The sequence below is a fragment of the Mesorhizobium sp. A623 genome (assembly GCF_054489405.1).
In genome coordinates this window covers 1-44,136 of the sequence record NZ_JBTMXB010000034.1, presented here as the reverse complement: position 1 = coordinate 44,136, position 44,136 = coordinate 1, and the positions used below count along the sequence as shown (strand labels likewise).

General features: G+C 57.5%; 37 protein-coding genes and 9 pseudogenes. 13 read left to right on the top strand and 33 right to left on the bottom strand.

Going from position 1 to position 44,136, the window contains the following annotated elements; all coding sequences use genetic code 11:
• Positions 1 to 160 precede the first annotated feature (160 nt).
• Positions 161 to 347 (top strand): annotated as a pseudogene (locus tag ACX3P1_RS23200) (IS3 family transposase); the annotation flags it as partial.
• A 494-nt stretch (positions 348 to 841) separates the two neighbouring features.
• Here ACX3P1_RS23200 and ACX3P1_RS23195 read toward each other — a convergent pair.
• The 13 genes from ACX3P1_RS23195 to ACX3P1_RS23135 form a co-directional block, all read right to left on the bottom strand.
• Positions 842 to 1,993 (bottom strand): NAD(P)-dependent oxidoreductase, encoded by a 1,152-nt coding sequence (locus ACX3P1_RS23195; protein WP_459081943.1) that lies wholly within the window; start codon positions 1,991 to 1,993, stop codon positions 842 to 844.
• Positions 1,994 to 2,145: 152 nt separating this feature from the next.
• Positions 2,146 to 3,099, bottom strand: a complete 954-nt coding sequence (locus ACX3P1_RS23190; protein ID WP_459081942.1) for an amidohydrolase family protein — start codon at positions 3,097 to 3,099, stop codon at positions 2,146 to 2,148.
• A gap of 83 nt (positions 3,100 to 3,182) precedes the next feature.
• Entirely contained in the window at positions 3,183 to 4,811 is a 1,629-nt protein-coding gene (locus tag ACX3P1_RS23185; protein WP_459081941.1) for a choline dehydrogenase, read from the bottom strand.
• A gap of 68 nt (positions 4,812 to 4,879) precedes the next feature.
• Positions 4,880 to 6,310 (bottom strand): aldehyde dehydrogenase family protein, encoded by a 1,431-nt coding sequence (locus tag ACX3P1_RS23180; RefSeq protein ID WP_459081940.1) that lies wholly within the window; start codon positions 6,308 to 6,310, stop codon positions 4,880 to 4,882.
• Between the two features lie 12 nt (positions 6,311 to 6,322).
• On the bottom strand, positions 6,323 to 7,576 hold the full coding sequence (locus ACX3P1_RS23175; protein ID WP_459081939.1) for an amidase family protein: 1,254 nt from the start codon (positions 7,574 to 7,576) through the stop codon (positions 6,323 to 6,325).
• Positions 7,576 to 8,445, bottom strand: a complete 870-nt coding sequence (locus tag ACX3P1_RS23170) for an alpha/beta fold hydrolase (protein WP_459081937.1) — start codon at positions 8,443 to 8,445, stop codon at positions 7,576 to 7,578. The genes ACX3P1_RS23175 and ACX3P1_RS23170 overlap by 1 nt, the downstream gene beginning before the upstream one ends.
• Positions 8,446 to 8,447: 2 nt before the next feature.
• Positions 8,448 to 9,332 (bottom strand): ABC transporter substrate-binding protein, encoded by an 885-nt coding sequence (locus tag ACX3P1_RS23165; protein ID WP_459081936.1) that lies wholly within the window; start codon positions 9,330 to 9,332, stop codon positions 8,448 to 8,450.
• Positions 9,333 to 9,599: 267 nt separating this feature from the next.
• Positions 9,600 to 10,424 carry an ABC transporter ATP-binding protein gene (locus ACX3P1_RS23160; RefSeq protein WP_459081935.1) on the bottom strand — a complete coding sequence of 275 codons (825 nt, stop codon included), beginning with the start codon at positions 10,422 to 10,424 and terminating at the stop codon, positions 9,600 to 9,602.
• 1 nt (position 10,425) lies between these two features.
• Complete coding sequence (locus ACX3P1_RS23155; RefSeq protein ID WP_459081934.1) at positions 10,426 to 11,253, bottom strand: ABC transporter permease; 828 nt, start codon at positions 11,251 to 11,253, stop codon at positions 10,426 to 10,428.
• Between the two features lie 11 nt (positions 11,254 to 11,264).
• On the bottom strand, positions 11,265 to 12,095 hold the full coding sequence (locus ACX3P1_RS23150) for an ABC transporter permease (protein WP_459081933.1): 831 nt from the start codon (positions 12,093 to 12,095) through the stop codon (positions 11,265 to 11,267).
• 157 nt (positions 12,096 to 12,252) lie between these two features.
• Complete coding sequence (locus ACX3P1_RS23145; RefSeq protein WP_459081932.1) at positions 12,253 to 13,320, bottom strand: ABC transporter substrate-binding protein; 1,068 nt, start codon at positions 13,318 to 13,320, stop codon at positions 12,253 to 12,255.
• 692 nt (positions 13,321 to 14,012) lie between these two features.
• Positions 14,013 to 14,417 carry an aromatic amino acid lyase gene (locus tag ACX3P1_RS23140; protein ID WP_459081931.1) on the bottom strand — a complete coding sequence of 135 codons (405 nt, stop codon included), beginning with the start codon at positions 14,415 to 14,417 and terminating at the stop codon, positions 14,013 to 14,015.
• A complete protein-coding gene (locus tag ACX3P1_RS23135; protein WP_459081930.1) occupies positions 14,405 to 15,292 on the bottom strand; it encodes an aromatic amino acid lyase in 888 nt (295 codons plus the stop codon). Before ACX3P1_RS23135 ends, ACX3P1_RS23140 begins: the two co-directional genes overlap by 13 nt.
• A gap of 87 nt (positions 15,293 to 15,379) precedes the next feature.
• Between ACX3P1_RS23135 and ACX3P1_RS23130 the strand changes: the two genes are divergently transcribed.
• A protein-coding gene (locus tag ACX3P1_RS23130; protein ID WP_459081929.1) for an IS5 family transposase occupies positions 15,380 to 16,224 on the top strand; the annotation gives its coding sequence in 2 pieces (ribosomal slippage) (positions 15,380 to 15,788 and positions 15,788 to 16,224; 846 coding nt in all).
• A 240-nt stretch (positions 16,225 to 16,464) separates the two neighbouring features.
• Here ACX3P1_RS23130 and ACX3P1_RS23125 read toward each other — a convergent pair.
• Together ACX3P1_RS23125 and ACX3P1_RS23120 are read right to left on the bottom strand one after the other, a co-directional pair.
• Positions 16,465 to 17,541: an arginase family protein gene (locus ACX3P1_RS23125; protein ID WP_459081928.1), complete on the bottom strand. Its 1,077-nt coding sequence runs from the start codon at positions 17,539 to 17,541 to the stop codon at positions 16,465 to 16,467.
• A gap of 281 nt (positions 17,542 to 17,822) precedes the next feature.
• Positions 17,823 to 17,966, bottom strand: a pseudogene (locus ACX3P1_RS23120) (IS5/IS1182 family transposase); the annotation flags it as partial.
• A gap of 10 nt (positions 17,967 to 17,976) precedes the next feature.
• Here ACX3P1_RS23120 and ACX3P1_RS23115 point away from each other — a divergent pair.
• The 3 genes and pseudogenes from ACX3P1_RS23115 to ACX3P1_RS23105 all read left to right on the top strand — a co-directional run.
• Complete coding sequence (locus ACX3P1_RS23115) at positions 17,977 to 18,240, top strand: hypothetical protein (RefSeq protein WP_459081927.1); 264 nt, start codon at positions 17,977 to 17,979, stop codon at positions 18,238 to 18,240.
• A gap of 124 nt (positions 18,241 to 18,364) precedes the next feature.
• On the top strand, positions 18,365 to 18,517 hold the full coding sequence (locus ACX3P1_RS23110) for a hypothetical protein (RefSeq protein ID WP_459081926.1): 153 nt from the start codon (positions 18,365 to 18,367) through the stop codon (positions 18,515 to 18,517).
• A gap of 77 nt (positions 18,518 to 18,594) precedes the next feature.
• Positions 18,595 to 18,834: pseudogene (locus ACX3P1_RS23105) on the top strand (creatininase); the annotation flags it as partial.
• 264 nt (positions 18,835 to 19,098) lie between these two features.
• Here ACX3P1_RS23105 and ACX3P1_RS23100 read toward each other — a convergent pair.
• The 4 genes and pseudogenes from ACX3P1_RS23100 to ACX3P1_RS23085 all read right to left on the bottom strand — a co-directional run.
• A pseudogene (locus tag ACX3P1_RS23100) lies at positions 19,099 to 19,236 on the bottom strand (IS5/IS1182 family transposase); the annotation flags it as partial.
• 511 nt (positions 19,237 to 19,747) lie between these two features.
• Positions 19,748 to 20,893 (bottom strand): annotated as a pseudogene (locus tag ACX3P1_RS23095) (recombinase family protein); the annotation flags it as partial.
• Between the two features lie 239 nt (positions 20,894 to 21,132).
• A complete protein-coding gene (locus tag ACX3P1_RS23090) occupies positions 21,133 to 21,972 on the bottom strand; it encodes an IS5 family transposase (protein WP_459081925.1) in 840 nt (279 codons plus the stop codon).
• Between the two features lie 55 nt (positions 21,973 to 22,027).
• A pseudogene (locus ACX3P1_RS23085) lies at positions 22,028 to 22,270 on the bottom strand (FAD-dependent oxidoreductase); the annotation flags it as partial.
• 235 nt (positions 22,271 to 22,505) lie between these two features.
• Here ACX3P1_RS23085 and ACX3P1_RS23080 point away from each other — a divergent pair.
• The gene (locus ACX3P1_RS23080; RefSeq protein WP_459081924.1) at positions 22,506 to 23,150 is read left to right on the top strand and encodes a hypothetical protein; all 645 of its coding nucleotides are present in this window, start codon (positions 22,506 to 22,508) and stop codon (positions 23,148 to 23,150) included.
• An 88-nt stretch (positions 23,151 to 23,238) separates the two neighbouring features.
• Here ACX3P1_RS23080 and ACX3P1_RS23075 read toward each other — a convergent pair whose 3' ends face one another.
• The 10 genes and pseudogenes from ACX3P1_RS23075 to ACX3P1_RS23030 form a co-directional block, all read right to left on the bottom strand.
• Complete coding sequence (locus tag ACX3P1_RS23075; RefSeq protein ID WP_459081923.1) at positions 23,239 to 24,453, bottom strand: LeuA family protein; 1,215 nt, start codon at positions 24,451 to 24,453, stop codon at positions 23,239 to 23,241.
• 481 nt (positions 24,454 to 24,934) lie between these two features.
• Positions 24,935 to 26,011 (bottom strand): ABC transporter ATP-binding protein, encoded by a 1,077-nt coding sequence (locus tag ACX3P1_RS23070; protein WP_459081922.1) that lies wholly within the window; start codon positions 26,009 to 26,011, stop codon positions 24,935 to 24,937.
• 7 nt (positions 26,012 to 26,018) lie between these two features.
• Complete coding sequence (locus ACX3P1_RS23065; RefSeq protein WP_459081921.1) at positions 26,019 to 26,879, bottom strand: ABC transporter permease; 861 nt, start codon at positions 26,877 to 26,879, stop codon at positions 26,019 to 26,021.
• Between the two features lie 10 nt (positions 26,880 to 26,889).
• Entirely contained in the window at positions 26,890 to 27,690 is an 801-nt protein-coding gene (locus ACX3P1_RS23060) for an ABC transporter permease (protein ID WP_459081920.1), read from the bottom strand.
• A 185-nt stretch (positions 27,691 to 27,875) separates the two neighbouring features.
• On the bottom strand, positions 27,876 to 28,898 hold the full coding sequence (locus tag ACX3P1_RS23055) for an extracellular solute-binding protein (RefSeq protein WP_459081919.1): 1,023 nt from the start codon (positions 28,896 to 28,898) through the stop codon (positions 27,876 to 27,878).
• Positions 28,899 to 29,015: 117 nt separating this feature from the next.
• Complete coding sequence (locus ACX3P1_RS23050; protein ID WP_459081918.1) at positions 29,016 to 29,654, bottom strand: DUF1989 domain-containing protein; 639 nt, start codon at positions 29,652 to 29,654, stop codon at positions 29,016 to 29,018.
• A gap of 264 nt (positions 29,655 to 29,918) precedes the next feature.
• Positions 29,919 to 31,163, bottom strand: a complete 1,245-nt coding sequence (locus ACX3P1_RS23045) for an alpha-hydroxy acid oxidase (RefSeq protein ID WP_459081917.1) — start codon at positions 31,161 to 31,163, stop codon at positions 29,919 to 29,921.
• Positions 31,164 to 31,759: 596 nt separating this feature from the next.
• Positions 31,760 to 31,894 (bottom strand): hypothetical protein, encoded by a 135-nt coding sequence (locus ACX3P1_RS23040; protein ID WP_459081944.1) that lies wholly within the window; start codon positions 31,892 to 31,894, stop codon positions 31,760 to 31,762.
• A gap of 12 nt (positions 31,895 to 31,906) precedes the next feature.
• Positions 31,907 to 32,683 (bottom strand): annotated as a pseudogene (locus tag ACX3P1_RS23035) (IS256 family transposase); the annotation flags it as partial.
• A gap of 40 nt (positions 32,684 to 32,723) precedes the next feature.
• Positions 32,724 to 32,957 carry a transposase gene (locus ACX3P1_RS23030; protein WP_459081916.1) on the bottom strand — a complete coding sequence of 78 codons (234 nt, stop codon included), beginning with the start codon at positions 32,955 to 32,957 and terminating at the stop codon, positions 32,724 to 32,726.
• 527 nt (positions 32,958 to 33,484) lie between these two features.
• Between ACX3P1_RS23030 and ACX3P1_RS23025 the strand changes: the two genes are divergently transcribed.
• From ACX3P1_RS23025 to ACX3P1_RS23000, 6 genes are all read left to right on the top strand, one after another.
• Positions 33,485 to 34,402 (top strand): LysR family transcriptional regulator, encoded by a 918-nt coding sequence (locus tag ACX3P1_RS23025; protein WP_459081915.1) that lies wholly within the window; start codon positions 33,485 to 33,487, stop codon positions 34,400 to 34,402.
• An 83-nt stretch (positions 34,403 to 34,485) separates the two neighbouring features.
• Complete coding sequence (locus ACX3P1_RS23020) at positions 34,486 to 34,980, top strand: cobalamin B12-binding domain-containing protein (RefSeq protein WP_459081914.1); 495 nt, start codon at positions 34,486 to 34,488, stop codon at positions 34,978 to 34,980.
• A gap of 7 nt (positions 34,981 to 34,987) precedes the next feature.
• Positions 34,988 to 36,481, top strand: coding sequence for a class I adenylate-forming enzyme family protein (locus tag ACX3P1_RS23015; RefSeq protein ID WP_459081913.1), 1,494 nt, complete (start codon positions 34,988 to 34,990; stop codon positions 36,479 to 36,481).
• The gene (locus ACX3P1_RS23010) at positions 36,478 to 37,671 is read left to right on the top strand and encodes a thiolase family protein (protein WP_459081912.1); all 1,194 of its coding nucleotides are present in this window, start codon (positions 36,478 to 36,480) and stop codon (positions 37,669 to 37,671) included. Before ACX3P1_RS23015 ends, ACX3P1_RS23010 begins: the two co-directional genes overlap by 4 nt.
• Positions 37,668 to 38,705, top strand: a complete 1,038-nt coding sequence (locus tag ACX3P1_RS23005; protein ID WP_459081911.1) for an ArgK/MeaB family GTPase — start codon at positions 37,668 to 37,670, stop codon at positions 38,703 to 38,705. Before ACX3P1_RS23010 ends, ACX3P1_RS23005 begins: the two co-directional genes overlap by 4 nt.
• Entirely contained in the window at positions 38,702 to 40,399 is a 1,698-nt protein-coding gene (locus ACX3P1_RS23000) for a methylmalonyl-CoA mutase family protein (protein WP_459081910.1), read from the top strand. The genes ACX3P1_RS23005 and ACX3P1_RS23000 overlap by 4 nt, the downstream gene beginning before the upstream one ends.
• A 105-nt stretch (positions 40,400 to 40,504) precedes the next feature.
• On the opposite strand, the pseudogene ACX3P1_RS22995 reads toward ACX3P1_RS23000, so the two are convergent.
• From ACX3P1_RS22995 to ACX3P1_RS22980, 4 genes and pseudogenes are all read right to left on the bottom strand, one after another.
• Positions 40,505 to 41,030: pseudogene (locus ACX3P1_RS22995) on the bottom strand (IS5 family transposase); the annotation flags it as partial.
• A gap of 260 nt (positions 41,031 to 41,290) precedes the next feature.
• Positions 41,291 to 42,046, bottom strand: a complete 756-nt coding sequence (gene istB, locus ACX3P1_RS22990; RefSeq protein ID WP_459081909.1) for an IS21-like element helper ATPase IstB — start codon at positions 42,044 to 42,046, stop codon at positions 41,291 to 41,293.
• A 13-nt stretch (positions 42,047 to 42,059) separates the two neighbouring features.
• A complete protein-coding gene (gene istA, locus ACX3P1_RS22985; RefSeq protein ID WP_459081908.1) occupies positions 42,060 to 43,595 on the bottom strand; it encodes an IS21 family transposase in 1,536 nt (511 codons plus the stop codon).
• 197 nt (positions 43,596 to 43,792) lie between these two features.
• On the bottom strand, positions 43,793 to 43,933 hold the full coding sequence (locus ACX3P1_RS22980) for a hypothetical protein (protein ID WP_459081907.1): 141 nt from the start codon (positions 43,931 to 43,933) through the stop codon (positions 43,793 to 43,795).
• Positions 43,934 to 43,960: 27 nt separating this feature from the next.
• Here ACX3P1_RS22980 and ACX3P1_RS22975 point away from each other — a divergent pair.
• Positions 43,961 to 44,136 (top strand): annotated as a pseudogene (locus ACX3P1_RS22975) (IS701 family transposase); the annotation flags it as partial.

The following is a 44,136-nucleotide window of genomic DNA, read 5'->3' as shown; positions in this document are numbered from 1 at the left end:
CCACTCACCAACTATTGCCTATGTCAACAAGCGCAAAAAAGAGGGCAAAAGCAACCGAGAGATTATCCGGTGCCTCAGCGCTACATCGTGCGTGAAATCTTCGCCCAACTCTGTCGGCCTCAAACTGCACCGCTCACCGCTTGACAAATATAGGAGCCTCAACGCCGTGGCGGAGAGCTTCTTCACCTGCTCAAGCGCGAACGGATCAGACGCAAGACCTACCGAACGCGCAACGAAGCAAGGCAGGATAGTTCGACTATATTGAAATGTTCTACAATCCGAAGCGCAAGTACGTGAGAATTGGGATGCTGTCGCCCATCGAATTCGAACGGCAGCAGGAAATGTAGCCCGAAGGTGTCTACAAATCTAGGGCCTATTCACACCGAGGCGGTCGAGTTCACCGGCATAGCGAAAGACGACACGCCGTTGATCCTCGGCGAGCGGCTGAGCCTCGAGCCAAGCCCTGCCGCGCTTCGAGAACAGCGTGCCTTTGTCGGGTGGAATCAGATTGGCATGCAAAACCGAATGGATACAGTTCTGACCAACCACTGCGGCGACAGACTCACATCGTCTCAGCCCAATCTGTCGGCTCTAATCTTCATTACATAATAGAGGAGCCTCCAAACGCAACTCCAATGGTAATTATACAGTACTATTTTTGCCATTTCTTTCTCCAAACGCTATCATTATACTTATATTTAATAAAATTGTGCCGAGAAAAGGATAAATATATAACATACCGTGCTTATTAAATAATTACGTTGTCTTGCAGATAATATACTTCGACACACGTAACAGTTACGACAAGACGAAGAAACGGTACCAAAAGCGATCATCCGGCCTAACGAGCGAGTGCATAGCCATCGGGCAGATCACCTACGAGATATCTCACACGCTTGTGCAGGATGGCATCGATAATCTGGTCGACTGCGCAAATTGCCCCAGTGACGCGAGAGGGATGGTCCGTATCAGCCGCGACATGCGGCAATAGCCTAAGACGACCACCGAGCCGCCGCGCCGGTTCGACATAGGGGGCGAGCGGCCCGGTTACCTCGCCGGTCGTCCTGTCTCTGAAAATATCGGCGTCGATAAACGCGTCCGCGACGTGAAAGGCGGTCATTGCGCTGTCCAGAGCACCCACATCGACGACCTCGCCGCGGTCGTAATTTAGAAGCACGGCTCCCGGTTGCATGGCCGACAGCACCCTGGCGTCCACCATGCCGGCATTGGCATGAATGCCGCTAGCCGGATCGAGGGGCCCCAACCCAACATGAACGCTGAGAATATGTGCGCCGGCCGCCGCCGCCAGCGGGCTTTCGGCGTAGGTGTAGCCGGCTGCCTCGATGCGGCTCCGGTGCGCAGGGCGGGCGTAGACGACGACCTCCATGTGAAACGCCAGCGCCAGTGCCGCGACTTCGCACCCGATCTTGCCGAAGCCGAGGATTGCCATGCGCATTCCCTCGAGCTTCGCCGTCGGAAATTGCCGAATGTCCCTTCCGGTATCGAACTCGCCGCGAAGGATATGCTCATGCAGTTCGTCGACCGGAAGGCGTGGAAGCGCGCTCAACACCGCCTTCATCACCATCTGTGCGGTGGCACGGCTGTTCGTGCCGGGCGTGTTCATCAGGGGAGCTTTCCCGCCCCGCCCCCTCGGGCCGCCCCACGACTGCGATCGCATATTGTCTGTGCCCGCACCGATGCGCACGCCGCCTTTGGCAAACTGCGCACCTTCCGGCACGATCGTAGCTGCCACGATGATGGCATCGTAGACCCCGTCCGCGGCAGCACCCAACAGATCATCTTCTGTGGCCAGATCGGGCTGATAGTAGAAATTGATTTTATCGGGCTGATGGAGCGCGCCGCTTTCCGTGTAGCGGCCGGTATGAAAAAGCCCGCCCTTCTCAAGGACATAGTCCCTGATTTCGGAATGATCCGGGCGGCCTTCGGCGTCAAATCGCAAACCAACAAGATCGCACACAAGAACTTTGGCCAAGCGCTTTCCTCCATTCCACAAAGGGAAACTCACGGCTGGACGCCGAAAGCCCCGACCACTTTGCCCCATAGAGGTGATGTCGCAGGGCAAGCAGGGTCCCGGCTACAGCATGTCTTTATCCCGAACCCCTGCGCACTTCCAGGAGACATGCGTTAAAGGCCCAGAATCCTCACGGCATTGGCCCCAAGGATACCTTCCTTATCCCTATCCGATATCCTTGGCAGGGCCAGCACACGCTCGACGGTTGCGTCCAGATCATACCACGGAAAATCGGACCCCATCATTACCCGCTCAGATCCAACCTCCTTGATCAGGGAAGCAAGCTCGTCATCCGTGGGCGCATTCGGCGCGCCGGTCCAATGGATGATCTCTGAACAGTCGAACACCGCATTCTTGTGGGCCTGTGCGATTGCAGCCGTCTGCCGCCATGCCGCTCCGCCCATATGCGCAATCACCACAGGCAAGTTGGGGAACGCCTGCAGCATTTCGGCGAACGCATTCGGATCGGAGATACCTCTTCCATCGCGGTCCGGGCCGCCATGGCCGAGGACAGGCAACCCGGCTTTCTCACATTTCCGATAGAGAGGCCACAGCCGCCTGTCGGACATCGAAAATCCCTGCAAGGCGCTGTGGAGTTTCACACCCTTGGCGCCATGGTTGCGGGCTAGGTCTAATACATGTTCGGCGGCAGCCTCGGGCGTCTGGATGTTGATATCGACCGTAACGAAAGTGCTGATATTCGGATACTGAGCGGAAATCGAACAACCCCAGCGGTTCGCTTTCGCTAGTTCCGCTACAACCTGTCTATCTATCGCATCGATCTCTTCCTGGTTTAATTTATCGGAAGATGACCTTGAAGATATTGTCTGTATTTTTGCGTTCTTAGAATCTAGTGCTTTAAAGTATATCAGAAGAACAGCCTTCGATATCCCTGTTTCGGACATCTGCTTTTGAATTTCATCCACAACGCCACTGCATGGGCTGTATACGATTTCAGGAAAATCGCCGTACTCCCAAACGGAATACCTCTTTTCTTCAAATCCGACCTCATGGCTTGGAAATAAGTGAGCATGCATATCCACTTTAGTTACATCGGACATCATCATTTACTCCTGTTCAGGATAGTGGGTTCTTCCTGATCTATCCTCGTCGCTCCTCGCACCATCGTATTCAGGTCAACCCCTGCCTGCTAGCAACCGCGCACCATACCTTGCGGATTCGGGAATCTGTTCCGTATCGCGTCGCATATCCGTTCGGCGATCATGATCGTCGCGGCATTGGTGTTTCCCGTCAGGATGCTCGGCATGATCGACGCATCCACCACGCGAAGACGCGTCGTTCCTACGACTCGGCACTGCGTATCGACGACCGCATAGGCGTCGTCTCCCATCTTGCAGGTGCCACAGAAATGATGCCCCGTCGACGCGTGCGAACGGATGAAGGCATCTAATGCCTTAGGCGTGCGTGCCTCTGCTCCGGGTAACCTCTCAGGGCCGCGGAAAGAGTCAAAAGCCTGCTGTGAAAAGATTTGGCGAACCATCGCGATGCCCTTTCTCAGCGTCACCCAATCCTCCGGATCGCTGAGGTAGCAAGGGTCGATCAGGGGCGGAGTTCTGGAATCGGCATTCTGGAGCCTGACGACCCCATGGGATTTCGGGCGGGCGATGCCAACGAGGCTTTGGAAACCATGCTCCCTGGGGACCCGCCGGGACCGCGGCGGCAGCAACGCAGGCAGGAAATGTAGCTGCACGTCCGGGCAATCCACCTCTGGCCCCGTCTTCAGGAATCCGCCCGTTTCAAAATGCGATGTGGTGGCGATGCCTTCTTTGAAGACGGCCCATTGCAGGGCTACCCGCGCGCGCTGGAACAGACTGGAGAACCGGTACAGCGAAACGGGCTGCGTACATTCATGGCTGATTACCACCTCAAGGTGATCCTGCAGGTTTCTCCCCACTCCGGGAAGATTCGCGACCACCGGTATGTCGAATGAGCGCAGATGTTCAGCCGGGCCGACCCCCGACAAGAGAAGAAGCTGGGGTGAGTTGATCGCACCGCCCGCAACAATGACCTCCCCCTCGGCCCGGAACTCCATGCTGCGCCCTTTGCTGCGGCAGCGGACGCCAACGGCCTTGTTCCCGTCAAACAAGATGCGCTCGACCAGCGTATTCTTCTGAACCGTCAGATTCGGGCGGCCCTGCCCCCTTTTCAGGAAAGCGCTCCACACGCTGCACCGCCGCCCGCCGCGTATGGTAAGGTCATATCGCCCCACCCCTTCCTGCCGCGCGCCATTGAAGTCCGTGCTAAGCGGATGCCCCCCCTGGGTGCCGGCGAGCAGGAATGCCTCGTGCAGAGGGTTGAGGAGGCGTGCCTCCATGACATCGAAGGCACCGTCCTTTCCGTGATATGCGTCGCTTCGACTGGCGTGCCGCTCGCTGCGCAGGAAATAGGGTAGCACTTCGGCATAGCTCCATCCCGTAGCGCCCTGCTCTGCCCAACGGTCGAAGTCCATCGGGTTGCCGCGAACATAAACCATTCCGTTGATAGACGAGGATCCGCCCAGAACCTTTCCACGAGGAATGACGATGCTTCTGTCGTTCAGATGTTTTTGCGGTACAGATAAGTAATTCCAGTTTTTACGCCGAGAATCCAACAGAAGCCCGGCTGCCGCAGGCACCGCTATATAGGGGTCTGCATCGCTCCCTCCTGCCTCGATCAACAAGACCTTGACGCCAGATGACTCGGAAAGCCGGGAAGCCAGAACGCAGCCAGAAGTTCCCGCACCTATTATAATGTAGTCGAATTTATATTGGCTATCCATCCTTAATCCATTTCGGCACGACGGGTGCATTTTTTGTATATTTGGCGAGTTACTAGAATGATCTGTGATCAGAAGTATCCAGCTATTGCCTTCAGCTCCAGGAATTCCTGGAGGCCGTGCGGGCCGCATTCGCGCCCATTTCCGGATTGCTTGTACCCTCCAAACGGCGCAGTACGGTCATGAGCCGGATGATTGAGCAAAATCGTCCCGCTTCTGATCCGCCGCGCAAGCCGCCGTGCCCGCTCAGGATCGTCGCACTGGATACAGGCCGAAAGACCGTAGCGCGTGTCGTTAGCAAGCGCGATGGCTTCTTCTTCGTCCTTGTAGGTAATAATAGACAGCACCGGGCCGAATATTTCTTCCCTAGCTATCTGCATGTCATGGGTAACGTCCGCGAAAACCGTAGGCTTCACGTAATATCCGCAAGTCAATCCATCCGGACGTCCCGTACCGCCCCCCACGAGTGTCGCCCGATCCCTAATTCCCGATGCGATGAAAGCTTGAACCAACTCAAATTGAAGGGCGCTGACAACCGGCCCCAGGACGGTATCGGCATGGTTTGGATTGCCTACCTTGAACCGGGGAAGCTCCGCGTGCGCAATTTCAATAGCCTCATTGCGGAACTCTTCTTGTACATACATGCGCGTAGGCGCGCTGCACGACTGCCCGCTATTATTGAAACAAGCCGCCATTCCGAGCCGGACGGCCTTTCCCAGATCCACGCCCGGCAGAATGATGTTCGGCGATTTTCCGCCCAGTTCCTGATGAACGCGCTTAACAGTAGGCGCGGCCGCAATGGCAACATTGACCCCGGCGGCGGTCGAGCCGGTGAATGAAACCATGTCGACCAGACCGTGGCTTGCCAACGCCCGGCCTACGCTGGCCCCGTCGCCATTCACGAGGTTGAATACGCCGTCTGGGACGCCTGCCTCGTGCAATATCTCGGTAAACAGAATCGAGCAAAGGGGCGCGATTTCACTTGGCTTGAGAACCATTGTGCAGCCTGCGGCCAATGCGGGAGCCACCTTGCAGGCGATCTGATAGATCGGCCAGTTCCAGGGCGTGATAAGAGCGCATACACCGACAGGCTCGCGCACAATGAGCGTATTCTCCGAATGCGTTTCGAACTCGAAAGCCTCCAGTATGGGTATCATGGCACGGAATTCCTCGATCCCGTTATCGACCTGCGCGCCGTTGCTGAGGTGCAGGGGAGCGCCCATCTCCTCCATCAAAGCCGCCGCCACCTCTTTCCGGCGCTGCTCGAACACCTCCACTATACCATGAAACAAGTCGATTCTTTGCGCCCTGGTGGTCAGGGAAAAGTCCTCGAACGCCCGTCTCGCGGCCTCGACCGCCTTGCTGACGTCCGCTTCTCCCCCAGTACGGACCTGCTTTATCACGCTCTCTGTCGCTGGATTGATCACATCCAGATATCGATGCTCCATCGGAGCAACCCATGCGCCGTCGATGTATAGCGACTTGTCTATCAAAGTACCCATCGGGTCAATTCCTCACGTCATTTCGCATGTATGCGCCAACCATGTGCCGAGCCTCAGCAATTCGAGGTCCTCGCCATGTCTCGCTATCAACTGGCACCCAAGCGGCAGCCCGTTTCGTGATCTGAAGAAAGGCACGTTCAGCGTGGGCCCCCCAAGCAGGGAGCCAAACGCTGAGGGAGCGGTATCCTGCATGTCATTGGCACCTGCAGGAGCCTCTCCGACCGCCGACGGCAGGAGAAGCGCATCCAAACCGGACATCGTTTGCCGCCACTCTCCGACAATCCCGGCCCGGGCATGAAGCGCTTCATCATATTCGCTGCGTGCCGGTCCGGCTGCGACTAGGTCCTCAAGCCTGATCCCGACGCTTTCGACAAAGTCTTTCCGGCTTCTCAGGTGAGAATTTGCTTCGTATACCAATATATCCTTCGCAACCCTAAGAATGCGCGGCGCATCGAAATCTCTTTCAATCCTGACGAAGACATCGCCGAATTCTTTCACCAAGGCCTCGAAGCCTTCACGAAATCCGTCGTCTTCGAGACCGAAATCCACTCCGGCAAGAATGCCGATCCGGGGTGACCGACCGGAATTCTGCTCACACTCACAATGGCCACTTACAAGCGTTGTGAGCAGCGCTTCACCGCCCCTGGCCAGCCATTCGGCTGTCGTGGCGAAGATGCCTATGCGCTCCAGCGCCGGCGAAACCCAGAAAGTCCCGTCAAGCGGCACTGCATGGAGGCTCGGAACGAATGCCCATACGCCGCAGTAGGATGCAGGTCTTATGACCGAGCCGATGGTCTGCGAACCGAGCGCAAGCGGCACCATGCCAGCGGCCACCGCCGCAGCCGAGCCACTTGATGATGTCCCAGGAGACCGGGAGACGTCGCGCGGATTGCGGGTCAGCGCAGGCCGGTCCATGGCGAGCGCGGAGGTGGTTGTCTTGCCAACGAAAACGGCGCCACTTTTCTCCAGACGCTTTACCACAGCCGCCGACGAGCCGGCGGGTGGCGGGTTGTATTCCAACTCCGTCAGGCCAAGCCTGGTTGGCACGCCCTCTACATCGATCATGTCCTTGACAGCAAAAGGAACATATCGAAGGGGCGCATCTTGCCCGCAAGGCTCGATATCGTTTGCCTCAAAATCTTTAATGTAGGTGAATGCCTGAATATCGCTGTCCAGCCGGGCAATCTTCTCCAGGACCTCGGAAACGCTCCGTCTCCCATCCCCGGAAACCTGCCCGGAGCCGGCCACAACAGGCGTCAAATCCATCACAGATTGCTATCCCGGATAGTATCGCCAACCAGACCTTGCACCCAGCCCGAGTGCTTCAGGAAAAAGTCTCCAACTATCTGATTGAAGAGATGCGGCTCCTCGGCATTTACGGCATGCCCTGTTCCCGGGAATATGGCCAAATCGGCGGAATTGAACGTATTCCTCAGGAACTGGCTAGTCGGAAGGCAATCTTCGTCCTGATCCCCAGTCATGATCAGAACAGGAAATCCGGCCCTGCGCAGATCGCTTACCATCTCGGTCAATATTGGTCGATCAGCTACGACCTTCCGCAAAATACTGGCGAATATCCTCTTGTCGAACGACATCATTGTCGAACGACGCAGTTCATGCAGCTTCGGATTCTTCCAGAGAAGGTTTCGTCGGTCCGACGCCGAATCGTAATTCGCCAGGATATTGGCCCAATCGTTTGCATCGACGAAATCGGCAAACTGTTTCGTGCGTGCGTTGAATTGGCTGACCGTCCTCGCCGATTCTCCTGGACCAGTCCCTGCTAGCACAAGGGTTCGGATCCGATGAGGAAATCGTATTGCAAAATGGAGAGCAGTCATCGAGCCCATTGAAAGCCCGACGAGATGAGCGTTTTCGATCCCACACTGGTCGAAGACCGCCTTCATGTCATCGACGAATATGTCTTGTGAATAGGCCTCCGGATTGAGGGCAGCCACAGAAGGAGGATAGCCTCGCGCATCGTATACTATGCAAGTGTACCAACGCGAAAAATATTCGACCTGCGCGCGCCAGCTTTCGCTAGATCCGCTGGACTCATGAGCGAATACCAGAGGCGGCCCATTGCCGTAGATGTTGTAGTTCAGGACGATATTGTCATCCGTTGTCAGATATCGCATCGTTAGGTGCTCTCAAAGACATGCGCAAAACGATCAAGCTGAAGTGCATGACGCGGAATTTCCGCGCCTTCCGGCACGAGTTTCAGGGCCTGCAGTGTAGGCCATCTGTCGAGCAACATCGTCGTGTATGGCCTGAAATCGATGCAGGGCGGTTGATTGAGTGCTGCGGCAGCCAGTTCGTCGGCATCAAATCCCTTATAACGGTCTTTCACATAGACGAGCGCGCCCGGTAGGTCCGCCTTGATGACACGCTCTGCGCGAACCATCGCGCGCACGGTGGCTTCGATTGCTTCAGGGTTTTCCCTAAGGAAGCTCTGACTGGCAATCAGTGCCGTATCAGGAAACTGCTGCCCCCAAAGATCGCTGCCGTTGGAAAGCTGCACAGCCCCCTGCGCCCGCAAGCGCGACGCATAAGGCTCAACCACCGTCACCGAATCGAGCTCGCCCTCCCTGAACATCCGCAGAGCCACATTCAGATCGTCGATGTAGGTCAGCTTGACGTCAGCAAAACTCAATCCGCTTTGCTGCAATTTTTCATAAGCCATCACCTCCATGGGGTCGCTGCGGAACGTTGCCAGGGAGCGCCCGCGAAGCATGGAAGCATCCGTAATCCCCGGCTGCGACAGCAGCGCTATGCCGGTCAGGCCACTGCCGGCCACCATGATCGGCGCATCCTCCCGCAGAAACCCTACGAAAGGATGCGTGAAACCCGCCGTGCCCAGATGCACCTCGCCATCCGAGAGCAGTTTCGCGGTAGACGAAACGGTCTTCAGATCAGGCACGATCACATCAAGGCCTTCTTCCTTGAAAAACCCATTGCCAGCGGCGACCAATAGCGGGAGGTTTGACAGCGACAACCCATAGGTCAGCTTTATTGGTTTCGTCATATGAGTACCTCCTTCTTGCCGCTTAAATGCTCATTTTCAATTAATACTACATTCGGTCGAAATGTTATTTTTCTTTGATAGAAATGATATTTCCGGAAAATATGAACCATCCTTAATCGATAATAATTTCTTCCATATTGCTACGCCGAGCGCATCGGTCGAACAGATCAAGGCGTCAAGGCAATATGCTCAGGAAATATCAACCGGTCGCCTGATTTGGCATGCCGCAACTTTTCAACGCTGCGCCAGACCACGCGCTAACTCGCGTCACAGATCAGCAGCGAAAAGGCGTTCCTGTTCGGCAAACGCCTGATCAACTTCCGTGGCCAGAAGGTCCGTAAGCTCGGCTCGAAGCCCATTGAACTCGGGCTTTCTCAGATCTCGCGGTCGTTCCGCATCGATTTTGATGACGCTTTTTACACGGCCGGGCCTCGCCGTGAAAACCACGACTCTGTCTGCCAGGGCCAGGGCCTCATCGATCGAGTGAGTGACGAATATGACGGACGCCTGGCTGCCGCGCCAAACCTGGATGAGGAACTCCTGAAGCTTGAAGCGCGTCTGGATATCAAGCGCCGCAAACGGCTCGTCCATGAGGAGAGCCTTTGGCTGCATGACCAGTGCGCGCGCCACCGCGGCGCGCTGCTTCATCCCGCCGGACAATTCGTGCGGCCGCTTGTCGATGAAACCGTGCAGCCCTACTTTATTCAAGTACTCCAATGCCTTGACCCGCTGCTCCTTTGCGGACATCCCCTGGATTTTCAACCCGAATGTCACGTTCTGACCGGTTGTCAACCACGGATAGAGAGAAGTCTCCTGAAAGATCAGGGCGCGGTCGCTGTGAGGGGCTTTAACCTCCTCTCCGTGAAACTTTATGGTTCCGCTGGTAGGCTTCCTCAGCCCTGCAATGAGATAAAGCAAGGTGCTCTTTCCGCATCCGCTGGGGCCGAGAAAAACAACAAACTCGCTCTTTCCAATGTCCAGATCGATGTTGGACAAAGCAAAGACCTCACCACCCCCCAAGGTATTCCAACTTTTGCTCACGCCACGGCAGCTGATGGCCGCCTCTTCCTGATCCCGTGTATGGCCGTTCATGCTATTTCTCCCTAGAAACGAGACTCCATGCGAAGTACCGCGCTTGAATTTTCCCGAACAGGAAATCAAACAGAACTCCCAAAATCCCTATGATGATCATCGTCAGAAACGCCAGTTCGGAGTTGAATGACCGCCTGGCCGTCATGACAACCAGCCCCAGTCCGTTCTGCACTCCGACGGATTCAGCAATAAGAAGCATCATCCAGGCAATGAACAGATTGATCCGCAATACACTGAGAACCCCCGGTATGATCGCGGGTATCATGACCGACGAGACAATTTGATTCTTGCTTGCGCCCATGGTCTGGGCGACTTCAAAGTATCGATGGGGTATCTTGTCGATCAGGCTGACGGTGGAAATCGTCATCATAAAGATAAGAGAAATGACGATCAAGAAGATAACCGGAACGTTGCCGATACCGAACAGCATCAGAGCCACCGGCATCCACGCAATCGGCGACACTGGTGCCAGCATATACACGATCGGATTAAGCAGATTGCGCACAGTCTGATTGTAGGCGATTGCCAGCGCCATCAGCAGGGTCAGCACCAACGTAATGGCCATGCCGATGGCCACCCGGGCAACAGATATCCCGATCGTATAAAGCATTGCCGTGATGATTTGGCCGTTAGACGGATTACCTAACCGGGTGGCACGATCGAAGAGGCGGCCGTTATCCATGATATTGGACAGGAACATGTGCGGTGGCGGCAGCAAGCGCGGATCGGCAAGGCCGACGAGCCAGCAAATCTCCCAAGCGCCGACGAACAAAGCTACCGAAGCAACCCACCAGAACCAGGTTTCAAAGCGCATCGGAAAGCTTTTCATTATCTTCTCCCTCACGCGGACTTTTGTTCGACCCAAAACAGGAGCCGGTTCTGTATTATCCTCAGCACGAAGTCAGAGAGCCCCCCGGCAACGCCCACCACAACCAGGCCCAATAGAGCCAGATTTTGTGCACCGGTATTTCTTGCCATCATGACGACCGCGCCGAGCCCGGTTCCTACACCGGCTGACTCAGCGACAAGAACCATCATCCATGCCCCGAAGAGATTCAATCGAAGAATCAAGAAAAGGCCTGGAAGTATCGCCGGTATAATGACCAGTCTATATGTGTCGCCATGACTTGCCCCCAAGGTTCGCGCGACATCTAAATAAGTTTCTTTAACATTATCTACCTCAGTGATAGTAGAAATTGCTATGATAAAGTAGACAGCAACGAACACCAAAGATATTGCAGATGCATTACCCACCCCAACGATAAATACCATGACTGGCAACCAGGCAAATGGAGAGATCGGTGCAAGCAGCGTGATCACCGGGAGCGTGAGTTTTCCGAAGTAATTATAATATCGGATTAGAACGCCGGTCAGCACACCTCCGGTGAAGCCTACCCCCAGCCCTACAAAAACGCGCAACAAGGTAGCGAAGGTAGTCTCCAGAACGGCCCGAATGGGGTTGGGTTGTTGTTCCTGCCCCGGGACAAACCCACTGGCATCAAAATTGGCGGCTTCTACAGGAAACTGCGGAAGAAAGATGTGAGGCGCCGGCAACAACTCTCTGTTATACAGCCCGTATATGTATGCAAGTTCCCATGCGCCAAAGAAAAGGCACATTGAAGCTGTCCACCAGAATATCTTACCTAAACCGCTCGGTATATCAGATGACATTTCTTTATCTCGCTGTATACCCATGAAAGGCCAGTCAAGATAATCGAATCTTGACTGGCACAAATGTAAGGTCTCGCGACCCTCACGATATACTTAGGGATTGCGTTCACCCTGACCGGTTTCGGGAGCCATTCATCTCCCGGAAACCGGGCTCGCATTAGCTTTTCAGCGCCAGTTCGTTATAGAGTTCTTCATTCTCGCTCTGAACTTCCGCAAGAATGCTCCAGTCGAATATCTCTTCCGACACGGCAGACTTCATATAACCGAGTTCCATCATCGACTTTGAACGGCCGGTGATGAACTCTGAGTTTTTACGCTGATCGACCATCGAAGGCTGCTTGACCGATGCGTCGAATACGGTCTCATACGAGGCTTTGAAATACGTGCCAACCGTGTCGCGGATCGCAGCTTCACGATCCTTCTCGGAATCTCGCTGGGCGAGGAAAAGAGCTTTCACCAGTTCTTTGATCGCGCCTCGGTTCTCCTTAATGACCCGATCACTAGCAGCCAGGACACAGTCCGTGTAATGTTCTCCGTAGACATCCGCGCCATTGGAGAGGATGTGCGAGCCTGGAACCCCTTGATGAGCCTGAGTTGCATAGGGCTCGGAATGGCAGATTGCATCCACCTGTCCGGCGATGAAGGCCTGAGCCAGTTCCGGCGACGCCCCGAAGTAACGCACGTCGAGGTCCGCAAAATTGAGACCGTTCTTGACGGCCCAGTCGTAAGCGAGCAGTTCCTGCGTATCGGCCTGGAAAACCCCGATGGACTTGCCCTCCATCTTTTCCGGCGTGTCCAAGCCCGGCTGGGAGACGATCACTAGTCCATTGGCACCCAATCCGGCAACGATTTTGATCGGCGCGCCGCCCTCATAGAGCATCAGGGCATTCGTGTAAGGGATGCCAGAAACGTCAACCTGGCCCGAGCCAAACACGGTGGTGATGTCTGCGATCGTCGGCGTGCTTACGAATTCGAGATGAACACCATTCTCCGCCGCATACTGGCGTTTGTGCGCAAGGAACAGCGGCAGATTGCACAACCCTGTCCCGTGCGTCGCCTTGATATTCACGGCGCCTTGGGCGGCCACGCCGAGCGTTGAGCCTCCCAGCATCGCGGCAGCCACACCACCGGCGCAGCAGGAGCAAAAAAATGCCCTCCTGTTGAGTAGATATGGGGTCTTTTCTCTTTCCTTCAGGCCAGCCTCAAATTTCCCGATGTCCGTCATTATCAACCTCCCGTTAAGAATAAGAATTCCAAGTGCCAATTTGGTAATTTAATCGAAATTGTACACCATTTTGAGACAAAGTGTTGTTTTGGAATATGTGAAGTGATTTATAATTATCGTATAAATCATACTATTTGAATTATACACAAGTAATCCTATCACTAACATCTCCGAGTAACGAAATATTCTTGATGCAACAGGTCCTGAAGAAAGCGCTTAGCTATCCATCCAGTTTACCGTCACAGCTTACGGGGCTTCCGAGCCTAAGGTCTCTCGTCCTGTTGTCTCGAAGGAGACACTTTATCGGTGCGCGCATACAATCCCTCCGTGCTCGATCGAGCACATCCTGCGCTCCAAAAAAAGATTGTGCGTCGGGCTGCGCGATAACCAACAGCAGTGCATCCAAGATCGAACACGGCTTGGGTTTGCGGTGATAGACAGGAAAGAAAATTCTGTAACACAGCGGGGCCTCATTTAAGGGGCCGTCCCCTGAATGATACTACTGATAGGCCGTCCCACCAGAGCAGGCAATTCCGCGTCGGGAACTATATAGCATCAACGTTCCTATGCGTCCATACCTTTACCTCGTCAAGCCAAAGGGCAGGCACCCCGGCTGGCAAGCCTGAATTGATAAATTTCATTGCAATTTCAATATCTTGGCCCATAAAGCGGTCTGAGGACCAGTGAGGTATTCACGATCGGACGTAGCGATGCACCTCTTCGAGAGCCGGGCTGGAGGCGGTCGGGCGCCGCAGATCCAGAGCCTGCGTTGCCGCAAGCAGTTCGATCGCCAGGATAGCCCGCAGATTTTCAGCCATGTCGCCGAGACGGCTGGCGGCATGCGTGGCCATGCTCACATAATCTTCGAGGTTAGCGGCGGTGGGGATGCTGTCCGTGCTGACGGCACTCGACAAGAACTTGGTTTCACTGGCACGGGCGGCGGCCGTCACCTGCGCCGTCATGAAGCCCGAGTTGATACCGGACTGCGCAACGAGGAAAGGTGGCAATCCGCTCATGGTAGTATCAACCAGAAACGCGGTACGCCGTTCCGACATGGACCCGAGTTCGGCGAAGCACATGGCCATCATATCCGCCATGAGGCGATAGCCTGAGCATGGAACGCGCCACCGTAGAGCACTTCGCCGGTGTCGCTGTCGATAAGCGGATTATCAGATACGCCGTTTATCTCGGCTGCGAGCGTGGCACTGGCGCCTCGCATGAGATTGAGGACAGCGCCCAGAACCTGAGGCATACAGCGGAAACAATACGGGTCCTGAATGCGTTTTCCCGGCCGCGTTTTCTGCAACTCGCTGCCACAGAGCAGTTCGCGCAAAACCATGGCAACCGCCTTCTGGCCCGCCTGGTTGCTCAGTACGCTGATTCGGGCATCGAACGCTCCCGCACTGGCATGACCGGCATCGGTAGAAAGCGCGCCAATCGACAACGCTGCCGAAAACAGATCATCGAGCTGAAAAAGCCCCTCCAGGGCAAGCGCCGTCGAAATCTGGGTTCCGTTGACGAGGGCCAATCCTTCTTTCGGGCCAAGGGCAAGGGGAGGCACGCCTTCTTCCTGCAAGGCTACAAGTGCGGGTTTGCGCACCTGACGGTGATAGACCTCGCCTTCGCCGAGCAGGGCTGCGGCAATATGGGCAAGGGGCGCCAGATCCCCCGGCGCGCCGACCGATCCCTTGGAAGGCACGATCGGCGTAATGCCCGCATTCAACAGAAAGAGCAGCGCATCAGCTAGCTTCTCGCTTACCCCCGACGCGCCCGAGCCGATGGTCGCCAGCTTGAGCACTATTGCACGGCGTACGACCGCATGAGGCAAGGGCGCTCCCGTACCAGCCGCATTGGATAGAACCAGGCCACGCTGAAGCTCACTCAGGGATTCGTTATCTATGCGCTGGTTTGAAAGCGGCCCGAAGCCGGTGTTGACATAAATGACGGCTCCTTCCCTTAGAGCCTGACCCATAAAGGGGTCGATACGGGGTGAAGACGGTTGAGCGGCAGCAATATGATGTGATTCTGTCGTGGTTGCGAAGCTACAACGGTGAACACGATGGGATGGACTGCAGCCGCCCGGCGCCAGTATGGCAACCGGGCATCGACGGGTGCAAACGGTTTGACGGCGATAGAATGGGCAGCGCTGGTGCCCTTCATGCCGGTGCCAAGCAAGTTCGGTCGACCGCGGCGAACCGCGCTGCGATCGGTGCTGGATGCGATCCTGTACATTGCGTGGACTGGTTGCCAATGGCGGGCGTTGCCTGACCGGTTTCCACCGGTCTCGACGGTCCAGCGGTACTTCTACCGCTGGCGCGACGATGGTACACTACAGATAATCAATCACCATCTGATGATGGCATCGCGCGAAGCTGCCGGCCGTCAGGCCAGCCCCTCGGCCGGGGTAATCGACAGCCAGACGGCCAAGACCACCGACGTTGCGGGCCCCAGGGGCTATGACGCCGGAAAAAGGTGAAGGGCCGGAAACGACACATCCTGACTGATACCGACGGTCGTCTGGTAGCCGCTCAGGTGCACACCGCCGATATCCAGGATCGTGATGGTGCGCCGCCGCTGCTGACATCCGTTCGTGCATTATTGCCGTGGTTGCGTCACGTCTTCGCTGATGGAGGCTATGCCGGTGATAAGCTGCGTGACGCTATGGCCGGGCAAGGGCAATGGAAGATCGACATCATTAAGCGCTCCGATGCCGCCAAGGGGTTTGTCCTGCTGCCGCGACGCTGGGTCATCGAGCGAACCCTCGCCCATCTTAACCGCTGCCGGCGGCTCGCAAAAGACTTCGAAGCTTGCATCGCCAGTGCCGAGGCATGGCTCTTCGTAGCCTCGATCCGCATCTTCCTGCGACGTCTCGGAAGGCGGAAAGATCGGCCCGCAGCTTTATGAGTCAGGTTCTTAGCAGGCGCTGAAGGCAAGCATGGGAGCGGCGGATGGATTCCCATCCCCTGTCTGAGAGCTTCACTTCCGCGTGCCCGTCTAGCCTCTTCAGCTGTTCGAGTGTCAATGCACCAGGATCTATAACAAACCCCATACTCTCCTCCCAAAACCGGTTGTGCGGCCCCCTGCCCCGAATTCTTTCGGGCATCCTCAAGCCAAAAGCTACAGTAAGACCTCGCCGCACCTACCTCATTTTTCAAAATATCCGGCGCGCACGGCTGCGCCGATCAGATTCAGGATGAGGTGCCCCGCCGTTATCGACGAAATCTCGTTAACGTCGTTTTGGGGTGTGATCTCGACGATATCCATGCCGACAAGACGTCCCTTCGATACCAGTCCTTTGATCAGTTCGATCGCCTGCCGGTATTTGACGCCGCCCGGCTGCGGCAGGGCCACTGCCGGCATAACGGACGGATCGAAGCCATCCGCATCGACGGTCAAATAATAATTTCCACCGTCGGGAATAAGGTCGAGAAGGGCTGCGATGCCTCTATCATCCCACTCCGCAGAAGTGATGATAACCGCGCCATACGTCTTTGCGATTTCGACTTCCTCCGGGCGTGCGCTGCCGGATCCCCGGACACCGAACTGAAAGATGTGATCGATATGCTTCATTTCGGAAGCGCGCCGGATGGTGCTGGAGTAGCCGGTGGCAACCCCGTTCACATCATTGCGCCAATCGAGGTGCGCATCGAGATGGACAAGCGTGTTAGGCCCATGGTTATCGAGAGCCCGGAAAATTGGAATCGGAATGCCGTGATCGCCGCCGATGGATACCGGAAACGCGCCGGCCTTGAGTATTTTTCGGATTGCCGCTTCCGCCGCCTTGTAGTGCTCTCCCAGTTGGAAGGCATTGCCCGGCACGTCGCCGACATCCACGACGCGAATATCCTTACCGTCGAAAACGGGAGCGTTAGTCTCATAGTCCTGCTCGTGCAGGGTGCGCATCACCTCCAATGCACCAAGCACGCCGAGTACACCGTCGAACTTGCCGCCCGTGGGTTGAGTGTCGAGATGCGAACCCATGCAGATCGGATCGAGAGCATTGTTCCGTCCAGGCCGACGGGCGAACATGTTGCCCACTTCGTCGATTTCGACGCTGCAGCCCAATACCTCGCATTGAGCTTTGAACCAGTCACGCACCTGTCTGTCCTCGTCGGTCAGGGCCAGGCGCTTGATGCCACCTTTGGCCGTGCTGCCGAAACTGGCAGTTTCGTTGAGGGTATCCCACAGACGTTGCGGATCGATAGTGAGGTTGATGGGCATGGAGTATCCAACACTATTGGGCCGGGACTGCATCGGGGAACGAGGACCAATGGTGAGCCGGCGCGGCGCACGACCTTGATGGATCACCCGGCAGGATCCGGCCGGCAAGGATGTTCATGAGCGGGGCCGGCCCACGAATAAGGACGAGCCGGGGAGCATTTCGGCTACCGCTCGTTAACCGCAGGCTGCCCCCGATCAATGGCTACTCATCGCGCAGATACCGTCGCCGTAAGGCCTCCACCCGCTATTCGGACTGCCTCGCCCCGGCGGCCGTATACCCGGTCCATAGGTGAGGACGCGACGCCGATCCGGACGAACCAGAGAAACAGCAGGTGGTATTCTAGTCGCTCCAAGCGGATCGGGTAGAGCGCCTGAAGCAGCTTCTCTGGCGGGATCGACGGTCGTCCAATCGGCGAATACAGCGCGACGGCCGAAATGCTTCAGCTCTGGCCATCAAAACTACCGCCAGCAGACGCATCAAAAATCGGGCAGAGCGACAGTGCTAGTTATATGAATTTCACGACCTTTGAAGGTTTTCGCCCCCCCAGGCTCAGGACAATCAACAAGATCGCCTTGTCCATCGTCCCCACGGACGATCCGGGCATCGCCCTTTCGGGCGAAAGTTTTGTTCGGCTCCCTGCTCCTGTGATCGATCTCGGTTTACACCGCCAATGCGGCAGGCTCCAGGTTGCCGGTTGATCAGCCGTTGGCGCATCGTCGAGGCACGACCCGTGGGATCGTGCCTACCTCGACCTCGATGGGCCCGCCATGATCACCATCGGCACCATGCAGGCGACCCTCGACCTCGGCTACAGCCCCGTCAATGGTCTTCTTCACATGGACCAGATTCGACGAAATAGACGAGGGCGCCGGCGACGGCCATGCCGAACTGCTTGATGACGGCTCCATTGAGATCACGCTTTCCTATCACAACGGCGACGAGGCCATCCTCAAGACCAAGCCGGATACTTCTTGAACAGCTTGTCAGGTAAGGTTTCGATGGAAATCAATACTGGACGCCCACTTCGGAGTCGGGTAGCATAATCTGCGTCGAGTTTCGGCCTCCTATCCGTAGATACTACGACGGTGAGTCGGGTGTGGAATCGCACGAGTACATCGGTACCGCATTGAAGCCCGGAAGGTGGTCTCCATGGAGCTGATGGTGATGCTACCGGAAGGTCCGCCGGGTGCAGGTGGTAACGCGAGCATGACGTTTTGATCATCACGGAAGACTGCGTCGAAAACATTACCGGCTTCCCGTTCGGACCAGAACACAACGTCATCAGGAACTGAACGTATAAACGAGGGCAACCGTGGCTCCCTATATTCCACACGACTTACCTTACCGATGGGCCGACGCGGAAACCGCGGCGGTCCGATCTAGCTCGACATGGAAATGTGGTTTTGTGGATCTTTTTAACGTAGCGTGGCGTTTGATTTCGAGGACGATGCAGAGCGCGCTCCGGAGGGTGACGGACGGATAATGTCGACAATCGGTTGGCGTTACCGCACAAGCCATTCTGACTCAGAGCCTGAATCATAACGAACGCGGTGTTTTCAATGCCTTGCGAGCCTGCGGGTTAGGAGGCGGATGCTGGCGATGTAGACCCACGCCTCAGCGGATGCGATGGTGCGCTCGAAGTCTTTTGCCAGCCTTCGGCACCGGCCGAGCCAGGCGAAGGTGCGTTCCACGATCCGCTGTACAATGTTGCGTGGAACTGGTCGCCTGGCTTGGCGATTTTGGGCCAGTTGGACCATCGAGTGGGGGAACCCTGAAGACGATCTCGACGTGCGCGTCATCGATTTCGACTCGGCGAACCACGGTGCGGATGATCTGTCGCATGCCGGTTCTGTCGAGGCCGGCAAGCCCTGCTTTCACCTTGGCTGAGAAGTCTTCCAGGCGGCTGATGAGGAGTGAGAGCTCGCGTTCATTCTCGGCCACTTCGACCGCCGCCCGGTGCCGCTCCTGGAGCTGTGAGAAGCGTTGTTTCAGGCCAGCGATACGCGGTTCGAATTCCGCCTTGTCGATGATGCCTTCGGCATAGCTGTCAATCAGCCGGCCGATGCCGCGACGCAAGGCGGCCATTTGTCGTTCGAGGCGGACGATCTCCTCCGGTTCACGGACTTGGTCACGGGCTGCAAGGAGGCGTCGGCGGTATTCCCCGGCCACGCGGTGCGGATCCTCCAGGAGGCCTTTGACCTGATCCCACACCGCTTCTTCCAGGTGATCGCCGCGCACTTGCGGATTGTCGCAAACACGATGGCCGCTGAAGCGATAGCCATCCGTGCCTATACACCGATAGTAGCGCAGCGTGTCCGTCGGGTCATACTTGTGGACGCGAGGCGCGCGCTTGCCATAGTAGGCGTAACCGCAACGACGGCAGACCGCGAGGCCCTGCAGCAACCAATCCGAACTTGGCGTGCGTTGGCGCTTGCGCTTCCGGTTCTCCTCAAGCTGGGCATGGACCGCCTCGAATATGGCCGGATCGACGAGCGAAGGAACAGGGATCTCGATCCACTCTTCGGACGGCACGGCAATGCGAGAGGTAGCGCGCGGCGAGGGCTGCGAGTGACCGCGGATCGGCCGCAACCGTGGTCGTGGCGGCAGGTAGCGGGCTCGCCCGAATGCCGCCCGTCTGACATAGGCGGGATTAGCAAGCATGCCGCGGATCGTGGAGGCGTACCAGTGCGTTGTTCCTGTCCGCGTCCGGCAGTCGATCTGCTCAAGCCGTCGGCATACCTCCCGCAGGCTCATGCGATCCAGGCCGACCCATGCAAAGATCAGACGAACAATGTGTGCCTCCGCCTCCACCACCTCGAAGCGTGCCAAGCCGCCGCCCTGGTCGCGGCTCACATAATGGTAACCGAAGGGAGCGCCCGTCAGCGCGCTAACGGAGCCGGAGCGTGCCGCGTGACGGCGACCACGCCGGCTACGCTCGAGGATCTTGGCCCGTTCATATTCGGCGATCACGCCCTGAACTTGAAGCAATAGATCATCCTCGGCTGTGCCGCCAATGGGGCGATTGAGGAATACGATCTCCACACCGGCACGACGGAATTCGTCGATCAGCAGCGCCTGATGAGCATAGCGGCGGGCAAGCCGATCGGGGGCATGGACATAAAGGCGGTCGACTTGGCCACCGGCAACAGCATCCCTCAGCCGTTCCAGCGCCGGACGAAGCAGAAGCGAACCGCTGTAGCCGTCATCCACGTAGCTGTGATCTGGCTCAAGCAGGAGGCCGTCGGCCGCAATGCGTTCCTGCAATGCAACCACCTGGCTCGCTATCGTGTTGTCGCGCGTCTGTGCCTCGCTCGACACCCTCGCATAGAGCGCGCATCGTGTCTCGGTCATTTCTCACCTCCCGATCTCGCCATCGCTTTCGTCACCTTCGATGGTGGGTTCGCTCGACACGCCGGCCGTTGCTTGGTGCGCCGTATCGTCGGCACAAGATGGGCGTAGGCCTCGATCAGATGTTGGGGGCCGGTTCTTGTCGCTTCGAACGACACGTGCACGTGCAGCACAGGGCGATCCGTGCGCCGGACCATGTGCGCCTCCATCGGCCGGCTCGCAGCTCGACCGTCGCTGACGCATTAAATCCTGTGATGGCTCGGATTCGGCCGCGACAAATCGACTCGCATCCCCACCACCACAGACCTCGACCACCGATTGCCTACGGCGCGGACGCTCGATGCGCACCGACCATTCGAAGCCAAACTTGGCAACATTGTACAGCGGACTACGACCCATCGGCGCGGCAGAACCTCGAAGCCCTTGGCGCAGTCGGAGCGCTTGATGATTTCGAGCGTGAACTTGCCGACCTTTTTCAACGCTCCCCTCAGCCTCGGCCCGGCATAGCCGCCATCGGCAAAAACATGACGCAGCCAGGGCCAGCGTTTGAGGATCGATTTCAGGACAACAGGTGCGCCGTCGCGATCCTGAACGTCGGCGGCATGAATGACGAGACCGACCAGCAGGCCGAGCGTGTCGACGACGATGTGACGCTTGCGGCCCATGACCTTCTTGCCCGCGTCAAACCCACGGGTTCCGCCGCTTTCGGTGGTCTTGGCCGACTGGCTGTCGATGACGCCAGCGGTAGGGCTGGCTTCGCGGCCTTCCCGTTCGCGCGCGGCCATCACCAGTTCATTGTTGATCGTCCGAAGCAGGCCCTCGTCACGCCAGCGATAGAAGTATTTCTGCACCGTCGAGAACGGCGGAAAGTCCTTCGGCAAAAGCCGCCACGCACCGCCCGAAGAGGCCGTATACAAAAGCGCATTTACCACTTCGCGCAGGTCCGTCTTGCGCGGTCGCCCGATGCGGTTCGGCGACGGCATCTGCGGTTCGATCAACGCCCACTCCTCATCGGTCAAATCGCTTGCGTAGCGCGGGCAGCGCCGCTCATAGTGCGGGCGGGTGGTTTCGGTCCAGGCCACCGTGATCTCCGTCAAATCTCAGCAATCCGACTGAATCACAACCCGCTGAAATCACTCACTCCTTTTTGGAACGGACACTAAGCGCCTTTAGCCCCGTGCCTTCACGCAGGTCCACGCCATGAGCGCGATGCAGCGACCGGAAATAGGCGGAGGTTTCGAAGGAAGCGACCCGTTGAAGGACGCGCGGCGCGGCCTCGACCAGCGTGACGGTTAGGCCGAGCTTAGCCGATACGGCAGCGGCTTCGAGCCCGATATAGCCGCCGCCAATAATCAGCACACGCCGACCGGCGCGGAATTCTCACTCCATCACATTGATATCAGAGAGGGCACGGACATAGTGGATATATCGAGGCTTATCTCTCCGAATGCGCAAGAGCCCATTTTTCCCGGGTGCGCGACGCCTGATCCTGATGAACCCATGTTCACTTTGCCCGGCCTCCAGGCCGGGCAGTCCCCCCAACACCTCAACAGGACGTCACGCGGTACCGCAAGCGGTCTGCCGTACGCGTCGGATCATCGAAGGATTTTTGTTCATGAAAGTAGTTTCTCAAAAGCCGGCATTCGGCAATATTCCAGGAGAGAGCGTGCACGTCGATCGGAAGCGTGTCGTTTTCGATCGCGGCATGGTCTTGCCCGGGGCAGGGCAGGAGCCGGTGATCGCGGCTCATCATCCTGCCCTTGTGATCGACACGCGGTCCGAACTCGACAATTTTCCACTCCGCGACGTCAGGAACGACACGAAGTCGCGCGCTTACTGCGGACCGACGGCCATCGCTGCGATCACAGGCGCTCCGATCTCAATGGTGAGAGACGCCTATCGCCTGGTCCGCTTTGGTGGAGAATGGATTTACCGTCACAGAGCGCCGGCTATCATCGGGACCACCTATGCCGAAGCCGAAAAGGTTTTGCGTCTGCTCGGTTTTGTGGGTTTCTGGCATCACGTCGATGGTGCGCCGACTTTCGCGGCATACATGCAGATGCGAAAGGGCATGCAGCGCACAAATGCGAGCATTCTGTTCGTGACGCGACACGCTGTCGCCATCAGTGGCTGGCAATTCTGCGATACGCTCAAACGAAATCAATGCAAAGCGCTGACCGCGCACAGGTCTCATAATCACGAGGCTATCATTGCCTGCGACGGCGAAAGCCGCCTGCGAATCGATCACGGGGATCGGTGAAACCAATCCGCATTCGGTATCCTCGCTGCATAACGGCGTCGGGCATTGGGTTAATCCGTCCTGAAGATGAGTTTGCGACAGAACCGATTCACGGCCCTTCGTTTTTCGCGATAAGCGCATTCGCAAGTGTGACGAATTCGTCGTCATTGACCGCCCTTTTCAGCTGGAGCGCTTCTTCCTTAATAGCTTTGAGCAAAGGTGCCATCAATTCGTCACACAGTTTCAAGCCCATCTGATCGGCCTTGTATTTGACTGAAACGAGGCCGCTCTTCTTGCCGAGAAGGATGTCGCGTGTCTGTCCGACGATCTCCGGTGCGTAGGGTTCGGCAGTGTAAGGATTCTTCAGGACGCCCGCGACCACCATTCCCGCTTCGTGGCGGAATGCGTTGTAGCCGACCACGGCTTTGTTGGCATGGACCGCGATGCCGCTCCGGCTTTCGACCAGTTCGGACGTCCGTTTTAGCTTCGAAAGTTCTATGCCCGTGTCGTAGCCATACAGGACCTCCAGCGCCATCACGACCTCTTCGGTCGAAGCGTTGCCGCAACGCTCGCCGATACCGTTGATCGTGGTCGAGATATAATCGGCTCCTGCCGCGATGCCTGCAAGCGTGTTGGCGCAGGATAGGCCAAAATCGTTGTGGCAGTGTATCTCCATCGGCAGGCTTGGGGCCGCAGCCCGGACGCTGCCCACGATCTGCCGTATCGCTTCAGGAAGAGCGCAACCGGTCGTGTCGACGATACGCAGTCGACCCACCCCGCCGCACTGCTCCAGTTCCGCCGCAACCTTTAGCAGGAACGGCATGTTGGCGCGGGTGGTGTCGAAGGGGCTGAAAATCACCTCTAGTCCCTTGTCGCGAGCGTGCGAAACCAGTTCAAGCGCGCGGGCGATATAGTCGGCCTCGCTAATTCCCTTCAGCTTGTATTCTCTTTCGATGTCGCTGATAGGAAAGCTGAGACGCACGCCCCACACACCGAGTTCGGCTGCCATGTCGATGTCGGCTTCAACGCCGCGGCAAAGCACGCTGATTTTGGCATTCAGGCCAAACCCGCAGATCGCAGCGATCGCCTCGCGATCCTCGTCGCTGCTGGCCACAGTGCCAGCTTCAATCTCGTAGACACCGATCTCATCAAGCGCGTGGGCGATTGCAATCTTATCCTGACTCTCCAGGACGATACCTGCTTGCTGCTCGCCGTCTCGCAATGTGCAATCGGCAACGCGCAGGACGCGTCCTCGGAGCATTTCGGGTTCGGCCGATTGATTGAAGGGGCTGGGCCAGCGGCCATTTTCGGGAATGAAGTGCATAGCATACCTCATGCTGAAGACGGGAGAGACGTGGCCTGGCTTGCATCAACCGGGCATTGGGGCAGATAAGGTCGATCATCGAGCTAAGGGCAGACCGATGCCTAACAAACATCAAGTCAAAAGTCCGCTCCCGCGTCGAGCACGTCTTTGCCGAACAGAAGAGCCGCATAGGGCTGTTCATCCGGACCATGGGCAATGCGCAGGCCACGACGAGACCGGGTCGGCCACTCTGGCATACAATATGAAACGCCTCTTCTATCTGTATCGCATCGCGGTTGCAGAGGCATTACACGTCCAAACGGACATATGCCGTCGCGAAGGCGAACAATTGCCGCCGAATCGGTGCGCTTGTACGTCGAAATACACTGATCGCGCCTCAATTGGGACGTTGATCGAAGCGGCCAACGCCGATTCAGACAAAATGTCAATATCATATATTGGCGCGTGGCAGCTAGCGAGCTAGTGCAACAAGTGCTCGGCTTCACCGCCGAGGGCCTTCTACGCCCGCGTCAGGAATTATCCACACATCGGCTGGATCCCAATCAAGAGAAACAATCGACCCGATATTGATAGAACTCCCTGGATTGGAGACTTGAGCGACAAAGGTGTGGCCGCCCCGCGACGTTAGAAGGTATCGGGCTGCTTCGCCGAAGAAGATGACCTCGTCGACCACGGCCTGTATTTTGCCTTCCTTAGGCCTTTCACGCAGAATGATCTGTTCTGGGCGCAGTATACCGCACACTTGACCGTCATTGGTCGTTGGCGCTCTGCAGGATGCGCGCTCTCCTCCCGTTAGAAGAATACAGGTCTCGCCGTCAACACCTTGAAGGTCACCGTTAAGTATGTTGGCAATGCCAAGAAATTCCGCCACAAACCGATTTGCAGGATAACGATAGATGTTCCCTGGCGTATCGATTTGCTGAACTTGGCCCCCGGCGACGGTAATAACCTGATCGGCCATCGACAAAGCTTCCTCCTGATCATGGGTAACCAGGATCGTGGTGATTCCTAGTGATTTTTGAAGACGGCGAATCTCGAGGCGGACATCTTCGCGGAGCTTTCTGTCGAGCGCTGCGAGTGGCTCGTCAAGAAGGAGAATATCAGGCTTGAACACGATAGCACGAGCCAAAGCAACTCGCTGCTGCTGACCACCGGAAAGCTGCCCGGGGCGTCGATTGACTAACTCACTGAGGCCGACAAGGTTGAGCGCGTCAGCAACCTGGGTTTTAATTTCTACATCGCGCAATCTTCGGATACGCAGCGGGAAAGCAACGTTTTCAAACACCGACAGATGCGGAAATAAGGCGTAGCTTTGGAATACCAATCCCACGTTTCGCTCGGCAGGCGAAACCCAGGTCATATCTCGTCCCCCCACAAAAATGCTTCCGGTGGTGGGAGAACTGATACCCGCGATCAGGCCGAGTATCGTTGATTTTCCAGAACCGCTTGGGCCGACCACGGTCGTCAATTCGCCCGAACTGAATGTCATGGAGATACGATCAAGCGCTCGCACCTTCCCGTAAACCTTGCTCACGTTCTTAACTTCAACTGAACTCATCCCACGTTTACCTCTTCACCTTTGTGGCGGCCTGATCTGAGGCGAAAGCGCTGCCGCCCGTTAGGAATGCGACCAGCGCGACCGAGATGAGGCTAAATAATATTAGTAACGTTGCGATCGCAGTTATCGTTGGATTTATCTGAAGTACTAGCTCATTGAACATGCGTTTCGGCACAGTAACGTGAGTTCCTGCGATAAACAGCGTCACAACAACTTCATCAAAACTCATTACAAATGCAAGAAGCCAGGCAGCGGCGGCGTTCCCGGTCACATTCGGCAACACGACCCGGGTCAAAACTTGAATCTTTGATGCTCCAAGCGTCTGCGCCACCTGTTCGATGCGCTGATCGAAACCCATAATAGCCAAAGACATCAGCAGTACGACATACGGCGTGATCAGTATAATGTGTCCGGCGATTAATCCCCAAAAGCTACCTAAAATGCCTAGGCGTGAAAAGGAAATGTATAGGGCAACGGCAATGACAATAACAGGTAGCGCCAAAGGCGCTATAAATTTCGCCTCAATAATCTTCCTCCAGTGAAACGATCCCCGCGTCAAGCCATAGGCCGCCATCGTGCCGAGTACCAGGGCACCTACACTTGCGCAGAAAGCAACAATGAACGAATTGAGCGCAGCATCCAGCCATAGCTGGTCGTTGAAAAATGAATAATACCAACGTAGCGAAAAACTAGTCGGGGGAAACATCAGTGATTGCCCATCTGAAAACGACATTGGGACAACGATTATGATCGGTAAGCAAAGGAACAAAAGGACAGAGATCGAAAATATCGAAAAGGAAAATGCTTTGATATTCTCCTTGAATACGGGAGTCGTTTCAATCTTGTCACTTCTGACATCGTTTTCCATCTTGGTCCACTTATAGAAAGTTTGATCTAGCCTTGAACCACTGGTAAGCCCCAAACGTTACCATCGTAAAAGCTAAGAGAATTATGGATATGGCAGCCGCCAGCCCCCAATGTGGAAACCTGTTTATCAGAGTATCCAACATGGTTGCGATGACCGGTACGCGCCCCCCACCCAAGATTGCCGGAGTGATGTAAAAGCCCACGCTCAAGATGAAGACGAGGATCGCAGCCGCCGCCAGGGCAGGAAGCATAAGGGGGAAGAACACTCTCCAAAAATATTGACCGCTCGATGCGCCTAATGTCAGGGAAACCTGCTTCAAGCGCGGATCTACCTGAACCATGGTCGCATAAAGCGGTAAGATTAAGAACGGAAGGAGGATGTTGATCATCCCCAATGCCACGCCAAATTCCCCATAAAGTATCTGCACCGGCCGCTCAATCCAGCCAACCTTTTGTAACCACCGATTTACAATCCCTCCGTTCCCGAGAATGACAATCCAGGCATAAGTTCTCACGAGAATGCTAACCCAAAACGATGTTACAACAAAACCGAGCGCGATAATTCGGTTCCGTCTGGATAATCCGGAAATCCAGTACGCGAGCGGAAATCCCAGTAGGGCGCAAGCCACCGATACGTAAATGGCGATCTTGATGGTTCGCGCGACTACTGAAAGATAGAGTGGCGAACTAAAAAATGTGATGTAATTCTCTGTAGATAAACTTGAGCCTTTCGCGCTCATACTCCGCAAAAAGGTCGCAAACAGCGGGAGGTCAAAGAACATAATGCTAAATATCAGAAGAGGCAGCACCATTGCGAACCCCGTTGAGATTCGCGTTCGATAACGCAACCTGGTGCCCCCGAGCGGGCTTTCACTCAACCGCACCGTGGCTACGTGTCGTTCCTTATTGAGGGGCAAGCCGGTCACCAATTCTCGCTGCAATAGAAGGGCCACCTGTGGATCGACATCCACGGATGGCCGATGGCAGACACAATCCCTTATTGCGTAAGTCTAAATTCCTGCCAGCGCTTCTCCACTTCCGCAGCGTTATCAAACCACCACTTTCCATCCGTGGCGAATTGAACCTTGCGATTTTCACTGAAAGTGGGGAATTCTGCAAGGCGATCCTGCGGTAGCAACGCATCGAGTTCTGTACTAGCGCCAGTGTAGCTAATCATTTCTGCTTCGCAAGCTTGAGTCTTAGGGTCTGAGGCTTCATGCAAATACAACCAGGCAGCCTCCTTTATAGCGTCTGACGCACCCTTCGGCACCACCCACCAAGCGGTCTCAAGCATACCGTCCTTGAAACTCGAATTGAATGCAGGGTCGCCGACCACACGTCCAGACCAACTTATGGCATACTGAACCTCATTATCCTGCAACAGCTGCGGCGGTTGTCCACCCGATTGCCACCAGATCACATGGTCTTTGATCCCATTGAGAACATCAAATGCTTTGTCAAGATCGAGTGGAAAGATTGCATCCCGATCCACTCCAGCAGCGATCGCCGCAAAAGGGAGAACGTAGCCGGGGTAGTCTGGCAGTGAGCGCATGCCCGGAAACTTCTCAACATCGAAGAATTCCTCCCAGTTCGCTGGCGCCTTTACATCGGGTCGCCAGACCATGATGGTGGAAAAGTAGCTGATTCCAAAACCATAGGGCTGTTTCGCATCGGCATACATTGGGAATGGCTTAACCTCATTCCAATCGATAGCGTCTAGGAGGCCCATGGCTTTGGCACGCTCGAGCTCCCCAGTCTCCAAGTCGATAATGCCTGCGGTGATATTGCCGGACTCAACCATGCCGGTCAATTTGGCCAACCCTGCAGGGGACTGGACGGTCACTTTGATATTATATTTTTCCTCGAATGGTCGATTTAGGCACTCTTCGACAGCGTCTCCATACGCCCCCCCGGCGTTGACCACCACCAGTTCTTTGGCGGGTTCAGCTATTGCCGACGCTGGCGTAGCTAGTACAGCGAATAATCCGGCAACGATACCTGCTTCACGTCGTTTTATCACTTTCTTCTCCTCCCAGGCTCAAGAACAACTGGCGTCTATTCTATCTTATAATTCCTCGGGCAGCTCTATACAAACGTTAGCTCCGTACGAGAAAAGAATCGCAAACGAAAGATATAGTTAGTGGCCACTGAATACTGTCACTTCTATGGGTGTTAACTTATAATTATTAACTGAATTGTTCGTCTGCGGGCAATTCGAGAAGATAACAAGTACATCCATATTGGCGGTTAGCTCCACTCTCTCACCGGGTTTAGATTGACCTCCAACGATTGGCATCTCTCCATTAGGCCCGACCGGAAGGTACATGAAAATATTAACGTTTGGCACTATGTCACGGGATCCCAAGCCATGCTCAGCAAGAGCTTGTATGAAATTATCTCGGCAGCTTGGGCCATGATCAACGCCATGTCGCACTCTGTTAGTTCCGGCGTTGCAGGATCCGCAAATGGTATCGTGTCGGCCGTACGTATCATCCGTGACCGTCATCAGGACGTTGCCATCGTCGGAATATAATTTCGTTCCTTTAACAACAAATATAGATTCATTTACTTTTATTGTATTAGACGAGCTATACCGATCCGCCGTATTATTGGCGTTATAGCAAATTAGGTCTACTGCTTGGCAGCCATCCACGTCAACAATTCGCAATATCTGGTCAGCTCTCAATGTCCTCGACCAATACCCGCCGGGTGCCACTATCGTTTCTTCAATGACGCCCCTGTTCCCTGCGTCACTATTTTCGATTTGCGAAGTCATCCGTCTCTCCATCCTGGGCGTTATGATCTTTTACTTTAGTGCACGGCCCGCGACGCGATTTCGAGCGTCCACTTCCAGACGGACGAAGCACTATTCTGCACGCGACGGTCCATGGATCCAATCAAGTTTAGTGATGGAAGGCATAACGGGCTAATTGCATGGTGTTCCCCCTCAGGTGTTATTACTCGGCCGTTTGAAGCGCTCGCGCGCGGGGGCGCGGGTGCCATTCCCGCTGAGGTGAGCTTGGCCGATGGTCGTTGGATTTCATGCACGATCAGTTCTCCTGCGGCGGCCGCAAACGAGGGCGCTACTCGCTGATACACACCCTGCACTCGGCGCAAGTTCATCCATGTTAAAAATCGCCGGCGAAATCTGCGAAACACCGGTCAGTCCGCAAAGCTGCATCGTGCGGCGGAGTTCGTCACGGAGAATGGCAAGGACGCGCGTAGCGCCAGCTTCGCCGTCTGCGCAGACGCCATAAATCGTCGGGCGACCAATAATGACCGCCTTCGCGCCAAGAGCGAGCGCCACGACAATGTCCGAGCCGCGCCTAATCCCGCCATCGACCATCACATCGACATCGCCGCCCACCGCCTTTGCTATAGGTGTAAGAGCTTCGAGGGTAGCGTAGCTGGCATCAAGTTGCCGGCCGCCATGGTTGGAAACTACAATCGCGTCGCAGCCCAACCTTGCGGCGCGCTCGGCATCCGAGACGCGCATGATGCCCTTGATGATCAGCTTGCCCGGCCAAATGTCGCGAATGCACCTAAGATCGTCCCAATCGAACGAGGGATCATAGTTCCGTCCGACCGAAGAGGCGAGCTCCCTCATATCGGACTTTGCGGCGTTGAGCCCAATCAGATTGGGCATGATCGGTACGCCCCGAACCAGCATAGGCAACGACCACCCGGGATGCAGCGCGAAGTCGGTCAGATTACTCGGCGTAAACCGAAACGGAACTGAAAAATCGTTGCGAAGATCGCGCTCGCGCTTGCCGCCGACCGGGAGGTCGACGGTAATCATAAGGGCTTCATATTTCGCAGCTTCGGCCCTCGCGATGAGCTTCCTGGTAAAGTCGCGGTTCTTTAAAATGTAGGCCTGAAACCACCGCCGCCCTTCGGGAGTGGCCTCATGGATCTCCTCGATCGAGGCGGTAGCCGAAGTCGACAGGCTGTAGGGAATCCCCGCTTGGGCGGCGGCGCGGGCAATCGCGACATCTGCTTTATGCCAACCAAAGCCCGCAGCGCCAGTCGGACCGACAATAATGGGCATAGCCGAAGGTTCGCCAAGGACTTTCGTTTCCAATAATACTCCAGACACGTCGCGCAAGACATGTGGCACGAGGGCATACTTTGCATACGCCGAACGATTGGCAGCAAGCGCACGCTCATCTTCGGCGCCGCCATCGAAGAAATCGAATATCGCGCGAGGCAACCTCGATCGAGCCATCCGCCTTAGATCCTCAATAGAATGGGCACTGCTGCTGCGCCGAATTGTGAAAAAACCCATGTCGTCGCTTCTGTACTAAGGTAAAATTACTGCAGAGATTGTGATTGCACACGCTCAATATGCCTACGCGCTCAAACGGAACTCAATAAGCACCCCACATCGGGACATGCGCGTCATGCGTCCGACAACCAAATTTCACCGACATCATGCATCACCCTGCTACAGCCTACTCGTGTGACCATGGTAGACATGTTATCGATAACAAATCCACCGTTATTTTTGGCGAACCTCAATGGATGCCGATCAGCGCCGACGCATCGAAGCGGAATGCACGCGACTGACGACAGCCTTCGCGGTACATTTGGACAATCACCGTTACAGGGACGTAGCAGACCTGTTTACTTCGGACACGCTCTGTAATCCCTTGGCGTTCCCACAAGGGCGGGATCGTCAATCAGTTGGTGCGGTTCATCAATTCCGAGATGGCCGAGGGTGAATGCGTCCTTGTGCATTGCGCTCTCGAATATCCGTTCTCTGAGGAAATACCCGCGCCCCTGCCCCCGGAAGGCCGGACTGAGGATTGACAAGATCGTGTCCCGTGGCGTGGTGTAGCTGACGGCATTGGTCGCCGTGCTTTTCGGCATGAGCCGAGTTGATCAGCGCGCCACTGCTGGCAGGCTGATGAGGGGATCATCGCTCATCTGGCCGATGGTTTCCAGCGTCATGTATCTGGCGCGCTGGACGGCCCATTCATCGTTCTGCTCGAGGAGCAAAGCGCCGACCAGACGCACGATGGCATCGTCGTTCGGAAAGATGCCGACGACCTCGGTGCGCCGCTTGATTTCGCCATTGAGCCGTTCGATCGGAATTGTCGAATGCAGCTTGGCACGGTTCTCCTTTGGGGAAGGTCATATAGGCCAGCACATTATGTTCAGCATCGTCCATGATTGTCGCCAGCTCGGCACCCTGGGCCGGATCTGGTCGGCGACAGAGCGCCATTGCAGGCTCGCGGCCTCGGGTGTCTCCTGAGCAAACGCGGTGGCGATGAAGGCCGAGACGACACGCCGCCCGCTCTTGCCGGCGTGGGCGAGAACGTTCCGCATGAAGTGGACGCGGCAGCGCTGCCAGGTTGCGCACAGCACCTTGGTGACGGCGGCCTTGATGCCTTCATGGGCATCGGAGACGTCGAGCGTGACCCCGCGCAGGCCGCGCCGGGTGAGCTTGCGTAGAAACTCGATCCAGATCGGTTCGGCCTCCGATGTGCCGATCTCCATGCCCAGCACCTCGCGCCTTCCGTCCGCGTTGACACCGACGGCAATGATGACGGCGACCGACACCATGCGCCCGCCGCGGCGCACCTTCAGGTAGGTCGCGTCGATCCACAGATATGGCCATTCGCCCTCGATTGGACGATCGAGGAAGGCCTTCACCTTACCGTCGATCTCCTCGCACAGCCGGCTGACCAGGCTCTTGGAGGTGCCGCTCATTCCCATCGCCTCGACCAGATCATCGACCGAACGGGTCGAGATGCCCTGGATGTAGGCCTCCTGGATGACGGCGGTGAGCGCCTTCTCGGCCATGCGGCGCGGTTCGAGGAAACCTGGAAGTAGCTCCCCTTCCTCAGCTTCGGGATGCGCAACTCAACAGTCCGGCTCGAGTCTCCCAGTCGCGGTCGCGATACCCGTTGCGCTGGGCAAGCCGAAGCGGTGACTTCTCACCATAGGTAGCGCCGGTAGCAGCCCCGACCTCTAGCTCCATCAGCCGCTCGGCGGCGAAGCCGATCATCTCGCGCAGCAGATCCGCATCGGGTGTCTTCTCTACGAGCGTGCGCAGGTTCATCATGTCGTCGGTCATCGGTGGTCCTTCCGAAACGAGTTGGTGTCAACAACCAGACCCTACCGGAAAAGCGCCGATGACCACCGACACGCCGCTCACTCGCTATCGCGCTATAAAGGGCGCGCCCGCGAGCGGCCTGTAGCTGCCGAGCTACACCACTTGGTGGGACATGACCATTGACAAGCTCCCAAGGGTGACCGTGACAGAAACCGAAAGCGCCAACAACATTCGGCTGATCGTTATCACTTCAGGTACTCGAGTTCGGCCTGCACCTCCTCCGCCGGGGGCAGTATTTAAACGCCCAAAGCGATTGCGGGAAGAAGAGTAGCGTGCGGGCAAGTCGGCGCACGCGCGCCAGACCATAATCTGGCACCCAGTTCGAGAAGCTGGACGCATTCCGGATCTATTCTGGGCATGACCAGCCTGGTTATTCCGAGATCGCTAGGCCGACCGCGGCGCGCGCCCTCTTGTCCTGACAGTCGGGACGACGCTATGCTATGACGAGTGGATGGAGACTAAGCCCCTCGCTTTGACACGGTACTAGCATGCTAATTTCGCTCAATCTGCGGCAGATACGATACTTCATCGCACTTTTCGAGGAAGAGAGCGTAACCCGCGCCGCCGAAAGGCTGCACGTCGTGCAGCCGGCGATAAGCATGCAGATCCGCAAGCTCGAAGCGGAGTATGGGCTGGTTCTCTTTGATCGAACCAGTCAGGGGGTGCTGCCAAATAACACGGCGAGCGAGTTCTACAGGATCTGCACCCGCATCATGAGCGATGTGGAAGTCGCCCATAACTTCCTGATTGGAGCCAAAGGGCGAGTGTTCGGGGATATAGCTGTAGGAACCCCGCCGTCGCTTTCACTCGGCGTCATGGCGCGCATCGTCAATCGACATTGCGAAATGTTTCCGCAGGTTAAGCTTCGCATCGTCGAAGGCTATAGTTCGAATATCATAGACTGGCTGGAAAGCGGCGAAATCGATTTCGGAATTCTGACTGACGAATTCGCGGAAACGAGGTTTTCGTATATTCCGCTCATCGAGGAGGAACTGCTGGCCGTGGCCGGCAACGATCACTTTGCGAACATGGAGGGACCGATGACAGGTCACCAATTCGCAACGCTCGACCTCATCCTACCTTCCGCACCGAATCTGTTGCGCCGGCTTATCAACCGGAGTTTCTCGGAAGTAGGCATCGAACTGACGCCCAGGCTGGAGATCGATTCGCTGACCACCGTGCTGGAACTGCTGCGTGGCGGATGCTATGTCACGATGCTTCCCGGCAACTCGATCATCGACGTGCTTAGCCGGTTCGATCTGCGGGCCGTGAGGGTGCATGAGCCAGTCACGAAGAGAATGCTTGTCGCCGCACATAATTCGCAAAAGCTTCTGTCGCGCGCAACCGAGACGTTTATCGATCTTCTACGCGAGGAACTGACGCAACCTCAGGCTTCCGCCAACTGACTCTGCAATAGCTTCGGCTCCGCCCTCTTCATCTGGACTGATCATCACTATCATTAAATAGTTGTTCCGGGCAGTCGGCGCTCATGCGATGGTGGCCGGAATTTGAACTGGGATCAGCAGTGACACGAATGCCGACACTACCGTCGTACGACAATACTACCCGTAAACGCGTGCTCATCGCGAAGGTCGGGCTCGACGGTCACGATGTCGGAGCGCGCGTCATCGCGCGTGGCCTGCTCGAGGCCGGAATGGAAGTCATCTACACAGGCATTCGGCGCACGCCGGCCGACGTCGCGCGCGCCGCGATCGAGGAAGATGTTTCCGTACTCGGCGTCAGCATCCTTTCCGGGGCGCATCTAACACTGCTGCCGGCCATCCGCCACCTGCTGAACGAGGCCGGAGCCACCAACATCCGCCTGATCGCCGGCGGCGTAATACCCCAGGAAGATATTGCCGAGCTCTGCCAAAATGGCGTCGATCGCGTGTTTTTGTCAGGCACGGCAGTGGATGAAATCGTCGACTATGTACGATCGATAGGCCGCGTCGAAAGCGAAGGCAACGATAATGTTCTGGCCTGATTCTCCGTTGCGCGCTGCCGCCTTCCGCTTTGCACAAAAGACCGCGCTCGTGGATGGCGAGCGCTCGTGGACGTTTGCGGAACTGGATGATATCGTCGACCAAATTGCAGGCGGGCTCGCCGCCGCGTTGCCGGTCGGCGCACGCTGCGCCCTGCTGATGACGAACCGTGCGGAATACGTGATGGCGCAACTTGCGCTCGAACGTGCCGCGCTCGTCCGCGTGCCGATAAATCCACGTTCCACAGCAAGGGAGATCGAACAGCTCATCGAAGACTGCGAGCCGGGCATGCTGATCTGCGACAAGCACACGGTTTTCCTCGCCGATGCTGCCCTCGTCGGTTGTCTGCAGGAGCCCAAAAGGATCGTCATCGGCGATGCTGAATGGTCTGAACTGAAGCGCTCTCAACCAATCCAAAGCGATCGCTGTAATGGCAATCTCGATCTGATCTGTTCGATAAACTACACCTCGGGAAGTTCGGGCGATCCCAAGGGAGTCGTATTAACCTTCCGCAACTGGCGATCTGTCTACAAGAACATGCTCATTGATCGTCACATCGCCGCCACGGACGTCGTCGCCTATATCGGCCCACTAACCCACGCGGCAGGAACCTATCTCACCCCCTGCCTGTTACGCGGAGCCGTCAACGTCATCGTGCCGAGCGGCCGTATCGAAGGCCTGTTCGCTGAGATTGAACGCTGGGGCGTTACCGGCTTTACTTGTGTCCCGACTGTGCTGACCCGGATCGTCAACCATTCCGACCGACCGGCACACGACCTGTCCAGTCTCAGATGGATAGGTTATGGTGCCGAACCCGTGCCGCAAAATACATTGGCGCGCGCCATTCAATTGTTCGGTCCGATCCTCACTCAGAACTTTGGACTCACCGAAGCGATGATGACCTGCGCCATTCTGGGACCGGACGATCATATCCTGCCCGATGGAACTATCCGCAGCGGCTGCATCGGCCGCGCTTACACGTTCGTCGACATCGTACTGCGCGCTCCCGATGGCTCGTCCGTTGCGCCAGGGGAGATCGGAGAAATAACTATACGGGCCGAACATGTGATGCGCGAATACTGGCGCAAACCGGCCGAAACAGCTGCCGCGCTTCGCGACGGCTGGTTGTGGACCGGCGATCTGGCAAGGCTCGATGCAGACGGCTTCTTCTATCTGTGCGGGCGTTCGAAGGACATGATCATCAGCGGCGGCTTCAATATCTATCCACAGGAGGTCGAACGTTTCATCAGCAACTGTCCAGACGTCGAGGAATGCGCCGTCATCGGCATCGCCGATCCTGACTTCGGCGAAGCGACGGTGGCTTTCGTCGCGGGGCGGTCCGGCGTCAGCCTGAGCGAAAAAGCGCTTTACGCCTATTGCAAGCCTGAACTCGGCATCAAGACTCCACGGACCTGGCGGTTCATGGAGGCTCTGCCGAAGACCCCGAACGGCAAGATTGACAAGGCGGGTCTCAGAGCCCGCTTGAAGAAAGCGCCGGCATGACTACGGGAATCGTCATATCCGCGGTCTGCCGTACACCCTTCGGGCGGTTTCAAGGTGCACTCAAGGATCTGTCCACGGTAGAACTCGGTATCTATGCCCTTGACGGACTGCTAAACCGCGCCGGCTTGCCGGAGGGCGCGGTCGACGCGGCCTATGTCGGCGTTGGAATGATGGCTGGGGGGATGTTGACACCCGCGCGTCGGATCGTCCTCGGTTCGCGACTTCCTGACTCGACCCCATCTTTAACCGTCGATCGCGCATGTTGCTCAGGACTAACCGCCATCGGTCTGGGCTTCAGGGAAATCGCCGCAGGCGAAGCAAGCGTGATGATATGCGGCGGCGCGGAAAGCCTCAGCAACACACCCCGTCTGATGCCGCGCGTATCTCCCCATCGGCCACAGGATATGGAGCTTGCAGACCCGCTGACTCTGCGCGCTCCGTTTGGCGATACCTCGATTTCAACCTACTCGGGAGAGGAAGCGCTCGCCAACGGCGTTGACCGGCAACAGCAGGATGAATGGGCTCTCGCCAGCCATGAGCGCTATTTCGCCGCCGAACGTGCGGGCGCATTCGCATTCGAGCGCATCAGCGTTGAAATCACGCGGCCGAAATGCGCCGTCACTCTGGCCGCGGACGAATCTCCGCGCGCCGGAACGTCTCTGGAAGCGCTGGGCAAGCTGCGGCCGGTCTATTCCAGCCCAACGATCACGGCCGGAAACGCACCAGGGCTTAGCGACGGTGCGGCCTTCCTGCTGCTCGCCTCTGAAGCGGCGGCGGAAGCACGGGAGCTTTCAACGCTGGCGCGCGTGATCGGCTACACGCAGGTTGCAGGGGGGCGGACTTCCGGCACCTCGACGCCCGCGGTGGCGATCGGCAAACTCCTGGATCGAAATGGCTTGGAGCCGGAAGACCTTGCCGCAATAGAGATCAACGAGGCTTATGCGGCGACACCGCTTGTCAGCATCCTCAAACTCGCCGCTGGCAATATAGAGCGGGGCAATCGCTTGCGTGCGGTGACCAACATGCATGGCGGGGCCGTTGCAATCGGCCATCCGCTCGGTGCAAGCGGCGCACGTATCGTCATGTCGCTCATCAACGTGCTTAGTCGACGGGGCGGCGGTATCGGCGCGGCGGCTATCTGTGGCGGCTACGGACAGGGAGATGCCCTCCTCGTCGAGGTGGCGCCGTGATTTCGTCAGCCGAGCGACGCCAACTGGGACGGATCCTGAGTGCTGTTCAGAATGATTCCGATGGCGAGGGTGGGGTTGCCGCGCCGTTCTACGGCGAAACCGATGCCAAGACGACGATCGTTGCGCTAACCGGCCCGCCCGGCGCGGGCAAATCAACGTTACTCGATCGAATGGCCGTTCACTGGGCGGACCGCGGAGAACGTGTCGCAGCGCTTGCCATCGACCCATCCAGCCCTTTTTCCGGCGGCGCCATGCTGGGTGATCGCATACGCGCCAATGCTGCCACTAGTCATGCAGGCGTCTATATGCGCAGTATGTCTGCTCGCAATTCCCTCGACCGCCTGATAACCAGCGTGGTCGACAGTTGCGCCGTTTTTGCCCATTTCGGATTTACCAGGATTCTGCTCGAGACGGTCGGAGCCGGGCAAATGAGCCTCGAGGCGCTTGATCTCGCCGATTGCATCGTCGGCGTCAGCGTACCAGGACTTGGCGATGCGGTTCAGTTGAGCAAGGCTGGATTGCTCGAGATAGCCGACATTCACGTTGTCAATAAAAGCGACCTCGATGGCGCAGACAGACTGCGGGCCGGCCTGGAGGCCATGTTGGAAATCGCCTATCCGGCGCCCGGCCATCCTTTCAACAATGCGCGCCGCGCTCAACCCGGCGTTCAGGCGTTGTTCGCGCGCCACGGCGATCCCGAGCGGGAGAACAACTGGCACCCCCTCGTCCTCGCTGTCAGCGCGACGGACCGCGCCGGCATCGACTGTCTATGCGCGGCTTCGGAGGAATTTCTCGATTGGGAAACAGCGACTGGCCGCCTGCAACGCCGGCGTCATGCCCGATTGCGCAACGCCCTATCGATTCGGATCAAGGACAGGATTCTTCGCAGCTTTGAACTCCGGGGGGGGGCGATGCTCGACCAGGCCGCAATCGACATCGCATCGGGACGGCTGGACATGCGAACGGCCGTCAGGACGCTCGCCGCGCAACCGCATTCAGTCAAGGCACTTGGCCCGGAGGAAATCGCCCCATGACCGCGAACATGAACATCTTGCCCGCAGGCGCGGAGAATTCCGATGCCCATCGCCAATGGCTGGAGACAAAGTACCGGCAGGCGATCGAAGACAACCCCGAAATCCGCAAATTCACGCTGGATATCGGCCTCAAGGTCGAGCCGCTATACAGCCCACATTCGCTGGCGGAAGTCGGCTTCGACTATGACCGCGATCTTGGCTTTCCGGGACAATTTCCCTTCACTCGCGGCGATCGCGCGGCCATGTATCGGAACGAGCCATTCGTGGTCTCCGCCTACACCGGCTTTGGCGATGCAATCACCTCCAATGAACGTTTCCGCAAACTGCTCTGTCTCGGCGTTGAACAAATCCTTGTCGCGTTGGACCTGCCGACGCAGTGCGGCTACGATTCCGACGACCTGATGGCGGCAGGCGAGGTTGGCCGGGTTGGCGTTGCCATAGATAGCCTTGCGGATATGGAACGCATGTTCGAAGGGATCGCCCTGGACGGGGTCAAGCGCGTTGGCACGCTTGGCAACTCGATTGGCCCGATCATGCTCGCCCTATTCGTGGCGTTATGCGAAAAGCAGGGCGTGGCGTTGTCCGATTGCGTCATTAACCTCCAGAACGACGTCCTCAAGGAGTATCTGGCGCGTGGAACGCAGATCCTGAAGCCGGAGCCGGCGACACGGCTGGTCGCGGATTGCGTCGCGTGGTGCGCCGACCAGGAACTCGACTGGTCGCCCCTTACCGTATGCTACAATCACCTCAACGCTGGCGGCGCGGGGTCGAGCTGGGCGGCCGCGATCGCACTGGGCCACGCTGTGCAATATTTCGACGATCTAGTTGGCCGCGGCTACGATATTGACGTTGTGGCTCCGCTCGTCCACATGTTCCCGGACGAAAGGCACGATTTCTTTTCCTCGGTCAGTAATTTGCGCGCGTTGCGCAAAGTCTGGGCGAGCTTGCTGCGCGACCGCTACGGCGCGAAATCGGACGCCGCGCTCGGCCTGCAGACAACCGTTTACGGTCACGGGATGGAGACCTTGCAGGAGCCGCTTAATAACGTCGTGAGAATAGGCTATGGAACCCTTGCCTATATGATGGGCGGCGCGAGTTACGTTTATCTCGCGTCCTACGACGAGTCGGTTGGCACACCAACGGAAGAAACCGTTCGCCTTGCGGTCAGAACGCAGCAGATCCTCATTCACGAGCATGGGTTCGGAGATACGATCGATCCGCTTGGCGGCTCCTATTATATCGAGACCCTAACCAGGAAGATCGAGGAGCAGATCAGCAGCGGCCTCGCCAGGCTGCTGGATATGGGCGGAGCCCTGGAGATCATCAAATCTGGCTTTGCGCGCAGCCTGATGACCGAGGGCGTCGTGCGCCGCCAGCGCGCGATAGACAGCAAGGAGCGCCCCTGGGTGACCGTGAATGTCCAGCGCGCCGAGCCCAATGTCGCCAACACGGCATTGAAGATCGATCCCGCCATCGAAAAACGGCAGGTGGAAAAAACGCGCAAACTGCGTGCCGAGCGGAATGCAGCGGATGTAACTCGCACGCTGGCACGCGTGCGGGCAGCCTGTCGGAGCGGAGAGAACATGGTTTTGCCGGTTCTGGACGCCGTAAAGGCCTATGCGACGGTAGGTGAAGTCTGCCAGGTCTGGCGTGAGGAATTTGGCGTCTTTGAACCATCGACATCTCTCGTCTAGGTGTTTGATCCCGGGCTTTGATGGTGCATTGTTTCCATGGAATGGAAGGAGGCACTATGGGACAAATTCTACACGGCAGCGCCACGACGACAGAGGCGATCCGTCGAGCAATACGGGCGCGCCGTCGCGATCCCGAACGTCGGCGCCATGAATGACGAGACCAACCAGCAGGCCGAGCGTGTCGACGACGATGTGACGCTTGCGGCCCATGACCTTTTTGCGCGCGTCAAACCCGCGTATTCCGCCGCTTCGGTGGTCTTGGCTTGGCCGACTGGCTGTCGATGACGCCGGCGGTAGGACTGGCTTCCCGGCCATCGCGTTCGCGCGCGGCCATCACCAGTTCATTGTTGATCGTGCGCAGCGGGCCCTCGTCACGCCAGCGGTAGAAGTATTTCTACACCGTCGAGAACGGCGCAAAGTCCTTCGGCAAAAGCCGCCACGCACCGTCCGAGGACGCCATATACAGGAGCGCGTTCACCACCTCGCGCAGGTCCGTCTTGCGCGGACGCCCGATGCGGCTCGGCGATGGCGTCAGCGGCTCGATCAGCGCCCACTCCTCATCGGTCAAATCGCTTGCGTAGCGCGGGCAGCGCCGCTCATAGCGCGGACGAGTGGTTTCGGTCCAGGCCATCGTGGTGAGCGCGACTTCGCTGACCAATTCCTGGAAGCCGTCGCGGGCCACGGCGCTGGATCCCGATTTGCCCAGGTCGCAGTCGATGACGTGGATGCGTTCGGCCGGCTGCGGATTCCAACGAAGCCGGCCATGCATTCCGAACTGATGCCGGCCACCTATTCCAATTTCATTCCGGCCACCGTTCCGATTTGAAGCCGGCCACTTTCGGGATCTGAACCTGGGTCGTTTTGGATGTTTGGTTCGAGTTTAGTTGAAGGTCAAGCAGGCGATATTTCCGGCGACGACATGGCTCGTTGTTTTCGCATGCTCTCCCCGGTCAGTTCGATGCGATAGGCGTTGTGGACGAGGCGGTCGAGGATGGCGTCGGCGATGGTGGGATTGCCGATGATCTCATACCAGCGATCAACGGGAACCTGGCTGGTGACGATGATGGATCGCCGCTCGTAACGGTCTTCGACGATCTCGAGGAGATCGCGCCGCTGATCGTCGTTCAGCTTCTCCGGGCCCCAGTCGTCCAAAATGAGAAGGTCGGTTTTTGCCAGCGCCTTCAAGACTCTGGCGTATCGGCCGTCCCCCCTTGCCAGACCGAGGGCGGCAAAGAGCCGTGGCGCTCGATGATAGGCAACGGAGAAGTCCTCCCGGCAGGCCTTCTGTCCAAGCGCGCAGGCAAGCCAGCTTTTGCCGACGCCGGCGGGGCCGGTCAACAGCAGGCCATGCCGCTGGCGGGTCCAGTCACAACCGGCCAGCTTGAGAAAGACCCCGCGGTCGAGCCCACGGGCGACACGGAAGTCGGTGTCTTCGACCTGTGCGTCGTGCCGTAATCTTGCCGCGCGGGCGCGTGCCTCAAAGCGCTTCTGGCGCCGCAGCGTCGTCTCGCGTTCGAGCAGAATGGCGAGCCATTCGCCATGTTCGAGGGCTCGGGCTTCGGGTTGCGCATCGAGGTCCTGGAAGCCTTTGGCCATGCCATGAAGGCCGAGTTCGCTAAGCATGTCGAGGGTGGGATGGGTCAGCATGATCGATATCTCCTCAATGGAAGTAGCCGGGACCGCGCAGATTGGCATGGTCCATGACGGCGGCGGGTTCGGTGGCGGGTCTGGCGGCTTTGTGATTGGCCATGATCGATGCGATGCTCTTGCAGGTCAGCCCGCCCATCTCGATGGCGCGGGCGGATACGGCCTCGACGCGTTCACGTTCGATGTCGCGAAACAGGCGCAGAACACCCAGGCATGTTCTGAAGCCCTGCTCGGGATGCGGGCGGCTGGCCAGGATGGCGACGATCAGCCCCTCGGTCTGTGGTCCGACCGAAGCGGCCCAGCGACGGAAGCGATCCGGTGTCCATTCGGCGTATCGCCGGTGAGAGCTGGGCATATGGTCGGGGTCGGTCCCATAGCGTCGTCCACCATATCGGCGCTGATGAGCCGCGATCCGCTTGCCGCGGTGGAATATCTCGATCGTCCGGGTCGTCGCCCTGAGATCGACCTGCTGGCGGATGAGGCCGTGCGGCACCGAATAGAAGAAGCTGCTGAACTCGACGTGGTAGTCGGTAGCGACACGAGTGAAGCGCCATTCGGCGAACTCGTAATCCTCAGCCGGCAGGCTGGCGAGCGCGGGACCTTCGATAGTCTGGAAAAGATGGCGGCGGCTGACGCCAAGACGGCGCATGACATGATTGTTGATGCGCTCGAGTGCTTGCGCGATCGAGACGTTGGCCTCGGCAAGCGAGAAGAAGGTCTGCCGCCGCATCCGGCCAAGAATACAGGTCTGGGCGAAACGGACCCCGTTCTCTACCTTCGCCTTGTCCTTCGGGCGTCTCGGCCGTGCCGGCAGGACGCCGACGCCATAATGCGACGCCATCATGCCATAGCTGCGGTTGATCTCCGGATCGTAGAAAGAGGCCCGGTTGACGCCGGACTTCAGATTGTCGGGCACGATCAGGCGGGGAACGCCCTCGAAGGAACGGAACATCCGCACATGGGCGCCAATCCAATCCGGCAGGGTCTGCGTCCACGTGGCTTCCGCGTAGGTGAAGTTGGAGGCCCCGAGAACGGCGACGAAGATCTCCGCCTCGCGGATCTCGCCGGTATGGGGATCGACGATGGCGATCTTCTTGCCCGAATAATCCACGAAGACCTTGTCGCCGGCGACGTGATCCTGCCGCATCGTCGGTGAAAGCCGCCGTTCGAACCCGCGAAACAGATCGCAGAAGCGGCTGTAACCGTACCCGCCGGGATGAACGGCGCGATATTCCTCCCACAAAATGAGAAGCGTGACGCCCGGCTTCTTGAGCTCGACGACAAGGTCAGCCCAGTTCGGCTCGGGGCGGCGCCGCAGGCCCTGTTTGACCCCGGCCCGCGCGAACAGCTTGCCCTCGAGGGCGTCGTCGGTCAGTTCGCCCGGCAGCGGCCAGGTCAAGCCCGCCGCTGTCGCTCGCTTCAGATTGTCCTGAACGGTGCTGCGCGCCACCCCCAGCGTCCGCGCGATGTCCCGGGCGCTGGTCCCGTCCCCGTCAAGCCGGAGCATTTGTCGCAATTGTCTCATGGTCAGCTTCCTCTTTGCCGGCATCACGCTTTCCTTGTTCGATACAAGAAGCGTCATGCCGCAGTTGCTGACCCAGGTGTGCTCTTCAGTCCCTCGAAAGTGGCCGGTAATTGATCGGAATCCTGGCCGGCTTCATTCCGGAATGGTGGCCGGCTTCAAATCGGAATACCCGGCCGGTTTGAATCGGAATCCGCACGGCCGGCCTCATCCAGATCGTCGCGCTATAGTCCAAGGCGAAGGCCGAGAACGGGGTTCGCTTTGCCCAGACCTGCATTCTGGGTCGGCTGCGGCGGCAGACCTTCTTCTCGCTGGCCGACGCCAATGCCGCGATCGCCCAGGCGCTCGATCGTATAAACGATCATGTCATGCGCCGCCTTGGCGTCAGCCGCCGCCAGGGCCTCTTGCAGCTCTGCCGCTGGTTGCCTGGACGCGATCTGATCTTCGTCGGCGACAGCAGTTTTGCTGTTCACGCATTGGCGGCGGCACTGCCCGACCGGGCCACCCTCATCACACGCCTGCGCCTTGATGCCAGTCTCTTCGCTCCGCCAGATCAGCGACACGAACA

Excerpts from the sequence above, each read along its gene's own strand:
- ACX3P1_RS23190 (WP_459081942.1), bottom strand. The coding sequence starts at position 3,099 with ATGATGATGTCCGATGTAACTAAAGTGGATATGCATGCTCACTTATTT.
- ACX3P1_RS23185 (WP_459081941.1), bottom strand. The coding sequence starts at position 4,811 with ATGGATAGCCAATATAAATTCGACTACATTATAATAGGTGCGGGAACT.
- ACX3P1_RS23180 (WP_459081940.1), bottom strand. The coding sequence starts at position 6,310 with ATGGGTACTTTGATAGACAAGTCGCTATACATCGACGGCGCATGGGTT.
- ACX3P1_RS23175 (WP_459081939.1), bottom strand. The coding sequence starts at position 7,576 with ATGGATTTGACGCCTGTTGTGGCCGGCTCCGGGCAGGTTTCCGGGGAT.
- ACX3P1_RS23170 (WP_459081937.1), bottom strand. The coding sequence starts at position 8,445 with ATGCGATATCTGACAACGGATGACAATATCGTCCTGAACTACAACATC.
- ACX3P1_RS23165 (WP_459081936.1), bottom strand. The coding sequence starts at position 9,332 with ATGACGAAACCAATAAAGCTGACCTATGGGTTGTCGCTGTCAAACCTC.
- ACX3P1_RS23160 (WP_459081935.1), bottom strand. The coding sequence starts at position 10,424 with ATGAACGGCCATACACGGGATCAGGAAGAGGCGGCCATCAGCTGCCGT.
- ACX3P1_RS23155 (WP_459081934.1), bottom strand. The coding sequence starts at position 11,253 with ATGAAAAGCTTTCCGATGCGCTTTGAAACCTGGTTCTGGTGGGTTGCT.
- ACX3P1_RS23150 (WP_459081933.1), bottom strand. The coding sequence starts at position 12,095 with ATGTCATCTGATATACCGAGCGGTTTAGGTAAGATATTCTGGTGGACA.
- ACX3P1_RS23145 (WP_459081932.1), bottom strand. The coding sequence starts at position 13,320 with ATGACGGACATCGGGAAATTTGAGGCTGGCCTGAAGGAAAGAGAAAAG.
- ACX3P1_RS23140 (WP_459081931.1), bottom strand. The coding sequence starts at position 14,417 with ATGGCGGATATGATGGCCATGTGCTTCGCCGAACTCGGGTCCATGTCG.
- ACX3P1_RS23135 (WP_459081930.1), bottom strand. The coding sequence starts at position 15,292 with ATGGGTCAGGCTCTAAGGGAAGGAGCCGTCATTTATGTCAACACCGGC.
- ACX3P1_RS23125 (WP_459081928.1), bottom strand. The coding sequence starts at position 17,541 with ATGCCCATCAACCTCACTATCGATCCGCAACGTCTGTGGGATACCCTC.
- ACX3P1_RS23115 (WP_459081927.1), top strand. The coding sequence starts at position 17,977 with ATGCTTCAGCTCTGGCCATCAAAACTACCGCCAGCAGACGCATCAAAA.
- ACX3P1_RS23110 (WP_459081926.1), top strand. The coding sequence starts at position 18,365 with ATGGTCTTCTTCACATGGACCAGATTCGACGAAATAGACGAGGGCGCC.
- ACX3P1_RS23080 (WP_459081924.1), top strand. The coding sequence starts at position 22,506 with ATGAAAGTAGTTTCTCAAAAGCCGGCATTCGGCAATATTCCAGGAGAG.
- ACX3P1_RS23075 (WP_459081923.1), bottom strand. The coding sequence starts at position 24,453 with ATGCACTTCATTCCCGAAAATGGCCGCTGGCCCAGCCCCTTCAATCAA.
- ACX3P1_RS23070 (WP_459081922.1), bottom strand. The coding sequence starts at position 26,011 with ATGAGTTCAGTTGAAGTTAAGAACGTGAGCAAGGTTTACGGGAAGGTG.
- ACX3P1_RS23065 (WP_459081921.1), bottom strand. The coding sequence starts at position 26,879 with ATGGAAAACGATGTCAGAAGTGACAAGATTGAAACGACTCCCGTATTC.
- ACX3P1_RS23060 (WP_459081920.1), bottom strand. The coding sequence starts at position 27,690 with ATGGTGCTGCCTCTTCTGATATTTAGCATTATGTTCTTTGACCTCCCG.
- ACX3P1_RS23050 (WP_459081918.1), bottom strand. The coding sequence starts at position 29,654 with ATGACTTCGCAAATCGAAAATAGTGACGCAGGGAACAGGGGCGTCATT.
- ACX3P1_RS23045 (WP_459081917.1), bottom strand. The coding sequence starts at position 31,163 with ATGGGTTTTTTCACAATTCGGCGCAGCAGCAGTGCCCATTCTATTGAG.
- ACX3P1_RS23030 (WP_459081916.1), bottom strand. The coding sequence starts at position 32,957 with ATGACCGACGACATGATGAACCTGCGCACGCTCGTAGAGAAGACACCC.
- ACX3P1_RS23025 (WP_459081915.1), top strand. The coding sequence starts at position 33,485 with ATGCTAATTTCGCTCAATCTGCGGCAGATACGATACTTCATCGCACTT.
- ACX3P1_RS23020 (WP_459081914.1), top strand. The coding sequence starts at position 34,486 with ATGCGATGGTGGCCGGAATTTGAACTGGGATCAGCAGTGACACGAATG.
- ACX3P1_RS23010 (WP_459081912.1), top strand. The coding sequence starts at position 36,478 with ATGACTACGGGAATCGTCATATCCGCGGTCTGCCGTACACCCTTCGGG.
- ACX3P1_RS23000 (WP_459081910.1), top strand. The coding sequence starts at position 38,702 with ATGACCGCGAACATGAACATCTTGCCCGCAGGCGCGGAGAATTCCGAT.
- istB (WP_459081909.1), bottom strand. The coding sequence starts at position 42,046 with ATGCTGACCCATCCCACCCTCGACATGCTTAGCGAACTCGGCCTTCAT.
- istA (WP_459081908.1), bottom strand. The coding sequence starts at position 43,595 with ATGCCGGCAAAGAGGAAGCTGACCATGAGACAATTGCGACAAATGCTC.
- ACX3P1_RS22980 (WP_459081907.1), bottom strand. The coding sequence starts at position 43,933 with ATGATCGTTTATACGATCGAGCGCCTGGGCGATCGCGGCATTGGCGTC.